Genomic DNA, 57,671 nt, shown 5'->3' with positions numbered 1-57,671 from the left:
CCATTTCCAAGCTGCCCAGACATGTTTGAGCCCCAGACGGCTACCGAGCTCGTAGTTGCACCGGGGAGGTAATAGCCAGAGACATCCGCAATCAGTTGGGTGGTGGCGGAGGATCGGTTGAAGAGGGTGATCTTTCCATCGGAACCGATAGGGACTGTGACGGAGTTCGGGACCGTCTGTCCCGCCAAAAAATTCACATTGGAGGAACCCGGCCGATCCGTCCCAGAAGCGTAGGCGGCAATAAACCCGTACGACTTTGGTCCAGTGACTGTGAGGTTGAAAGTAACCGCCGCAGCATTTGACGGAATCCCCTTCACCCCACCAACTTGGAATGACACCACCCCATCAGCCCCCACTGGCCCCTTGGTACGAGTGTCTAAGAATCGGACCGGCGCTACGGGAACGAACGCACCCGCCACGCTCGAGTTCCCGGCAATGTAGTAGCCAGCGACGTCGGCGATGAACTGGGCGGTGCCGGAAGAGCTGTTGAACAATGTGACTTTACCGTCTGCGCCGACAGGAACGGTCACCGAGTTAGGGACCGTCTGGCCGCTCGAGAAGTTCACATTTGATGAGTCCGGCCGCGGGGTACCCGAAGCGTAGGCAGTGATGTGTCCGAACGACGTCGGGTTGGTCACTGTGAGGTTGAATATAACGCCGGAGACCGCCGCCGGAATCCCATCCACGCCACCGACCCGGAAGGAAATAGTCCCGTAAGGGCCCACAGAAGCGCCGGTTCGGGTGTCCAAGAGCCTATCGGGGACCACGGGCACGAAGGCTCCCGGTACCGTCGGCTTACCGGGAAGGTAGTAACCGAAGACATCGGCGATCAGTTGGGTGCTGCCTGATGAGCGGTTGAAGAGGGTGACTTTGCCGTCGGCACCGACTGGGACCGTGACGGAATTCGCCACAGTCTGGCCGCTCACGAAGTTCACGTTGGAGGAGTTCGGCCGGGCAGTTCCTGAGGCGTAGGCGGCTATGAAACCGAACGACTGCGGGCCGGTGACAGTTAGGTTAAAGACCACCGCCGCAGCGTCGGCCGGGATCCCGCTGACCCCACCGACCTGGAAGGTCACCGTCCCGTCCGGACTAGCTGGTGCACTGTTTCGGGTATCCAAGAACCGAGCCGGGGCCACAGAAACAAACGAACCCTCCGTGCTGGGCTTCGACGTGGCATCCATCAGCGCGACAGGCGTTGGGGCCGGAGCCGATGTTGTATCCGCCTTCGCTCCAGGTACCGAAAGGCCAGACAAAAACAGCAGGACACCCACGGTGGCCGCCACACTGGCCATTCCACGCCTGATCCGTGCACTCCAAAAAAACCAACGATTCCCCCCAATAAACAGGCCCCGAATCTTCGGCAAGCCCCCGACTAGTTCCTGCGCAAAGTACCACACAAGCGACCCGTCGGGTATTCCGGCACTTGAAAGTAGCAATCGCGCCACTGCAGGTTTGGGCTTCTGCCCGGCGGCCATCGCCCACATGCTGCCGAGCGAGCCTAACTGTGGGTTGACGAGCCGCCGCCATCAAACGTTCAGCGGGAGTCAGCCACCTTCTAGTCGCTCGCGTGGCGGTGTGCCCGCCCCAAAGCAGGTTCGGGGTAAGGGCGGATCAGTGTCAGCAGGACCGGCCAGTACTCGATAAGCATGAAACAGCAAGCGCTCCGCCAGGCCGAAGCCTGGCGGAGCGCTTGTACGAGAATCTGGTATGACCGCCCATAGCAGCGAGCCAGCGACCAGATCCTCTCGTATGGACCCTGCGCTAGTGTGCCGAAATTTGGCGCAGAACGTACTGCAGGATGCCGCCGTTGCGGTAGTAGTCCGCTTCGCCGGGGGTGTCGATGCGCAATACAGCGTCGAAGGACGTGGTGCTGCCGTCCTCTGCCGTTGCCGTGACCTTGAGCGTCCTCGGCGTCCGGCCCTCGTTCAGCTCGGTGACGCCCTCGACGGAGAACGTTTCCGTGCCGGACAGCCCCAGGGACGCAGCGGATTCGCCGGCCGGGTACTGCAGCGGGAGGACGCCCATTCCGATGAGGTTGGAGCGGTGGATGCGCTCGTAGCTTTCGGCGATGACAGCCTTCACGCCCAGGAGCGCGGTTCCCTTGGCAGCCCAGTCGCGGGACGAGCCGGAGCCGTACTCCTTGCCTGCCAGGACCACCAGCGGGGTTCCGGCAGCCTGGTAGTTCTGGGCAGCGTCGTAAACGTAGGCCTGGGGGCCGTCCGCCTGCGTGAAGTCGCGGGTGAAGCCGCCCTCGACGCCCGCACCGTCGTTGAAGTCAGCGAGCAGCTGGTTCTTGATGCGGATGTTCGCGAAGGTTCCGCGGATCATGACCTCGTGGTTTCCACGGCGTGAACCGTAGGAGTTGAAGTCCTTGCGCTCCACACCGTTGGCCAGGAGGTACTGGCCTGCCGGAGTGTCCGACTTGAAGGAGCCGGCCGGGGAGATGTGGTCCGTGGTGACGGAATCGCCGAGCTTCAGCAGCACGCGGGCACCAGCAATGTCCGATACCGGATCCGGCTGCGCCTTCATGCCTTCGAAGTATGGGGGCTTGCGGACATACGTGGACTTGGCGTCCCAGGCGAAGGTGTCGCCTGCGGGAGTCTCGAGTGCCTTCCAGCGCTCGTCGCCTTCGAAGACGCCTTCGTAGCCACGGGCGAACATTTCCTTGTCGATCGACGAATCGATGACCTTCTGGACCTCGACAGGGTTCGGCCAGATGTCCTTCAAGAAGACATCGTTGCCGTCCTCGTCCTGGCCCAGCGGATCGGCGTCGAAGTCGAAGTCCATGGTTCCGGCCAGGGCGTAGGCAATGACCAGCGGCGGGGAGGCCAGATAGTTCATCTTGACGTCCGGGTTGATGCGGCCTTCGAAGTTGCGGTTGCCGGACAGGACAGCCGTGACGGAAAGGTCGTTGGCCTGGATGGCCTCGGAGATTTCGGCGTCGAGCGGTCCGGAGTTGCCGATGCAGGTTGCGCAACCGTAGCCCACGATGTAGAAGCCGAGCTTCTCCAAGTAGGGGGTCAGGCCGGACTTCTCGTAGTAGTCGGTGACCACCTTGGAGCCGGGAGCGACCGACGTCTTGACCCACGGCTTGGAGGTGAGGCCCTTGTCGACGGCGTTGCGGGCGAGCAGCGCGGCAGCCAGCATCACGGAGGGGTTGGACGTGTTGGTGCAGGACGTGATCGAAGCGATCGAGACCGCACCGTGGTCCAGTTCGAATTCGCGCCCGTCAGCGGTGGTCACTTTGACCGCGTTGGAAACCCGGCCGGCAGCGCCGTGCGCTGCGGAGTAGATCGGCGGTACGCGGTCCGTGTCCGTCACGTGGGTGTCCGCCTGCGTGAATGAGGGCGGGTCCGAAGCCGGGAAGCTCTCCTCAAGGGATTCGTCCAAGGTACCGGCGTCGGCGTTGTGCGAAACATAGTTGAGGAGGTCGTGGCGGAACTCGTCCTTGGCTTCCGTGAGGATGATGCGGTCCTGGGGACGCTTCGGGCCAGAGATCGAGGGGACAACCGTGGACAGGTCGAGTTCGAGGTACTCGGAGAACTTGATCTCGCGCGAGGGATCGTGCCAGAGGCCCTGTTCCTTCGCGTAGGCCTCGACCAGGGCGACGTTCTGCTCGGAGCGGCCGGTGAGGCGCAAGTACTCGAGCGTGACATCGTCGATCGGGAACATCGCTGCCGTGGAACCGAACTCCGGGCTCATGTTGCCGATTGTGGCGCGGTTGGCCAGCGGCACAGCCGCAACGCCTTCGCCGTAGAACTCCACGAACTTGCCGACCACACCGTGGTTGCGAAGCTGCTCGGTGATGGTCAGGACGACGTCGGTGGCGGTAGCGCCGGCGGGGATGGAGCCCGTGAGCTTGAAGCCGACAACGCGCGGGATCAGCATGGAGACGGGCTGGCCCAGCATGGCAGCCTCGGCTTCGATGCCGCCTACGCCCCAGCCCAGCACGCCCAGGCCGTTGACCATGGTGGTGTGCGAGTCCGTGCCGACGCAGGTGTCGGGGTAGGCGCGCAGGACTGTGCCTGTCTCGGTGTCCACTTCACGCGTCATCACCGTGCGTGCCAGATATTCGATATTGACCTGGTGGACGATGCCGGTTCCCGGGGGAACAACCTTGAAGTCGTCGAAAGCGGTCTGACCCCAGCGCAGGAACTGGTAACGCTCGCCGTTGCGCTGGTATTCGATCTCCATGTTGCGCTCGAGGGCGCCGGAGTTGCCGAAGGCGTCGATCTGCACCGAGTGGTCGATGACCATCTCGGCAGGAGCCAGCGGGTTGACGCGCTTGGGGTCGCCGCCGAGGTCCTTGATGGCTTCACGCATGGTGGCAAGGTCAACAACACAGGGAACCCCGGTGAAGTCCTGCATGATGACTCGGGCCGGGGTGAACTGGATCTCGGTGTCCGGCTGGGCGTTCGGATCCCAGCCCGCCAGCGCGCGGACGTGGTCGGCCGTAATATTGGCGCCATCTTCCGTCCGCAGGAGGTTTTCAAGCAATACCTTAAGGCTGAACGGAAGGCGGTCTGCGCCCTCAACGGAGTTCAACCGGAAAATTTCATAATCGGTGCCGGCTACATTCAGTACGCCTTTGGAACCGAAGCTGTCCACAGTGCTCATGGCAGGACTCCTCTCGCAACAGCTTTCATCTTTGTCGCGTGGTTGACCGCAAGCTAGTTAGGCAAGCCTAATCTGAGCAACCGCCGGCCGATGGATAGGTGAAGCGCGACGTGGGACTTCTCCACCATCGTAGTGGCGGCTACGCCGAGGGCACCAGCAACGCGACGGTCTCCAGGTGATGTGTGTGCGGATAGAGGTCAAAAGCCCGGAGGGACTCGAGGCGCCATCCGCCGTTCCGGAAGTACCCCAGGTCACGCGCGAAGGAGGCCGGATCACACGACACATAGGCAATGGCCCGCGGTCCGGACTCGATGAGCTGGCTGACCACGGCTTTGCCGGCACCGACCCGCGGCGGGTCGATCACCAGGGCGTCGAAGTTCCGGGGGCGTTGCCGGAGGACACGTTCCACCCTGCCCTGGACGATTTCCACCTGGGTCTCTCCATGCAGATTCTTGCGGGCATCGCGGCTGGTCCCTGGCGATCCTTCGACGGACAGCACCGAACCGGTGATCCCCACCGCGTCAGCCAAGGGCGCCGTGAACAACCCGGCTCCCGCGTAAAGATCGGCGACGGCCGATCCCGGGAGGAGGTAGCCGCCCTCGTGCAGGAATCCCGTCACCGCCCCCACCAGGGTGCCGGGCGCATCCTTGTGGATCTGCCAGAACCCTTCTCCCGTCACTCGGTATTCGTGGCCGGCAGCCGATTCCTGGACCCAGGTCCTTCCGCGCAGCTGGAGGACGTCACCGCGGACCGGGTCGAAGCTTGCTACGGACACGTCGTGCGGAAGCTGGCCCAGGATCCGGTTCAGGCGCCGGGCGTCCGTTCCTTCTTCCGGGGCGAGAAGGACAAGCGGACGCGATCCGTTGGCGGGCGCGGCAACTTCCACCCGTGAGATCCCCCGCAGATCGATGTCCCATAGCCGCAACTCGTTGATGGCCGGCAGCGCCAGGGGCATCTCGTGGACCGGAATCACGACGTCGGAGCGGTGGGCATGCATCCCGAGCCGGCCACCGGGGGTGACAGCGAAGCTGGCTCTGGTCCGCCAGCCGAGTCCTGTCCCGCCGTCGGACCCTGCAACTCCTCCGGATCCCGGGTCACCGGCGGCTGCCGGCTCCACTGCGACCTTGAGTTCGACGCCGGCGAGCCGCTTGAGTTGCTCAGCGAGGACTTCGGATTTGAGCAGTCGCTGCCGCTCCAGGCTCACGTGGCCGAGTTCGGCCCCGCCCACGGGCGGCCCGCCCTTGCGCCAAGCGGTGAGCGAGTCGGCGAGCGGCCAGAAATGGCGTGTCCGGTCGTTTGAGGCTTCCAGGACGTCGACGACGTCGGCACGCCAGAAACGGGAAGACTCACCCGCGTCGGTCAGCCGCACCCGGACCTTCTCCCCCGGGATGCCGTGCCGGACAAAAATGACCCGGCCTTCGTGCCGTGCGACGAAGTGGCCGCCATGGGCGATGGGGCCCACGTCCACCACCAGCTCCGTGGCCGCCCCGTCCCCGGTAGTGAGCGGGCTGGATTCAGTGTTGCTGGGGTGGGTCATCAGGTATCCTGCAATGCCTTTGCTTCTTCGGAGGACTTCAATTGCCATGGAACGCTGGCCACCATGACGCCGGGTTCAAAGTGGAGCCGGGCCTTGATGCGCAAGGCAGTCTGGTTGTGGACCAGCTGTTCCCACCACTTGCCGACAACGTACTCCGGGATGTAGACGACGATCAGGTCGCGGGGGGAATCGCGGCGCATGTTCTTGATGTAGTCCAGGATGGGCGTAACGGTTTCCCGGTACGGGCTCGCCAGGACGGTCAACGGGACCGGGATGTCCAGCTTGGCCCAGGCCTCGACGGTACGCGCCGTTTCCTCGTGGTCGATGTCGACGATGATGGCGTCCAGCCGGGATGGCCTCGACGCCCGCGCGTAGGCGAGGGCGCGCAGCACCGGTTTGCGGACATGGGACACCAGCAGCACGGCATGGACCCTGGTAGGCAGGGCACGCGGGGAGGAGTCCTCGTCAACGGCGAGTTCCTTGGCTACGTTGTCGTAGTGGGCGCGGATGCTCCACATGATGAGGAACAGCACGAACATCGCCAGGAGGGCGATCCAGGCGCCCTGTTCGAACTTGGTGATCAGGACGATGGTCAGGACCAACGCCGTCATTGCGAAGCCGAGCAGGTTGATGGTGCGGGACTTCAGGATCCTGCGGCGGACGGCTTTGTCCTGCGCAAGTTTGAGTTGCCTGCCCCAGTGGCGCACCATGCCCAGCTGGCTCATCGTGAAGGAAATGAAAACGCCAACGATGTACAGCTGGATCAGCTTGGTGACATCGGCGTTGAAGGAAATGATGAGGACCAGGGCACCGGCTGCCAGCGCCAGGACGCCGTTGCTGAAGGCCAGGCGGTCACCGCGGGTCCGGAGCTGGCGCGGAAGGTAGCCGTCCTGGGCGAGGATGGAACCCAGGACCGGGAATCCGTTGAACGCGGTGTTGGAGGCGAAGACGAGGATGACGCCGGTGGCGGCGACAACAATATAGAACGGCAGGGACCCGGCGCCGAAGATGGTCTGCGCAATCTGGCTGATGGCCGGGTTCTGGATGTAGTCGCCCGGCACCGGCTGGCCTTGGAGGAGGAATTCCTTGGCTGGATCCATCACGATGTGGACCTTGGTGGCGTTCGCGAGGTAGATGATGCCCGCGAGCATGGCCGAGGCGATGACGCCCAGAAGCAACAGTGTGGTGGCCGCGTTCTTGCTCTTGGGTTTCTTGAAGTTCGGCACGCCGTTGCTGATGGCCTCCACGCCGGTCAGGGCAGCCGCACCGGAGGAGAAAGCCCGCAGCAACAGGAACGCTCCTGCCAAGCCAACGAGTCCCTGGTCGAATCCCTCTTGCGGGACGATGGTGAAGGCTGCCGACGGAGCCTGCGCGAGTTGGCCGGTGGCAGCCTGGAAGATGCCGACGGCGGTCATGCCCAGGATGGAGAACATGAAGATGTAGGTGGGAACCGCGAAGACACTGCCGGCTTCCTTGATTCCGCGCAGGTTCACCAGCGCCAGGACAATCACGCCGACTGTGGCGATGAGCGCCTGCTGCCCATGCAGCGAGGGGATCGCGGTGGTCAGGTACGCCGCTGCGGAAGACATCGATACGGCGACGGTGAGGACGTAGTCCACCAACAAGGCCGCCGCGACGGTCAGGCCCGCGAACTTCCCCAGGTTGACGTTGGCGATTTCGTAGTCGCCGCCACCGGAAGGGTAAGCATGGACGTTCTGCCGGTAGGAGGCGACCACCGTGAGCAAGACCACCATGACTGCGAGGCCGACCAGCGGCGAAATGGCCACGGCACTCACGCCCGCGAGGGCCAGCGTCAGCAGGATTTCGTCAGGGGCGTACGCCACGGAGGACAGGGCGTCCGAGGCGAAGATCGGCAGCGCAATGCGCTTGGGAAGCAGGGTATGGGCAAGGCGGTCGTTCCGGAACGGCCGCCCCACCAACACGCGCTTCGCGGCGTTGAGAATTGTCAGCACTCCGCAAAGCTACTCTGAATCGAACGCGATGTCATGACGGCGGACTGGCTTCCGCGACTTGCCCCGGTAGAGTCTTACCGAGCGGCATGCATAAGAGTGAAGGAGAAACCGTGGCTCACTTTGTGATCATGGGTTGCGGAAGAGTTGGCGCAACGTTGGCGCACACCTTGGAAGACGCCGGCCATTCGGTGGCCATCATCGACCAGGACGACCGTGCCTTCCGCCGCTTGCGCAGCGGATTCACCGGTAGGAAAGTCACCGGCGTCGGATTCGACCGGGACACGCTCAAGCAGGCAGGTTGCGAGGAAGCGTACGCCTTCGCCGCCGTATCCAGCGGTGACAATTCCAATATCCTCGCCACCCGGGTAGCCCGTGAAACTTTCCACGTTTCACATGTCGTGGCCCGCATCTACGATCCCGGCCGCGCCGAAATCTACCAGCGCCTGGGTATTCCCACGGTAGCCGCCGTGCGCTGGAGCGCGGACCAGGTCCTGCGCCGGATCCTGCCCGAACAACACCTGGCAGGCGATTACCGCGAGCCTTCGGGTCGCTTGGTTTTGTCCGAAGTCGACCTCGACGCAAGCTGGATCGGGCACCCGCTGTCTGCCGTTGAAGCAGCAGCCGGAATCCGCATCGCCTTCCTTACCCGCTTTGGTGAGGGCGTCCTCCCCCAGGCCGGAACGGCGTACCAGGAGGGTGACACCGTCCATGCCATGTTGAACCTGGACCGCAGCGTCGAGGTGGCGCGCATCCTTTCCAGCGCACCCGCCAAGGAGTCTGAGTGAAAGTCGTTATTGTCGGCGCAGGCAGCGTCGGTTCATCGATCGCACGGGAATTGCTCGCCCATAAACACGAGATCATGCTGATCGACCTTAAACCGGAGGTCATCGGCCGTAGCGGGCTCCGTGGGGCCCGCTGGCTGGTGGGCGATGCGTGCGAATTGAGCACGTTGCAGGAAGCGAAGTTGGAAGGGGCCGACGTCGTCGTGTCCGCGACAGGCGACGACAAGGTCAACCTTGTGGTGTCCTTGCTGGCCAAGACCGAATTCGGTGTGGGCCGAACGGTGGGCCGGGTCAATAATCCCAAGAACGACTGGATGTTCAACGATTCCTGGGGCGTCGACGTCGCAGTCAACACTCCGCAGCTCATGACGGCGCTCGTGGAAGAAGCCGTGGAAATCGGTGACCTCGTCCGCTTGCTCACCTTGCAGACGGGCGTTTCCTCGCTCGTGGAATTCACGGTCCCCCACGACTCGCACATCATCGGCAGCACCGTGGGCAGCATTGAATGGCCGGAAGACGCCACCCTCGTAGCGATCCTCCGGGACCATGCGCCCATTACACCGAGCCGCGACGACGTGATCGACGGCGGCGACGAATTGTTCTTCGTCACGACCATTGCGGCCGAAGACGGCCTCAGGGCCCTGCTTTCCCCGTCCGCCGCGGATCACGGTTCGGTCGATGTCGAGGAAGAGTTTGCGGATCAGTCCGACGACGACGGTTTCGACGGCTGAGTATGACGGTCCGGCTTCTGGCCCGGCGCCGGCCGGGTCAGGAGCCACGCAATCCAGAGCCCCAGGATGTACAGCGGGGCGCCCATGATCAGCCTCATGGTGGCCAGAGCGGCGAGGCCTGCATCGCCCATGAAATACAGGGGCACCTGCACCACAAGCCGTAGCGCCAGCACGGCTATGACCACCCAGGTGCCGATGGCATATGCCCGCAGACGATCCGGATTCTTCCGCCACTCGAAGCCCTCGTTGCGGACGAATCCGAACAGCAGACCGGCGATCGGCCACTTGACCAGGATCGACAGCACCATTCCTACGATGTAGGCGATATTCGTGTAGAAACCCAGGACGTAGAAGTCCTCTGCCTTTCCGGTGGCGTTCGCGAGCCACGCGGAGATGGCGACTCCGGCGATTCCTGCAAGCGCCTGGGTCAACGGGCGCCGCTGTACCAGCCGGACGACAGTGAACACGGCTGCCGCCGCGAGGGAGGCAATCAGGGAGGCCGGGAGGTCGCGGGTGATCATGAAGGCGATCAGGAATACGAGGCCGGGCACGATGCTCTCGGCTATCCCTTGGACACCTCCAGCGGATTTGAGGATGTCCACGTGCCCGTGGCTGTTGCGTTGGAGTCCGGCTTTTTCGGCGTAGCCGGCGGCGATATCCGCAATGCTCGGCCCTTGGGAGCCCTGCCGGGAGTCTTCTGCCGGACCGGGCTCTTCCTGCGCTGGCGTTTCCTGCGGGTCGGATCCGTTGGCGACGGTCATTCGTGCTCCTGCCGGGAGAGGATTTCATAGCGCGGATTGAACATGGTAGGCATTCCATCCCGCTGCATAACCATGCCTTTGAGCCGCAGCACGGTCCCGGGTTCGATGCCGGGCACTTTGCGGCGCCCGAGCCAGATGACACGCAAACGGGTCAACGGGCCCGTATCGCCCCTGTGGGCTATCCGGTCGACGACGATCGCCGAGAAGTGAGCCTGCTCGTTCGCGGGATGGTAGGTCACCGACTCGATGAAACCCGTGCAGTCGACCCGGCCCCTTACGGGAAGCTCGGTGAGTGGACGGGACGCCGCGGTACCATGTGCCAAAGCGGCGAGAACCGTTTTCTCAGCCAATTTTGTCAGCCAATCTGGGTGATCTCCGGACCACGTTCGGGTTGCTGAAGCTCCGGTGTTTCAGCGGGGGCATCGTGTCCATGGGCCATGGCGTCCTTGGGCAACTTCAGCGGAAGCAGCTCTCGGGGCGGCATGGGGTTGTCTCCGCGAATGACCACAACCTTGCGGAAGAGGTTCTCCAGGCCTTGAGCCGCGTCCCTGTCCAAGGCCGCTTGCCCGCCGATAACGCCACGGAGGAACCAACGGGGTCCATCCACGCCCATGAACCGGGCAGCTCGGAACCCACGCCCGCCGTCCGCGGATTCGGTAGGAAGTTTGGCAACGAGTTCCGTGCCGAAAGTACCGGCGATCTCCTCGACTTCGCCGCCCTGGCTGGACACCGACTGGCCGATTTGTTCGCGGATTTCGTCCCACAGCCCTTCCGAACGGGGAGCGGCGAACGCCTGGAGCTGGAGGCTTGAGCCATCGAGGTCCATGGTGACTGCCACTACGCGCTGGGTTGCCTCTTCTACTTCGAGGCGCAATTGAAGGCCCTCGGAAGGTTCGATCAGCAGGGCGCCAAGATCGACGTAGCCATCCTGGCTATCAATTTCGCTTGCATCCAATGGCCCCTTGGACAGACGGAAGTCGCCCTTGACGGCTCCGCTTGCTACCGTGCCGGCGTCCTGCTGCGACGTCGCGGCATTGGCCTGCTCAGTAGCCTTGTCTTTCGGCTGCTCAGCCTTGGACTTCTTTCCGCGCCCAAAAAGCATCGGGTTGTCTCCTTAGTAGTGGTCTACCTCCAGTAAACCGCAGACTGCCCGTCAACTCGCGGACAGCATGGCAATCAGCTCCGAACGGCGCCGATTTGCCGAGGGTTGTTGCTAGCTCACGGCCGGCGCGAAGCCTCCGGTGGATCCAAAGCCGCCAGTGCCGCGCGAGGTGTCGGACAACTCCTCCACGGAAACGAACTGCGCGTACTCGACGCGCTGGATCACCATTTGAGCAATTCTATCGCCGCGCTTGAGTTCAATCGCCTGGTTTTTGTCCGTATTCAAAAGCGTCACGGAGATTTCACCTCGGTAGCCCGCATCGACCGTCCCGGGAGCGTTCACCACCGTGAGTCCATGCTTGGTTGCCAGCCCTGATCGGGGGTGGATCAGGGCGACGAAGCCGTTTGGCAGTGCGATTGAGACGCCTGTAGGTACGAGTTTCCGCTGTCCAGGGGCGAGCGTCACGTCCTCGCGGGCACGCAAGTCCGCGCCGGCGTCACCGGGGTGGGCGTACGACGGCACTTCCAAGCCGGCGTCGAGCATTTTCAGTTGGACCTGAAGGGTCGGCGCACCGTATTCGGCGGGGCTGTCTGCTGGGTTGGCTACTGCTGTCTCGTGGCTCACAGTCACATATTCTATCGTCCGCGGGATACTGCCACGATTACGGCCGGAGGGCGGTGCATGGCTGAAGAAGCGTTAATTCCAAGGGTCGTAGTCCCGATAAGCTGGTGTCATGCCTGAATCGACTGCTTCCGTACCTGTGCCGCACCATTCCTCGAGTGGAACGGGCGTCCTGTACACGGAAAAGCTCTGGCCATCACCCTGGATCTGGATCGTCGCGGTCGGCTTCTCCGCCGCTGGCATTCTCATGTTTGCGCCAATCAGCATCACTGCGGGCATCATCGCCGCGCTGGTTCTCTTCGCGATCACGGCCACCTTGCTGGTGACGTCCACCCCCGCGATTGTGGTGGACCGGGACACTGTCCAAGTGGGACGCGCCAGTATCCAGCGCGAGTTCATCGGCGCTGTCACCGCGTTCCACAAGGACGAAGCCGTCGCAGAGCGCGGCACCCGCCTCCATGGACTGGCGTACCTTTGCCTCCGCGGCTGGATTGATCCGGTAGTGCGTATCGAAATCACCGACCCGGCAGACCGCACCCCGTACTGGCTGACGTCCACCCGCCGCCCCGAAGAACTCGTGGCAGCGCTGTCCAAGCAAGCCTCCCGAAGCTAGCTTTCGCATTCCTTGCAGTACAGATGCCCGTCCTTCTCCCGCGCAATCTGCGAGCGGTGCTTGACCAGGAAGCAGTTGAAGCACGTAAATTCGTCCGGCTGCGGCGGGAGGACGCGAACCAACAGCTCTTCGCCGGACAAGTCCGCACCCGGGAGCTCGTAGGCATCAGCCAGATCGGTCTCATCGATATCAACAGCCGATGACGACTGTTTCTCGGTGCGATGGGACTTGAGTTCCTCGATCGAGTCCTCGGTGTCTTCTTCCGTCTTCCGAGGGGCGTCGTAGTCCGTTGCCATGGTCCCTTCTTCGTTCTCCCTTGTGCTTTAGGCAGGGCTTGGTGCTTTAGGGGCTTGCGGTCCTGTTTTCACGAACCTGCTCCAATCTAAGGATGTAACGCAGGAGGCCGCATTTTTGTGCCCGATATCGGCCAGATTGTCCTCCCGGCGGACTCGAATGTCCATACCCCTGGGGATGACCACCGCAGGAGAACGCCGGAGGAGCCCGGAAAAACCCGGAATATCGCGGCGCGCCCTTTGTCCTAGTAGGAAAAGGCCATGGCGGGTGGCAGAGTTTCGAATGTCAGATAGGCCATGGTGGAGGATTTTATGCGGGATCTACGGCTGGTTGGCGTCCACGACGACGGCGGACATCTCCTGTTGAGCGGTACCGGCGGCGAGATGTTCCAGCTTCCGATTGATGAGGCGTTGCGGGTTGCAGCGAGCCGGACACCTGCCCAGGTGGCCGCACGCGCATCCATTACCCCCGTCGCCATGTCCCCCCGTGACATTCAGTCACGTATCCGCAGCGGCGCTACCGCCGCGGAAGTGGCGGAGCTATCAGGCTTGCCGCTCGCCAATGTACAGCGCTATGAGGGTCCTGTGCTCGCCGAGCGCGAGTACATCGCCCAGCAGGCCCGCAAAGTCGAAGTCGCTGCCCCGGCCCCCGGCCAGGACTCCTACCGCGCAGCGTTCGGCGACGAACCTGCAAGCCTTGGCGATATGGTGGCCCACCGGCTCACGGCCCATGGGATCGACTCTTCAGCGGTGGAGTGGGATTCCTGGCGCCGGACGGACGGCACGTGGACCGTCGTCGCACGCTTCGAAACAAAGCCTGGCAGCCTCGAGACCATCGGCGAAGAGCCGCCGGCGATGTGGACGTTCAACCCGGCCCGCAAATCCATCCAGAACGCCAACCGCTGGGCGCAGCAGCTCAGCGAACTGGAACCCCTCGATGGCCCGGTACCGGCGCGGCGGCTCGCGGCCGTCTCCGACCGGCCCTTTGACTTTGAGGCCGACGCCGGGACTGCGGCCCGCGCGGCGGCTGCCGCTGCCACGAAGGAAGCCGATGGGCTCCTGGACATGCTGCGCTCACGCCGCGGACAACGGCTGGGACTTGACGAAGACAGCGACGACGCTTTGGCGCTGCTGCTAAGCAGTGGCGTGCCCGCCGCGCATCCGCGTCCCGGCGACGTGGAGGACAAACCTGCGGACAAGGAGACAGCTGACAAAGAGTCAGCCGACGCGGACACGGACGAAAACGAAAAGGCGGACGCCGAGCCCGCTACCACTCGCCGTGACGCCCGCGCATCCATGCTGTCCCGCCTGAGCCTGGCCCCGAAGCAGGACGACAAGGAAGACGATTCCCTCCATCTTCACGACGGCGTCAGCACGGATACCCGGGAAATCACCGTGATCCCGGGACCCCTGCGCCCGGTGACGTTGTTGCGGGGCAGGAACGACCACGGCGCACAGGCCGGAACCGACGAACCCCGACCCCGGGACGCGGCAGCACCGCGGGCGGGCCTGGACGAACTCCTCGGCGGAGCTCCGAGGCGGGAACGCGAAGAGCCGAAGACCAGCCCTTCCGGCCAGAACGATGACGAGTCTTCAGAAGGGGCAGCGGCAGAGCGCCAACCGTCACGGCCCAAGCGCTCAAGCATCCCGAGCTGGGATGACATCCTCTTCGGGACTCGCGGGGACTAGCAGCTTTCGGCTCCCGGCCCCTTCAGCTGGTGCCGTGCCAAAGGCAAGCGTCGACGTCGAAGGGCAGCAACTGGTCCCGGCTCGCCATGAGGTTGGCCCCGTGCGCCGTGACCCGGCGCATGTAGTGCCGCCGGCAGAGCGTCTCGTATCCGACAACCGGGTGCGACGCTTTGGTGTCCTCCAGGGTGGCCTCCGCCCGCCCGGCCTCCATGGCAACGTCTCCCACCACGACTTGCTCGCCTTCGACCACCATGATGCCGTCCACTGTCCGCGCGTTGTGTGTTGCCCGGCGACCGCACCAGCAAAGCGCTTCGACCTGCAGGACCTGGACCCTGTCCGCGAGCTCCACGAAACGCTGGGACCCCGGGAACAGGCGGGTCCGGAAGTCGGACGTGATTCCGAATGCGAACACGTCCACGTCCATCTCATCGACGACGCGCGCCAGCTGTTCCACTTGCTCCGGCGAGTAAAACTGGGCTTCATCACAGATCAGGTAGTCGACCTTGAGGCCTGTCGTCCGGCGTCGGACAACTTCGTCCCAGAAATCTGTAGTCTCAAGGACCTCCACCGCGCCTGTCTGGAGTCCAAGCCGGCTTGAGATGACTGAGCCGCCCGCGCGGTCGTTGCAACTGAAGCGGACGCCGCCCCGGCCGCGGGCGCGGTGGTTGTAGTCCATCTGCAATGCAAGGGTGGACTTGCCGCAGTCCATGGTCCCGGAGAAGAAAATAAGCTCAGCCACGCCGCCCCTTGGGTCCTCCGGCCGGGAAGCAAAGCAAAGGAACTTCGCGCTCCGCCTTGGTCAGCGAACCGTGCTGCCCCACCACCTCCAAGGCAGCCGGACGGACCCGGCGGACGTCATAAAGCGCCAAAGTGTCCCGGGCAGCGATCATGACATCGCCAATCCGCGGCGAAACTTCAGCTCGCAGGGCCCCGAAGAGACCTGCCTCAAGGGCCTGCTCTCGGGTGAAGGACCAGATCCGCCCGCCGAAGCGCGCGCGCCAGGCAAGCAGCAGGGCATCCCTGTGACGCTCTCCGGCGTCGGGTTCCAGGTACAGATGAACCATGCGTGGCTCGCCTGCTGTGTGCCGGACCCCGGCGATAAGGGCCGGATCGGCCGAGTAGTCGATGCGCTGCGACTCCGGGACGTCAAGCATTCCATGGTCGCCGGTGAGCAGGATGGTCGTCCCCGCAGGAAGCGAGGCAGAGAGCCGCTTGACCGTCGAATCGATTTCTTCGAGCTGGTGCTCCCAGCGATCGGACTGGCAGCCGTAGCGGTGCCCGGCTTTGTCCAGCTCGTTGACGTAAAAATACATCAGCGTGCGGGTTCCGGCAGCCATTTCCTGCCCCGCCGCCGCCGTCCGGGCATGGAGCGAGCTGCCCCCCACGAACCGGCTTCCCCGGAGCGCCGCACGGGTCATCGGTGACGCGCCGAACTGGGGCAGGCTCACCGTGACGACGTCGGCGTCCGCGGCGACGCGTTCGAAAATTGTCGGGAACGGCTGCCAGCGCACGGGGTCGACGCCGGCGTCCCAATTGCCGAGCAGGTTCACCACTTTGTCCTGGTCGGGATCCAGGACGTCATAGCCGACCATGCCGTGTTCGCCCGGAGTCAGGCCGGTTCCGAGGCTGGCCAAGGACGATGCGGTGGTGGAAGGGAACGCTGAATCAAGCCACACCGGGACGGCTCCCTGTCCCGAATTCGCAACCGACCTCAGAAACGGGGTGTGGGCGGCCTTCTGCTTGAGGAGATTGCGCCCCAGGCCATCAGCGACAACCACGCACACGCGTTGCGACGCAGGCAATTGAAGCTTGTTTTCGAAGCCGGGCAGGCCCATGCTCGCTGCGGCGCTGGTGAAGACCTCGGCGATGGATTTGCTGCCATAGAGCGGCGCGCCGGGAAGCTCAGGGACGGTACTGGAAACGGGGGCGGTGTCCTGGGCGACGTGTTCCGAAGCCGCCATCAGCGCTGGTGCCCGCGGCTCAGGCGGTTTCCGAAGACCCCCGAGCGCAGTCGCGGGGCGGAGATGGTCCCAGGGTGGACCGCAGGCCCGGAAGCGCCTGTGTTCACAGCCCGCAACGCGCGGGCAAAGACCTTCGCGTCCTGGACAGCCCTGGGTCCGTCGGCCTCCGAGCTGATCCGCAGCACGATGTCCTCCTGGGAGATGGTGCCCGTGTACCCATGGTCGGCTTCGCACTGGGGATCGCCGCAACTCGCAGGTCCCACATCGAGGCGCTGGCCGCCGGACCAGGCAATGGACAGGGTGAGCTCCCTGACGGGGTCGCTTGGAGTGTAGTTCTGCGGCTGCGCATACATGTAGCTCAGGACTACCGAGCGGATTTGTGCCACGGGCACTGATTCGGTGGAAATCTGGGCGACGATCTGCTCGCCGGCCTCGTCAAGCTGCTGGTCGTCGACGTGGGTGATCACCAACATGTCCTCGGTGAGGACCAGGACCGTGATGTGCCGCCGTACCTCGGCACGGTCGAAATGCGTTTCCAAATGCACCAAGTGCGCAAGGCAGTCACGCCCATCCAAGGCATCGGCCACAACATCGGCAACAAGGACAGGGTAGAAACCTGCCCGTTGAAGCGCCTGATCCAGGCTCTGCCCCTGCGAGCTGTGGTTGTGTGCTGCATGGTGCCCGGTGGTAGCCGGACCGGACGGAGGCGTCGGGGACTTCGAGCTCATTCCCCCATTTTCACAGATCGGCTGGGGACTTCATAACCGTCCAGCCTTCCGGCGGTCAACTGTCCGCTCAGCTGCGCATCGCACGGCGGGCACTGTCCGTACGCTGTGCCGCGTTCCCGATCCATACCTCGGCGGCAAGGATCTTTGCGCCCCGGGTCCCAGCCAGGACGGGATTGAATTCCACCAGGGCGATCCCGGGATGTTCATCCTTGAGGCGGACCAGCCGGGCTCCAAGGTCCTCGAGGGCCGCTACGTCAACTGCAGGCAGCCCTTGGTAACCGAAGAGCTTAAGCGAAGCCCGGGGTGCCCTGATGAAGTCGTGGAGATCGGTGGAGGACAAAGGCGGTACCCGGTGCGCCCAATCGTCCAGGAGGTTCACGGCGTCGCCCGCCAAGCCGAAGGACACCACCGGGCCCAGCAGCGGATCCTCGATGGCCCGGAACCTGCAGGCCTGCCCCACGGAAACCATGGCCTGCACCTCAATCGCTGATGAACCGTACGGCTCAAGGGCGCGGCGCATCTGGACGATATTGCGCCGCAGCGAGTCCGCGTCCTCGATGTCCAGCCGCACCCCACCCAGATCCAGGCGATGCCGGAGGGCCGGGTCCGTGGTCTTGAGCACCACGGGCCAACCGAGCCGTTCGGCTGCGGCCACAGCTTCGTCGTCGCTCTCGAACACAGCCGAGGGCACCACGGGGATGCCGTAGCGGGACAGGAGGGCGGCCGCTTCGCCGTCGTCGAGCCGGACCAATTGCTCCCCCGCGACGGAAGACAAGAGCCGTTCGATGTGTTCTCGGGTACCCTCGCGGTCGCAACCCGCAGGCTCCACAAAGATGCCCTGGTCCCTATCCAGCCACTTCGCGTAACGGACCACGGCCGCCAGCGCCGCCACTGCGCTGCCGGCGCTGGAATAGCAAGGAAGCGAGGGCCCGGACTCTCCGCTTGGGGCAAGCACTCCATCCAGTTGCACGGAACTGTCGAGTATCCCCGTGAAAGCCGCCACGACGGGTTTGTCCGCCTCCGCCGCGCACTCTGCCAGCACTCCGGCGATCGCGTCCATCGTGAGGCTGCGGGACGGCACCATCGCCGCCACCACCGCATGCACGGAATCGTCCGCAAGATTCTTCCGGAGGCTGCGCCGCAGCCCTTCCCGCGCTGCGGAGGTCCCCGCGTCCAGGTCCACGTCGGTCACGATCCTGTCGACAACGAGTCCGTGGGGCGCCGCATTGTCCGCGACAACCTTCCCGAAGGCCGCGGAATTGCTGTAGACGGCGAGCGCCGGCCCTTTGGGCAGCGGCTGGCTGGAAACGATCTGCGCCACATCCATGAGCTGTTCGATGGTTTCGACGGCGATAACCCCGGCTTGGCGCATCATCGCGTCCAGTGCCGCCGAGGGTGCCAATGTTGTCCTGACCACGTGACCCGGCGGAAGGCGCAAGCCGGTGACATCCGATTTGGCAACGATGACCGGCTTGCTCCGCGACAATCGGCGGGCCAGGCGGGAAAACTTGCGGGGATTGCCGATGGACTCCAGGTAAAGCCCGACGGCGGCAGTATCGGGATCGTCTTCCCAGAACTGCATGACGTCGTTGCCGGAGATATCGGCGCGGTTCCCGGCAGACAGGAACGAGGAAAGGCCCAAGCCCCGGCGGCTCGCCGCGGCATAAACGGAGACCCCGATGGCCGCGGATTGCGAAAACAGCCCCAGTCCCCCACGCCGGGGCAAGCCCGGCGCCATGGACGCGTTGAGCGAAACCTCCGGATTGGTATTCACAATCCCCAACGACTCGGGGCCGATCACGCGCATCCCATAGGACCTGGCCTGGCGCACCAAGTCCCGCTGCCTCCGAAGCCCCCGCTCGCCGTCGTCCGCGTAACCCGCCGTGGCGACCACCAGGCCTTTGACCCCGGCCGCCCCGCACTCGTCCACGACTTTCGGCACTTCCTCGTACGGAACCGCGATGACTGCGAGTTGAACGGGCCCGGGAACGTCGGCGATGCGGGCGAAGGACTTCATGCCGGCCAGTTCGAATGCTTCAGGGTTGACCGCATGGACCGCGCCAGTGAAGCCGCCTTCTATGATGTGTTCAAGCAATTGGTGCCCGACAGTCCCCCACCGGCGGCTGGCGCCCACCACCGCGATCGACGACGGCGCCAGCAAGTCCCGTACGCTTCGCGCCTCGGCGCGGTGCTCCCGGGATTCCATGACGGCCAGGGATTTTTCGGTGGGGTCGATGTTGAATTCAACGCTGACGACGCCGTCATCGAATTTGCGCGCGAGCTCGTATCCGGCATCGGCAAAGACCCGGAGCATCTTGCGGTTCTCCGGCAGGACCTCGGCCGTGAAGCGGCGGATCCCGTTCTCCCGGGCAGCGGCAGCCAAGTGTTCGAGAAGGATGGAGCCGATGCCCCGGCCCTGCTGGTTATCGGAGATATTGAAGGCCACTTCGGCCTCCGTGGGGTCATCGAGCCGATCGTACCGGCCGACCCCCACGATCTCGCCGCCGATGGTGATGACGAACGCCACCCGGTCCCTGTGGTCCACCTCGGTGAAGCGGCGAAGTTCCTTGCTGGAGAGCCTGGGCTTGAACGAGAAGAACCGCATGTAAATGGAGGCCTCCGACTGCGCGGCATGGAAAGCCTGGAGGGCGTCCGAATCCTCGGGTGAGATAGGTCTCAAGTGGGCCGTTCCGCCGTCGCGGAGCACGACATCGGCCTCCCAATATTCCGGATATACGCCGGCGCCGGGCTGATCCACCATAGGCTTAGCCTAGCTAAGTCTTCCGCAGTACACGTTTAAGGATCCACCGACTCCATGGCACGCAGCCAAAGTCCCTCCCGCGCAAACGCCGCTTCGGCCGCCCTCGACGGGGACTTCACCGAGAACATCATCGATATCGACGTCACTTCCGAAATGGAAGGCTCCTTCCTGGAGTACGCGTATTCGGTGATCTATTCCCGCGCGCTCCCCGATGCGCGCGACGGCCTGAAACCTGTCCAGCGGCGCATCTTGTACATGATGAGCGACATGGGCCTGCGCCCGGACCGCGGGCATGTGAAGAGTGCCCGCGTGGTGGGCGAAGTCATGGGAAAGCTGCACCCCCACGGTGACGCGGCCATCTACGACGCCATGGTGCGCATGGCGCAGGACTTCTCGCTTCGCTTGCCCCTGATCGACGGGCACGGCAACTTCGGTTCGCTCGACGACGGCCCGGCAGCACCGCGTTACACCGAAGCGCGGCTCGCCGCGGCTGCGATGACGATGACCGAACACCTCGACGAAGACGTGGTGGACTTCGTCCCCAACTACGACAACCAGCTGACCCAGCCGGATGTCCTGCCCGCGGCCTTCCCCAATTTGCTGGTCAACGGCACCACCGGGATCGCCGTCGGCATGGCCACCAATATGGCTCCCCACAACCTCGTGGAGGTCATCGCGGCCGCCCGGCACCTCATCGCCAATCCGGACGCCACGCTGGAAGACGTGATGAGGTTCGTGCCCGGCCCGGACCTTCCCACCGGCGGCCGGATCGTCGGGTTGGACGGAATCCGTGACGCATACGCCACGGGACGCGGTTCGTTCAAGACCCGCGCCAAGGCGGAGATCGAACAGCTGACCGCACGCCGCACCGGCCTCGTAGTGACCGAACTCCCCTACATGGTGGGTCCGGAGAAGGTCATCGAGAAGATCAAGGATGCCGTCAACGCCAAAAAGCTGACGGGCATCAGCGATGTCATGGACCTCACTGACCGCAAGCACGGGCTCCGGCTCGTCATCGAGATCAAGAACGGCTTCAACCCCGACGCCGTGCTGCAGCAGCTCTACCGGTTCACCCCGATGGAAGATTCCTTCGGCATCAACAATGTCACCTTGGTGGATGGGCAGCCGCAGACCCTGGGCCTGCTCCAGCTGTTGCAGGTCTACGTCGGCCACCGGCTTTCCGTCGTGCGCCGTCGCACAGCCTTCCGCCTGGGAAAGAAGAAGGACCGCCTCCACCTGGTGGAGGGCCTGCTGATCGCGATCGTCGATATCGACGAGGTCATCCAGATCATCCGGTCCTCGGACGAGGCATCGGCCGCCCGCGAACGGCTGATGTCCATCTACGATTTGTCCGAGATCCAGGCCAACTACATCCTGGAACTTCGCTTGCGCCAGCTGACCAAGTACTCGCGCATCGAACTCGAGAAAGAGCAGGAGGAACTGCGCCGGGAGATCGCCGAGCTCGAGGCGATCCTGGCCTCCGACGTGCTCCTGCGCGAGGTGGTGTCCGGAGAGCTGGCCGAAGTGGCGGAGAAGTACGGCACCCCCCGACGCACGGTTCTCCTGGAGTCCGAAGCTGTCTCCCCCACCGTCGCCGCGTCGCTTGCAGCAGCCGTTCCCGCGGGCAAGGGCAAGGCCGCCGCGCTCCCGCTCGAAATCCCCGATGACCCTTGCTGGGCCCTGCTCAGTGCTTCCGGCCAGATCGCTCGGACCTCCAACCAGGAGCCGCTCGCCGAATCCGGCCCGCGGAGCAAGCATGACGTCTACCGCTCGGTCGTCAAGACCACCGCGCGCGGCGAGATCGGCGCGGTCACCTCGCAGGGCCGCATGCTCCGGGTACAAGTCATGGACATGCCTGCGCTGCCGCCCATGTCCGGCCTGCCCAATCTTGCCGGCGGCGTCGCGGCAAAGGACTTCATCACCCTCCTCAAGGGCGAAACGCTCGTGGCATTCGTGCCATTGGATGCCGTGTTGGCCATCGGAACGGTCCAGGGCGTGGTCAAGCGCGTCCAGCCCGACTATCCGTTGAACCGCGAAGACTGGGAAATCATTGCCCTCAAGGACAAGGACGCCGTGGTGGGCGTAGCGCCCGCCCAGGACGACGACGTCGACCTCGTCTTCGTGACCCGGCTCGCGCAGCTCCTGCGTTTCAGTGCCTCTGCGGTACGGCCGCAGGGCCGTACCGCAGGCGGCATGGCTGGCATCAAGCTCGGGGACGGCGACGAGGTCATTCACTTCGGCACGGTGCGCGTCAACGACCCTGCCGCCGTCGTCGTGACGATCGCCGGCAGCAACGGCGCGCTGCCGGGGACTGCTCCGGGCACGGCGAAGATCACCCCGTTCGAGGAGTATCCGGCCAAGGGCCGGGCGACGGGAGGCGTGCGGGCCCACCGCTTCCTCAAGGGAGAAGACACACTGCTGCTCGGATGGGCTGGCCACGGCCCGGCCAAGGCGTCGTCCAGCGCCGGGGTCGCCCGTGCCCTCCCCCAGGAGCACGGCCGCCGCGACGGCTCCGGTGTCCCCCTCTCCCAGCCCGTGGATGCAATCGGTGCGAGCATGGCGTGGGATGAAGGCGAAGCCGGGGAGGGCTGACCGGAAGCCGCCGCTGACTGCCAAGACCCCGGATGTCCTGACTACATCGTGGCGATACTGATGATGTTTCCTTCCGAATCGAGGAACCAGGCTCCGCGATCGCCGTTAGGCAACGTGGCGACGCCGTTCTCGGTTTTCAGGCCGGGGAGGTCGTACTCTTCGAATACGATTCCGCGCTCCCTGAGATCGGCCATGTCCTTGTCCAAGTCGGTGCTCTGGAATCCCAACTGGGTGTTCTTCGCCGTCCCCGCATAGGGCGTCTCGTAAAGCAGGAAGCCGGTGCCGTTGGCGCACTTGTACATCAGGTTGTCAGCGGCCTCCGGGTTGTCCGGTTCGAGACCGAGCTTGTCGCGGTAGAAGTCGCGGGCGCGGGCGAGATCGCTGGCAGGGAGCACGCCGGCGACATTTAGATCCTTAAGCATGGCAATTTCACTTTCCAGGCTTCCCCAGCTCATAACCTTACTCCTGAAGGAGGCGCCGGGATCAGGTTCGCCGGGCGGCACCCCAGACTGCCGTCGGGCACCCTAGACTACTGCCATGCCGATCATTCCCGATGACAAGGACTGGACCTGGGTCCTGTCCACTCCCTGTCCCGAGTGCGGCTTCGACGCCGCCGCTGTGACCCCGTCCACCGTCCCGGGGACAGTCCTGAACATGCTGCCGCGTTGGCGGGCCGTCCTGCGCCGGGAAGACGCATCGACACGTCCGGACGAGGACACATGGTCCCCCTTGGAGTACGCCTGCCACGTCCGTGATGTGTTCAGCCTCTTCGACCAGCGGCTGAACCTGATGCTGCGGGAAGACGACGCCCACTTCGACGACTGGAACCAGGACGAAGCCGCGATCGATGGCGACTACGCCAATGCGGATCCGGCGGAAGTGGCTGCGCAGCTGGCCGCAGAAGGCGCCCAGATTGCCAACTCCTTCGCCGCCGTCCACGAAGATGAGTGGCCCCGCACGGGGGTCCGCAGCAACGGCTCCACGTTCACCGTGCTGACGTTTGCCCAATACTTCCTGCACGACGTCGTCCATCACCTGCACGACGTGGACGGCTAGGCGCTGCTATGTCGTGGAAAGACACCCCGGCAACACGCCTCCTCAATATTGACCTGCCCATCGTTCTTGGTCCTTTCGGCGGCCTGTCATCGGTCGAACTGTCGGCTGCGGTCAGCGAAGCCGGCGGCCTGGGTTCCTACGGCCTCTACGGATACGATGCGGAGCGGATTTCGGCCACGGCCCGCGAACTCAGGGCGGCCACCGGGAAACCCTTCGCGCTCAATCTTTGGCTCCCCATCGAAGGCGAAGTGCTACCGACCCCGGACGCCCGGCAGTACGCCGCCTATGTGGACATCCTCCGGCCATACTTCGAGCTGGTGGGCGTGGAACCACCAGCACAACCGGACACCTACTTGCCCGATCTGCAGGAACAGATCCAAGCAGCCATCGAAGCCCGGCCGGCCGTCCTGAGCTTCATATTCGGTGTTCCGTCCGAGGGGGTCATCGAGGAGGCCCACCGCAACGGCATCGTGGTGGTGGGTACAGCGACCACCGTTGACGAAGCCGCGGCCTTGGATGCCGGCGGAGTTGACGCCATCGTCGCTACGGGCATGGAGGCCGGCGGACACCGGGTTTCCTTCCTGCGCCCACCGGAGGACTCACTCGTCGGGACCATGGCGCTGGTACCCCAAGTGGTGGATGCCGTATCGGTTCCGGTCATCGCCGCAGGCGGTATCTCCGATGGCCGCGGGGTCGCTGCAGCCTTGGCGCTTGGCGCTGACGCGGTCCAGATCGGTTCAGCGTTCCTCGCCACGCGCCAGTCAGCCATCAGTCCGGCGCATCTGGCGGCGATGCGCGGACCCGACGCCGCCCACACTGTCCTGACCCGCGCCCTCAGCGGCCGCCTTGCCCGCGGCATCCCCAACAGGATCATCGCGGAACTCGCGGATCCCGCCACGCACGCTCCGTTCCCGATCCAGAACTGGCTGACGGGCAAGTTCCGGCCCGCTGCGGCGGCACAGGGAATCCCTGAGGTGATGTCCTTGTGGGCAGGCCAGTCGACGCCTCTCATCAGGGAGGATGATGCCCGGAAGCTCGTGGACACGATCACCGAGTCCGTGGACGCCATCCTCGGGCGGCTCCTCGGCTAGTTCCGCATCCGCTAGTTCCGCATCCGCTAGTTTCCGCATCCGCTAGTTTCCGCGCACCAGCGCCGGGAGCGCCGACGGTGAGCCGAGATCCAGCCGGGCGTCTCCCCCGGCGATGTCGGCCGGGTTGTGGGTCACGAGGACCACCGTGACGTCCCTCAGCCCGACGCGCAGTTCCGCCATCATGAGGTGGGCCGCCGCGGCGTCGAGGTGGGCGGTTGGCTCGTCCAGGAGCAGGACAGCTGCCCCGGTAAGGAGCGTGCGGGCCATGGCGAGCCGTTGGCGTTCGCCGCCGCTCAGGAACGAACCCGACGGGCCTGTACGGCTGTCCAGGCCGCCGGGAAGCCCGGACACAAGTCCTGAAAGTCCGACGGCGCCCAAAGTCTTGTACATGTCCGCTTCGGAAGGCTTGCGGCTGGCCGGGCGCGCGAGCAGCAGGTTGCCGCGGATGGTGGAGTCGAAGAGGTGGGCCTCCTGGGGACACCACGCGGCATCCCCGCTGACGTAGGCACGCCCGGATGATGCGGGCAGGAAGCCAAGGAGGACGGAGAGCAACGTGGATTTCCCCGAGCCGGAGGGGCCGGTCACCGCGAGCCATCGTCCGGGGCTTGCTTCAGCGCTGACTCCGCTGAACACGGGCTCCCCTCCCGGCCATGACGCTTCGAGGCGGTCCAGCAGGAGTCCGGCGGCACCATCGGGGCGCTCGGGCAGCCTCAGCACACCGCCGTCGTCGGCTTCCGGGGCGTCAAAAGCTCCGGACTGCGCGATTCGCCGCAGCACCGCAGCCAAAGCCGGCCCCTGCCGCACGGCAGACACGGCGGCCGCGTAGGGCTCGGAGAGTGCGAGCTGGACGAGGACGACGACGGCCACAACAGCCGGTGCCGCAGTTCCGGCTTGCACCGACGGTGCGGCGAGAATCCCTGCGGCCAAGGCTCCGAGGGTGCAGGCAAGCACGGCCAAACCCTGGCCTATGCCGTCAGCCCACGCGGAGCGCCGGGCGGCCTCAGTTGCTGCTGAATCCTTTCGGGTCAAGGACGCCAGGACAGTGCCGGCCACGCCGTTGGCGCTGAGCTCCGCACGGGCGTCGAGGGCCGCGGCAACGTCGCGCAGCACGAGAGAGCGGATTTGCTGCTCCGAGCGGGCCGCGTTGCGGTCCGCCAGCACGGCAAGAAGAGGTGCCGCTAAAAGGCCAACCACGGCGCTCGCGACAACGGCCGGTACGGTAGCAGGAACCAGCACGGCCGAGGCGGCCACCGCCGATGCCGCAACGGCAAGGGCTGAGAGGGGCGGCAGGACGACGCGCGGCAACACGTCGCGCAGCGTATCGACGTCGTCCACGACGGCTCCGAGTACATTGCCGCCCTGAAGGAGCCGCCGCAGGGACAGCGCCCTCGCGCTGAGGGTCGCCCAGAGAGCGCCCCTGAGCTTTGTCATCGCGGCGAACACGGTGTCGTGGACAACGAGCCGCTCGGCGTAGCGCAGCACCGCCCGCCCTATGCCGAAGAAGCGCACACCCACGATCGCACCGAGCAAGTACAGGATGGGTGGCTGCTCGCTGGCTCGGATGATGAGCCAGCCGGACAGCCCTGACAACGCCACGGCAAACAGGGCCGCGAGCGCCGCGATCAGCACAGCCAGGGCGAACTTGTAGCGGACGGGAGCAAGGATCCGGCCTAGGGCCTTGAGCGTGGAGAGTGGGATGGGGGGTTCAATTCCCCCGTCCGGTGTGGCTCCCGGATTCATGTCCCGCTGGACCGGGACTGCCATCGATGCGGCGGATTCCAGGCGCGCTGGGCCGGCTTGCTCCTGTGCCGTACCCCCGTCGACCTTCACCACGTTGTCCGCCAGTTTCCGGGTTGCGGCGTCGTGGGCAACCATGATGACAGTCGCGGCACCCCGCAGTCCCGCGATCGCCGAACGGATGGCGTCCGCGGACGCGGCGTCGAGATGCGCGGTAGGTTCGTCGAGCAACAGGACCGTAGCTCCCGCGTTGAGGCGCGCCAGGCCGCGGGCCACAGCCACCCGGCGCATTTCGCCAGGGCTCAACTCGGAAGGATGCTTGGACGCAAGGTGCTCCGCGGCAGCCTGCTCCAGGCAACGCATGGCCCTCGACATGTCGGCGTCGGGCGTGGCCCCGGGTTCGATCGGCGCGATGTCCTTGCCGCCGTTCAGGTAGAGGAGCACCTCGTCCAGCGCCGTATCGGCAACCATGACAGGATGCTGCGGTACCCAGGCCACGGTACCGGCGCCTGTGCCGGTGACCGACCCTTCAATGGTTGCCAGCGGACCGTCGCCGATCGTCCCGGCGAGGACACCCAGGATGGTGCTCTTGCCCGAACCGCTGCGGCCATCAAGGGCGGTGATACGCCCGCGCGGAGCCTTGAAGTCGATGGGCCCGACGGCGGCAGCAGCCCTCCCCGCATACCTCACCGTCAGTCCGGTGACCCCGACGGTACCGAATTCATCAGCACCGGAAAGAACATCAGCGCCGGAAACATCGTTGGAGGAAACCTCGTCCAGCGGACGGCCCGCCGGCGACTCAAGCACGGCGTTGGCTGTTGCCAAGGCCTCGCGCCCGTCGTCGCTGGCGTGGTGGGCCGTGCCCAGCTCGCGCAGGGGAAGATAGCAATCGGGGGCGAGGATCAGGGCCAACAGGCCTGCTTCCAGTCCCATGTCTCCGGCTACCAGCCGCACGCCGATGAAGACGGCCACCACCGCGACGGAGATAGTGGCTATGAGTTCCAGTGCGAGCGCGGACAAGAAGGCAGTCCGCAGGGTTCCCATGGTGCGCGAGCGGTATTCCTCGGAGAGGTCCTCGAGGGCTGCGCGCTGTTCGCCCGCGCGGCCCAGTCCCACCAGCACCGGAAGTCCCTTGGCCAATTCCAGGATGTGCCCCGAGAGCCTCCGCAGCGTGGATTGGGCTTCGTGGACCTGGTCCTCGGTATGGCGGCCGATCAGCACCATGAAAAGCGGGACCAGCGGCAGGGTCAACACCACAACCACGGCACTGACCCAATCCGCGAAGAGTATCCGCGCGCCGAGGAGCAAAGGCACCGCGGCGCAATTGACCAAGGCGGGCAGGAACTGGGTGTAGTAGTTGTCCAGTGCGTCAAGGCCGCGTGTCGCGAGCACGGCGAGCCCGCCGTCGTTCATGTCGCCGACCCGTCCCGCAGCCCCCGGGCCGAGGGCGCGCCGCAGCAGCGCGGACCTTAGCTCTTCCTTGACTCCAAGGGCCGCCCGGCGTGCCGCGACTCCCTGGCCCCAGACCGTCAGTGACCGCAGGACCGCACCGGCGGCACCCCAGAGGAGTCCTTCGCGCCACCCCATGCCGCCCGCGGCGAGTCCGGACAACATCTCCGCGATGGCCTGAGCAATCAGGACCAGGGACAGAGCCTTGAGGGCGGACAGCAGGCCAAGGAGGTACAGGGCGGACCGGGTGGCTGGTCCGGCGGGCAGCTGGGGCTTCATCCGTTATTCGCCGGCATCGCGGGGGGTGGTTTTGGGCGCTGTACGTTGTGGGCCGGTACCTTGCGTGCCGGTACCTTCTGGGCCGCTACCTTCTGCGCCGCCCGGTGCCGCATGGCCCACCAGGACATTGGCCGCGATGGCAGGGAGGAAACCATGTGCGGCGGGAATGTGTGCTGCGCTCACGCGGCGGCGGAACACCCAGTACGTCCAGGCCTGGTAGGCGATGACAAGGGGCAGTCCGACCGCGGCCGCGATGCTCATCAACCCCAGGGTGTAGGCGGACGACGACGCGTTGGAAATAGTGAGGTTGAACGCCGGGTTCAAGGTGGAAGGGATGACCACGGGGAACGCCGCACCGAAGATGGACGCGGCAGCGCACACCAGGAATGCACCCAGGGCTCCGAATGCCTTGCCCTCAGCTCCCTTGCGGGCGAGAATCCAGGCTCCTGCGGCTGCCAGGACTGCGAGGATCACCAGGATCCACGTCAACGGCTTGCCGCTGAGCAACTGGACGGCGACCACCCACGCGAGCAACGGCAGCAACGCGAGCGGCGCGAGCCGCACAAACCAGCGGCGCGCACGGTGGCGCACTTCGCCGTCGGTTTTCAAGGCCAGGAACGCCAGGGCATGCACCAGGGCGAACGAGACGACGGCGAATCCGCCCAGCACGGCGTATCCACTGAACCAGGCGAAGGGGCCGCCCTGGCGGTCGCCATTCGAGTCGATCGGAAGCCCTGTGGTGGTCAATGCGAGCGCGGCGCCGACGCCGAATGCGGCAGTGAACGAACCGACGGCAATCGCCCAGTCCCACATGGTGCGCCAGCGCACCGTGTCCACTTTGCCCCGGTACTCGAAAGCCACAGCCCGGAAGATCAGGGCCACCAGGACAATCAGCAGCGGCAGGTACAGCGCCGAAAACAGCGAAGCGTACCAAAGCGGGAAGGCCGCGAAGGTGGCACCGGCCGCGGTCAGCAGCCACACTTCATTGCCGTCCCACACCGGACCGATCGTGTTCAGCAGCACCCGGCGGTCGGTGTCGTTCCGGGCGAAGAGCTTCATGAGCATGCCGACCCCGAGGTCGAAGCCCTCCAGGAAGAGGTAGCCCGTCCACAGCACGGCAATGGCCACGAACCAGACGGTAGGCAACAGTTCCATTCGAAAAATCCCTCTGCTTCCTAGTAGGCGAATGCCAGGACGTCGTCGCTGTCGCCGGGCTGGCCCGGGGCTCCAGGGGTGCCGCCGTCGTCGTCCTTCTTTTCCTTCTTTTCGCTGCCGCGGGCCCCGGCGAGTTCAGGCATTGCCGAAGCCACGCCTCCACGGGCGTATTTGACCAGCAGCCGGACTTCGACCACCAGGAGGACCGCGTAGATGGAGGCCAACGCCACCAGCGAGGTGATGAGCTCAGCGGCGGAAACACCTGGTGAGACGGCCGCTGCCGTGAACATGAACACCTGGTCGACGCCGCTGGCGTCCGGGTTGGGTGCGACGACGAACGGCTGCCGGCCCATTTCGGTGAAGATCCAGCCGGCTGCGTTGGCTCCAAAGGGAGCCAGGATGCCGAAGACAGCAAGGCGCATGATCCAGCGGGATTGCGGGACCATGCCCTTGCGCGTGACCCACAGGGCAAGCAATGCGGCAAAGGCGGCGATCCCGCCGAAGCCGATCATCATGCGGAACCCCCAGTAGGTCACTTCCATGACGGGAACGTACTGGATTTCCTGGCCTGCGCGGTCTCCGTAAAGGGCACTGTCCGTCAGGTGGGTGCCGTACTTGGCCTTGTATTCGTCCAGGAGGCTGTTGACGCCCTTCACTTCCGTGTTGAAATCGCCTTTGGCCAGGAAGGAGAGGATGCCGGGGACCTCGATCACGGCCACGATGTCGTTGCAGTTCTTGGACCCGAGGTTGCCGATGCTCAGCACGGAGAATCCGGTGCCGTCGTGGCAGGCGGCCTCGGCCGCGGCCATCTTCATTGGCTGTTGTTCGAACATCAGTTTGCCCTGCATATCGCCGGTGATGGCGGTACCGGCGAAGGAGATCATGGCGACGACGGCGCCGATCCGCAAGGAGCGGATCCATACCTTGTAGTCGGTCTTGTCCCGGCCGGGGATGTCCGCTTCGCCCGGAACGGCCCGTCCGTCAGCGCCCATCGTGTCAATGCCATCGTGGCGGCGGCGCCAGAGGTGGTACCAGGCGATACCGAGGAGGTACGCACCGGCGACGGCCAGCGCGCCGAAGAGCGTGTGCGGAACGGCCACCAAGGCGGTGTTGTTGGTGAAGACGGCCCAGGCGTCGGTCATGTGCGGGCGCCCGTTGACCATCGTGACGCCGACGGGGTGCTGCATCCAGGAGTTGGCCACGATGATGAAGTAGGCCGAGAAGAACGAGCCGATCACGGCGATCCAGAGGCACGCGAGGTGGACACCGCGCTTGAGTTGCTTCCAACCGAAGATCCAGAGTCCCAGGAAGGTCGATTCCACAAAGAACGCCAGAAGCGCTTCCAAGGCCAGGGGCGCACCGAACACGTCGCCTACGAATCGGCTGTACTCGCTCCAGGCCATGCCGAACTGGAATTCCTGGACGATGCCCGTGGCTACGCCCATGATGAAGTTGATGAGGAAGAGCTTGCCCCAGAACTTGGTCATCCGCAGGTATTCCACCTTGCCGGTGCGGTACCACAGGGTCTGGATGACCGCCACGACAAGCCCCAGCCCGATGGTCAGGGGCACCATCATGAAGTGGTAAACCGTGGTGATTCCAAATTGCCAGCGTGCGATTTCCAAGGCGTCCATGGCTGTCCTTTTTATCCGGCATCATCCAGCCGCCAACCTTGCGGCGGCCATCTTCTACGTTACGTAGAAAATATTTTCTTCTACACAGTGTAGAACAATCCCCTGCAATGTGCTCACCACTCTTCCAGTGGCGTCACAGTGCCGCAAGGACACGCCGCTCCGCATGTTCTACTTCACGTAGAATCGCCGCTTGAAAAGCGGTAGATTGAACGTGGAATGTTGGATCGTCGCACTGACCCGGGGCTCACGCAGGGGCAGGGCAGTGCGGAAAGTAGGGATGCGTTGATGGCAAGTCTTGGCGAACTGGAACGGGCGGTCATGGATCTCCTTTGGGCGGGCCAGGAGGCTGCGACAGCCAACAAACTCCGTGACCTGCTGGCGCAGGATTCTGCCGCCACCGATGGCATTGCCGGACACCAGGGCAAGGACCTCGCTGTCACTACGGTGCTGACGGTCTTGTCCCGCCTTGAGAAGAAGGGCCTCGTAGAGCGCGAACGCGGCACCCGCCCGCACCGCTACCAGGCTGTTTCGAGCCGCGCGGACCACACTGCGGACCTCATGCATGAGGCCTTGGGCTCTGCTCCGGACCGCGAAGCCGTGCTTGCCCGGTTCATCGGTTCCGTGAGCGAAAGTGAAGCTGCCACGCTGCGCAAGCTGCTCGGCCAAGACTAAGCCCCCATGTTCTGGACCTCATATTCTCTGGCGGTCCTGGCTTTGGTGCTGGCTTGGCCGGTTCCTGTCCTCTTGTCGCGCGCCGAGTGGCCCTCGCGCGCCCCCTTCATGGCGATGGTCCTCTGGCAAGCCATCGCACTCGCGGGTGGCCTGTCCATGATCGGGGCCATGCTCGTCTACGGGCTTGAGCCCATCGGCGACAACCTCCTTGCGGGCTTGCGTGCCTTGGCAGGCATGGTCCTTCACAACGAGCCCACTACGGCACTGGGCTTCTGGCACTTGTTCGCTTTGTCCGCCGCGGCGCTGCTGAGCGCCCATCTCGTGTTCACCCTTCTGCTCACCTACGTGAAGATCGAGCGGCAGCGGCGGAGGCACCGCGAACTCCTCGCTCTTCTGGCCTCACCGTCCGGGGACGGATCCGGCACCGTGGTCATCAACCACGACTCCCCCGTTGCATATTGCCTGCCCGGCGGCGCGAGGTCAGTGACCGTCCTCTCCGACGGCCTGATGGCAGCCTTGGAGCCCACCGAGCTCAGGGCCGTCCTTATTCACGAAAATGCCCACCTCTCGCAACGCCACGACCTTCTCTTGTGGGCCTTCGCGGCGTGGCGCCAGGCACTGCCGTGGTTTCCCACCACTCGGCTCGCCCAGGTTGCGGTCAACTCGCTGATCGAAATGCTTGCCGATGATGTCGCCCTGCGTACCGAGAGCAAGGGAACGCTCATCAAGGCCATCGCGATCGTGGCCAGCGGCTCCGCGCGTCCCGTGGACCACCTCGCGCCTCACGGAACAAGCGGGCAGGACACTTCCCCGGACGCCAGCTCTTTGAGCGGCACCGGGGGCGCCGATTCACCGCGTACGACGGCGTCACGCGTCAGCCGGCTGCTCTCACCCAGGCCGCCGCTTCCGGCAGCCCAGCGCGCTTTAGTACTTGCGGCTTCGGCCATGTTGCTCGCGGTTCCGACAGGCCTGCTGATCGTGCCGGGTCTGCTGGGCTGAACCAGGCCTCCGGACATGTCCGGCCCCGGGAGCAGGCAATGGACATAATCCCGCTATGTCCACTGCCTAGTCCCGGGAGGGGGCATGTCCGGCCGGAATCACGCGTCGATGCGCTCCCGGTCCAGGTCCGCAGCGCCGGCAATGATGAAGTCCTTGCGCGGGGCGACGTCCGATCCCATCAGCAGGTCAAAAGTGTCCTCCGCCATCTTGGCGTTCTCAATCCCCACCTTGCGGAGGGTGCGGTGGCGCGGATCCATGGTGGTCTCCGCGAGCTGCTCGGCGTCCATTTCACCCAGGCCCTTGTAGCGCTGGATCGGCTCTTTGTAGCGCTTGCCCTCCTTGGCGAGCCTGGCGAGCAGGACGTGCAGTTCGGCTTCCGAGTACGTGTAGATCATCTCGTTGGCCTTCTGGCCGGCGTTGATGACTTCCACCCGGTGCAACGGCGGAACTGCCGCATATACCCGGCCCTCGTCGATCATCGGACGCATGTACCGGAAGAACAAGGTGAGCAGCAGCGTACGGATGTGCGCGCCGTCGACGTCCGCGTCGGTCATCAGGATCACCTTGCCGTAACGGGCGGCGTCAATGTCAAAGCTCCGGCCCGAACCGGCACCCACTACCTGGATGAGGGCAGCGCACTCCGCGTTGGAGAGCATGTCCCCCACCGAGGCCTTCTGCACGTTCAGGATCTTCCCTCGGATCGGCAGCAACGCTTGGAAGTCCGAGGACCGCGCCAGCTTTGCGGTGCCAAGGGCCGAGTCGCCTTCGACGATGAACAGCTCGGAGCGTCCGACGTCGTCCGTCCGGCAGTCTGCCAGCTTGGTGGGCATCGACGACGTTTCGAGCGCATTCTTCCGCCGCTGCGTTTCCTTATGGACGCGGGCTGAGATGCGGGACTTCATCTCGCTGACGACCTTCTCAAGCAGCAGTGCCGCCTGGGCCTTGTCGTTGCGGTTCGCCGAGTTCAGGCGCGCCGTGATTTCCTGCTCGACCACCCTGGCAACGATCGCCTTGACGGCCGAAGTGCCCAGGATCTCCTTGGTCTGGCCTTCGAATTGCGGCTCTGCCAAGCGGACCGTCAGCACCGCCGTGAGGCCCGCCAGGACGTCATCCTTCTCAATCTTGTCGTTGCCCGCTTTGAGCTTGCGCGCGTTCGTTTCGACGGCCTTGCGGAAGGTCTTCAGGAGGGCCTGCTCGAAGCCCGCCTGGTGGGTACCGCCCTTAGGCGTGGCGATGATGTTGACGAAGCTCCGCATGGTGGTTTCGTACCCGATCCCCCAGCGCAGCGCGATGTCCACTTCACAGTCGCGTTCCACTTCGGCGATTTTGCTGTGCCCGTTTTCGTCAAGGACCGGAACGGTCTCCTTGAACTTGCCGGCACCGTGGAGCCGCCAAATATCGGTAACCCCGGAATCCACGGCCAGGAAGTCGACGAACTCGGAAATGCCGCCGTCGTGATGAAAGACCTCTTGATGAGGCCCGTTTTCGCCGGGCGTACCTGGGAGCCGGCGCTCGTCGCGCACCGTGAGCTTGAGGCCCGGAACAAGGAATGACGTTTGCCGGGCGCGCGCCGCAAGATCCTCGTAGGAGAACTTCGCGTCCGGGGTGAAGATCTGCCGGTCTGCCCAGTAACGGATGCGGGTACCGGTGACGCCCCGCTTGGCCTTGCCCACGACGTCGAGCACCGAGTTCTCGACGAACGGTTCGAAGACTGACGACGGGCTGGGCTTCGAGCCGGTGTCCTTGAACCGTCCGGGCTCCCCCCGCCGGAAAGACATTTGGTACGTCTTCCCGCCGCGGTCCACCTGCACGTCAAGACGGGAGGAGAGCGCGTTCACTACGGACGCGCCCACGCCGTGCAGACCGCCGGAAGCCGTGTAGGAGCCGCCGCCGAACTTTCCGCCTGCGTGCAGTTTGGTGAAGACAACTTCGACGCCGGTGAGCCCGGTCTTGGGTTCCAGGTCCACCGGGATGCCGCGGCCGTCGTCGTGGATTTCCACCGAATTGTCCGCGTGCAGGATGATCTGGATGTCGTGGCCGAAGCCCGCCAGCGCTTCGTCCACCGAGTTGTCGATGATCTCCCACAAGCAGTGCATGAGGCCGCGTGAGTCGGTGGAACCGATGTACATGCCCGGACGTTTGCGGACCGCCTCCAGGCCTTCCAAAACTGAAAGGTGCCGGGCGTTGTATTCAGAACTCGGTGCCACGGGCGGGGCGCTCCTTCGGGGGTGTTACAGAGGCAAAAAACACTCCTCCTAGGCTAGCTGCCCCGGAGGCCGGACGAGAGCTGCCACTCCCAATCGTGCTGCACGCCACTTCCCGGTGTTACGCACATGTGATACGCGGACAGCGAACGTGACCCATCCTTGCCATGGTTTTGCTTCGAATGCTGGTTATATGGATACACAGAACTACTAAGGAGGCCGAACATGACAACAGCAGTTGCAGACCGCACACTCAATGCACTCGACCGGTGCGATCGTTGCGGGGCCCAGGCATATGTCCGCGTTGTACTCGAGTCCTCCGGCGGTGAGCTGCTTTTCTGCGGCCACCACGCACGTGCAGTAGAGGCCACGCTTCGGCCGATGACCTCGGACTGGCATGACGAGACGGCCCGCCTTCAGGAGAAGGAACCCGTCCTGGCCGACTAGCCATCCATGCGGCCCCAGCGGCCGCTCGGCTCACATAATTTCACAGAGACAGCAAGGCCCCCTCCGGACGGAGGGGGCCTTGCTGCGTCATCCATGGGGGCGCCGCGGCGCCGTCACTCCTGCCTGGCTTTGGATACGTCGGCGGCGACCTGATGATGTCCTTGGGCATCAAGCCCGGCCAGGACCCCTTCGATATCTTTGCCAGGCCTGTTCTGGCTCAGTTTGGCCTTGGCTTCGATGCGGGTGATAACCAGCTCGATGCCGACGATGGCGCGCAACTGGCCGGAGACGTAGCGCTCCGGCGCGTCGTCCACGGACCACGGCCGCTCGAAACGGGCTTCGTGGAGGTCCGTCAGCCGCCTGACATGGTTCCCGAGCCACGTCGCATCGTCATGGACGGCAAGCCTGCCGTACACGTGGGCAGTGGAGTAGTTCCACGTCGGGACGACCCGTCCATGCTCTGCCTTCGATGCGTACCAGGAGGGCGAAATGTAGGCGTCCGCGCCCTGGATGATCACGAGTGATTCTCCGATCGGCGGCTCGGACGATTGCAGATTGGTTCTGGCGAGATGTCCGTGGAGCGCGCCGTGTTCGCCAACCGAGGGATCGTAGACGAGCGGCAGGAACGTCGCCAGCAGGCCTTGCGACGTCATCGTGACCAGATTCGCCGCGCCTGGCTGTGCGAGGAGCTCGCTGAGGAGCTCGGGTCCGGCTGCGAAATGCGCTGGGATGTACATGGTTCCATTCTTCCTATCGTGCGGCTGGTTGTGGTGGCTGGTGATCCCGGCGTTCCGGTGATTCCCGGCGATTCTGTTGCGCGGGCTCCGGCTGGAGCCGGACCCTGACTGCCGCCCCGGCGCAAACGATAACGGCCAGTCCACCGATGGCTGTGGTCCAGTCCAGGGATTCGCCGAGCAGCAGCCCCGCCCAGCAAATGCTCAGGACCGGCTGGACGAGTTGTATTTGGCTGACCTTCGCCATGGGCCCGATGGCGAGCCCCCGGTACCAGGCGAAGAAGCCGAAGAACATGCTGACGACTCCGAGGTAAGCGAAAGCAGCCCATTGGACTGCTGAGGCCGCCGGCGGGTGCTGGGTCATGGAGAGCGTTGTCAGGGCGGCCATAAGGGGCAGTGCCAGGACGAGCGCCCAGGATACGGTCTGCCATGCGCCGAGTTCGCGGGCGAGCAGGCCGCCCTCCGCGTAACCGATGGCCGCAGCGCCGACGGCACCGAGCAGGAGTACGTCCGCCCAGCCAGTTTGCCCGAACCCGCCGGATTGCAGTGGGTTGCCGGACTGGGCGAGGGCGAATGCCATGGCCGCAGCAGCCCCAACGGCTGTGACCAGCCAGAAAGCGACAGACGGATGCTCGCGTCCACGGAGCACTGCGGCGGTTGCCGTTGCTGCCGGCAACAAGGCGATGACGACGGCACCGTGGCTGGCAGGCGCCGTCGTGAGTGCGTACGAGGTGAGCAGGGGGAAACCGACAACAATCCCGGCGGCAACCAAGGCCAGGCGTGCCCATTGCCTTCCTCGAGGAAGGCGCTGCCTTGTGAGCGCGAGGGCGGATGCGGCGAGTATTGCCGCGACGACGGCACGGCCCGCGCCGATGAACAAGGGCGACAGGCCACCAACCGCCACCCGGGTGAAGGGAACAGTGAACGAGAACGCCGCTACTCCTAGAAGGCCCCACCAAAGGCCAGGTGCAGAGCGGGATGGTATCACTGGGCGAAAAATCGTAGTAGCGCTACTATTATCTCTCATGAACAACGATAGCAGCTCGAGGATTGCAACACAGCTGCGCGAATGGATCGCTGCGGCAGCACCGGGATCCCGCCTGCCGTCCACCCGGTCACTTGTCGCCGAGTACCAGGCCAGCCCTGTGACGGTGCAGAAAGCCTTGCAAGCGCTCGCCTCGCAGGGCTTGATCGAGAGCCGGCCCGGCGTCGGCACGTTCGTGCGGGCGGTCCGGACAGCACGCCCCTCGGATTACGGCTGGCAAACCGCGGCGCTGCGTGCACCGCAGGCGCCTCCCCGCCCGGCCTCCACCACAATGCGTGACACGTCTAACGCGACCATTTCTTTCCATGCGGGGTATCCGGACAGGGAACTCCTGCCGGAGCGGCTTGTGCGAGCCGCCCTCGCCCGCGCGGCCCGCGGCGACGCTGCCTTGTCCCGGCCACCGGTGCCCGGGCTTCCCGAGTTGCAGTCCTGGTTTGCCCACGAACTTGGCTCCGCAACTCCGGCAGGACTTACTCCGCCAACACCGAGCGACGTAATTGTGCTGCCGGGCAGCCAGGGCGGCCTCAGCTCCATCTTCACTGCATTGGTAGGGCACGGGCAGCCGCTGCTCATGGAGTCTCCGAGCTACTGGGGAGCAATCCTGGCCGCGACGCAAGCCGGAGTCCGCATTGTCCCGGTTCCCTGCGGATCCGATGGGCCGGATCCCGAAGAATTGGGCAGGGCATTTGAGGAGACGGGTGCGCGGCTGTTCTACGCCCAACCGAACTATGCCAACCCCACTGGAGCCCAATGGTCCCCCCGTCGGAGGGAAGAAGTCCTGGATGTCGTCCGACGGTTCGGCGCGTTCCTCGTCGAGGACGACTGGGCCCATGACTTCGGCATCACGTCGACGCCGGTACCCGTCGCCGCACATGACGACTCCGGCCATGTGGTCTATCTGCGCTCCCTCACGAAAAGCGTTTCACCAGCCATCCGCGTTGCCGCCGTTATCGCCCGCGGGCCCGCCCGCGAACGCATCCTTGCCGACCGTGCGGCCGAGTCGATGTATGTCAGCGGATTGCTGCAGGCTGCCGCACTCGATGTCGTCACACAGCCGGCTTGGCTGACGCATCTTCGCAGCCTCCGCCATCAGCTCCAGTCACGCCGCGACCTGCTTGCCGCAAGCCTGCGTGAGCACGCACCCCGCGCCGACCTCAGCCTCATTCCCAAGGGCGGCCTGAACCTCTGGGCTCGCCTGCCCGACGGTACGGACCTTGAGGGGCTGAACCGTGACTGCGAGAGTGCCGGAGTCATGATCGCAGTGGGTTCCGAATGGTTTCCGGCCGAGCCGGCGGGACCATTCATCCGGCTCAACTACGCAGGACCCAACCCAGCCGCCTTCCCGGAAGGTGCACGCATCCTGGGACAAGCCCTCGAACGGAACAGCCCCTGACGGAACAGCCCCTGAACGCAGGAAGTGGACCCTCGGAGGATTCCGGGGGTCCACTTCCTGCGGGGCAGTGCCGGTTAGGGCACGGCGTCCGTTGCTTCAGTCAAGTTGCTTTAGTCAAGGTAGTCGCGCAGAACCTGCGAACGCGAGGGGTGACGCAGCTTGGACATCGTCTTGGATTCGATCTGGCGGATGCGTTCGCGGGTAACTCCGTAGACCTTGCCGATTTCGTCTAAAGTCTTCGGCTGGCCGTCGGTAAGGCCGAAGCGCATCGCGACGACGCCTGCTTCGCGCTCGGACAGTGTGTCGAGCACCGAGTGCAACTGCTCCTGGAGGAGGGTGAAGCTCACAGCGTCCGCAGGCACAACAGCTTCGGAGTCCTCGATGAGGTCACCGAATTCAGAGTCGCCGTCCTCGCCGAGCGGGGTGTGCAGCGAGATGGGCTCGCGGCCGTACTTCTGGACTTCAACGACCTTTTCGGGGGTCATGTCCAGCTCCAGGGCCAGTTCCTCAGGCGTAGGTTCGCGTCCAAGATCCTGCAGCATCTGGCGCTGGACGCGTGCCAGCTTGTTGATGACTTCCACCATGTGCACCGGAATGCGGATGGTCCGGGCCTGGTCCGCCATGGCGCGGGTGATGGCCTGGCGGATCCACCAGGTCGCGTAGGTGGAGAACTTGAAGCCCTTGGTGTAGTCGAACTTCTCCACTGCGCGGATCAAGCCCAGGTTGCCTTCCTGGATGAGGTCCAGGAACAGCATGCCACGGCCCGTGTAGCGCTTGGCCAGGGAGACCACGAGGCGCAGGTTGGCTTCGAGGAGGTGGTTCTTGGCCCTCTTGCCGTCGTGGATGATGAACTCGAGTTCACGCTTGAGCTTCGGGTCCATGGAGCCGTCATCGGCGTTGATCTTCTCTTCGGCGAAGAGGCCGGCTTCAATGCGGAGCGCAAGATCGACTTCCTGCTCCGCATTCAGCAGGGCGACCTTGCCGATCTGCTTCAGGTAGTCCTTGACGGGGTCGGCCGTGGCGCCGGCGGACATGACCTGCTGGACGGGAGCGTCGTCATCGTCGGCATCGGAATAGACAAAGCCGGAACCGGTCGCGGCAGGCTTCTTGCCGTCTTCGCCTTCGACTTCATCCGTGAGCTCTGCCTCGTCGGGAACGACGGCGTCAAAATCCTCGGCCTCTTCCTCGGAGTCCTCGTCGGGGCCGGCCGACTTGTTGGCTGCTTCGGCAGCGGCCTTGGCGCCGGGCTTGGGCCCGCGCTTCTTGGGTGCCGGCTTCTCTGCACCTGCAGTCGAAGCATTGCCAGCACGCGTTGCCGCACGCTTCGCAGCTGTAGCCGCCTTCTTTTCGTCGGCGGACAGTTCAGCCAGGGCGGCGGGTTCCTTCTCGGCGGAAGACGGGGTCACAGAAAACCTTTCTAGCGGCGGTCTGTGGAATCGCCATGGGGGCAACACCACTATGACCCTGTCAAGTCCGCGATAAAATCAAGTGCCATCGCCGACTGCAGAGTCTTTAGGTAAAACTCCCGACGGCGCTTTAATGTTCCCTGAATCCAGGGCACGTTTACGGCACTTGAAACGCGGACCCAACCGGGTCTCGGCAACCATTGTCTCACGGTTTTCCCTTCCGGGGGGCGATATCCGCTACCGTGCGGACAATTACACGCCGCGCGGAGTTACTCCAACGGCATGCTCCTGGATCACCTCAGGGTTGGTGTCATGCCTCGGCGCCGCCGAACTTACGCCACGCGGACGACTTGTTTCTGGCCCAGCCGCACACCGTTCCAAGCCTCACTACCTCGGCGAGCAGTTCCGCGAGTCGATAGCCCCGTTGTTCAGCGTCCGCCTGCGTAAAGAACTCGTGGGCGAACGAGCCGCTCCCCTGGCACCACTGAATCCACCCCCGGATAGTGAGTGTTGCAGCGCGCGCCTCCCCGCCACCGCGCCGGGAGAGCATCGCGAGAACCTGATCCAGGCTCGTCAACCTGTTCCAGTCCGGGTTCTCCGGGTAGAGGCCCAGCAGCACGTCTCCGTAACGCAGGACATTCACATCGGTGGCAGCAGCCCGCGTAGCTTTCCGCCCTCCGCCGGCTCCCTTTCCTCCTGCCGGCTTGCGTCCTCCTGACGGCGGGCCTGCTGCCGGCGACAGGCCTGCCGTCGGCGAGTTGCGAGCAACCGGCGACGGGGAACGGAGCCCGGGCGGAATGACCAAGGCATTCTCGCCATGGTCCTCCTGGCCAAAGAAGCCGAAGGCCTCCGCACCGCCCAGGGCGACAGCCTTCCCGGCAGCCGCCAGGACCACCACAGCGTCGCGCCAGGCAGGGATCCGCATGCTCGCCCGGAGGAACGCCGCTGCCTCGCCGTCGAATTCCTCCGCATGGCTGGAATCGAGGACTTGCGTCCACACATCGAGCATTTCTTCGAAGGCCTTCCTGCTCCGCCACCGCCCGAGCAGGTCCTCAAGCTTGGCGCCTTCCGCCTTCATGAATTCCGGATCCCGGACGGGCTGGTCCCCCGGCCCCAATAACCGGGGCGATTCCCTGACATTGCTTCCCCTGAACACCATTTCCGCGTTGAGCCGGCTATCCAGGATCTGGTCCACGGGACGACCGGGAAGCGGGCAGCACTCCAGGTCGGCGCAGAATGCACTTCGCCAGAAGTCGGAACCAATGAACCAGGCATCCCGCAGCGCCAGGCCCCTGTGGGCCAGAACGGGTTCGAGGGCTTCCAGCAGCGGCGGCAGCTTGCCTGCCACAAGCCCGCTTCCGTCCCAACCGTCCTCGCTGAAGAATGCCAAGAGCACGCCGTCGGCCTCATGGTCCGCTTCCAGATACTCAGCGATCCGCCGTGAGTACAAGGCAAGCACGCGCCCGGATCTCTCGGGTGGAAGGTCCACGCGGAGGGTCGCGCCAAGAGTCTGCCCTCGAAGCGTGATGGCGACGAGGCTCTCCTTCGGCCAGAGGCCCAAGGCGTGGGGAATGAAGCCCAGGATGTCCTCGGGGCGGGAAATGGTCACACGGTCCGCTGCTGTCATGAATCCAGCATCGGCAACAGGAGCGGGCTCCGGCAGGCCCCAATCGCCCTATGTGGACAAAGGTGCCCACAGCTGCCTGTGGAGGAGCGCCGCGGACCAGGCTACGGCGTGGAGCTGCGCTGTTTCGCGAGCCTTTCACGGCGCAATTCCACACGGCGTCTGCGCTGGTCTGCCAGCGACACCAGCAGCGGCGGGACGTGCACGCCCTGGGCAGCCATCTGGCGGCGCACTTTGCGACGGGTCACCAGAATGAGAACCCCGCCAAGCAAGAGGAACAGGAACTGCACGCTCAGTGCGATGCGGAACGGCGCCAGGCCGTACAACTCGGCGGAAAACCCGTTGGCGTGGAGGACATCGAGAATCAGGCCGACCAAGTAGATGGTCAGGAGTGCCGCAACGAATCCGCCTACGTTGACAATGCCGGTTGCCGTGCCGATCCTGTGCGAAGGATTGAACGTCCGGGCAAAGTCAAAGCCGATCATGGACCCGGGGCCACCGATCGCCAGGGCCACCACCAACAGGGCCAGCAACCACAACGGCGCCCTGGTGGGAAGCGCGAGGACAGCAGCCCACGCCAAGGCTGTGCCGATGGTGATCAACAGGACCATTGCCGAGCGCCGCATGGGGTGCCTCGCGACGAAAGTCCCGAACAGCGGTCCAACGAGGATGCTCGTGAGGACGAAGAGTGCCATCAGGCCGGAAACGGTTGCCGGGTTCAACCCTTGGGCCGAGACAAGGAACGGGTAGCCCCAGGACATCGCGAAGACGTTCCCGCTGAACTGCACGGTGAAGTGGCTCCAAAGCCCCAGCCTGGTCCCCGGTTGTTGCCAAGCCCGCGCCAACGTGATCCCCGTGGCGCGCAAGCCTTGGCCGCTCTCCCGTGGCGGATGGCCGGGGGGCGCGTCCCTGAGCAAAGCAAGAACCAGCACCACGGCCAGCGCAGACAGCGAACTGAGCGCAAGGAAAGCAGTGTTCCAGCCCGCGGTGTGGAGGACCAATGCGAACGGCACCACGCTGATGAGTTGGCCGAGCTGGCCCGACATTCCCGTCAGCTGGGTGACCAACGGAACCCGTGCCGGCGCGAACCAGATCGGCACAAGGCGGATCACGGAGACGAAGGTCATCGCGTCACCGGCGCCGACGAGCACGCGGCCAAGGACACCGGCTGGAACGGCGTCGGCAAACGCCAATTGGAGCTGTCCCAGGCCCATGAGCACGGCCCCGCTTGCGACCATGGCGCGTGAACCGAAACGGTCCACCAGAAGGCCGACCGGGATTTGGAGGCCCGCGTAGACCAGTAGCTGGAGCACTGTGAAGAAGGAAATCGCGGCAGCGCTGGCATGGAACCGTTCGGTAGCCTCCAGTCCGGACACACCAAACGATGTGCGTTGGGCGACCGCCACGAGGTAGGCAAGCACCCCAATCGTCCAAATGAGCCAGGCGCGGGGTGCGTTCACCCTTCCATTATGCCCGGACGAAGAATAAAGCTGCTTTATGGACGCGCATCCTTGCGTGCGAGATACGCCTCAACGGCGGCGCCCAGGTCTTCGGCGTTGGGCAGTTCGTCGTTTTCGTCGGCGAGCAGGGATCGGCGCACCGTCCCCTCGGCCTTGTCGTCATAGCGGGACTCGAGCTTTGAAACCACCTGCTGGACGTCTTCGGATGCTTCGACCTGTTCGGCGATTTGCCGGCCCACTTCCCGGCCGGCCTCACGAAGGCGGTCGGTCGGCAGCATCAGGGACGTGGCTGCCCCCAGGTATTCAAGTCCCGCCACCGCTGCCGGCGGGTACTCGGCATCCGCGAGGTAGTGCGGTACGTGGATGACGTAGCCGCCCACCTTCCGCCCGGCTTCGATCAGCCGCAACTCCAGGATGTGCCCGATGGCCGCAGGAACCTCGACGGTCGGCTTCCACGTGGAAATGCCCTCGATGAGTTCCGGGCGGTTTCCATGCACCGTTACGCCGACCGGCCGTGTGTGCGGAACCGGCATGGGAATGGAATGGATCCACGTGACAAGGTTGACGTCCAGCTTTTCCACGATCCCGACGACGGCGCGCGAGAAACGCTCCCACTGAAGGTCCGGCTCAAACCCCGCAAGCAGCAGGAACGGCTCACCCAGGCCGTCATTTAGTTTGTAGAGCGCCAACTGAGGGGCTTTGTAGTCCTCCAGATGGTCTTCGACAAAGCTGATGTGGGGACGGCGCGTGCGGTAGTCGATGAGCTGGTCGGCGTCGAACACAGCCACCGTTTCGACGTCGAGCGTGTCCAGCAGCTCCCGGTTGATCTGCTGGACCACGTGGCCGGCATCAGCGAATCCCGTGAACCCCATCAGCATGTTGAGGCCCCTGATGTCCGGGTTGTGGAAGATCCCGATATTGCTCGCATAGAGCGACTCAGGGTCAAGGAGTGAGCCGGAAATCCGTTCAAACACGGCATGTTCCTTTCGCAGTTTCAAATTCAAGGAGGAGCAGGCGGCTGCACGCTGCGGCAGATGCCGCGGCGGCCGGCCACGCTCCATGTATTGGTACAACGCCTCGGACGGGCCACGCATTCCTTTCGCCCAATGTGCCGCAGCTCTCATTTAATTGCTTTCCGGCGCGGCAGACAGACTACGATCGAGACGTGCCGCCGTGCGCGGACCCAAGCAACCACCGAGGTTGTCACAAGCGGACAGCCGACGGGAATCAGGGCAGGGCGCCTAACATGCAGCCCGGCCGAGCCATGCAGAGAGAGATGAGGACAAATCCTCGTGGTGAAGACTACAGACATCGCCCTTGGCACTATCGCCAAGGACCTGAAGAAGGCGCCCAGCGACGCACTCGTGATAGCCGTCGGTCAGGGGGAAGACGGGCCGGTCCTGCTCGGGAACCCGCTGGGGGCGAAGGCTGCGGAAACGCTCGCGGCTTCCCTGGGGCTCCTCGGAATCACGGGAGCAGCCGATCAGGTACACCGTCTGCCGGGTCTTCCGGAGACCGGTTCGGGTGTCCTCGTCCTTGCAGGTGTCGGCAAAGTCGCCGACGACGCGCTGCTCGCCGAGGAAACCCTGCGCCGGACCGCAGGATCCGCCGTCCGCCAACTGGCCGGTTTGTCGTCCGTGACACTGGCCCTCCCGACGGCGTCGCTCGCCGACGTCGCGGCGGTCGCCGAAGGCGCCGTGCTGGGTTCCTATTCCTACACGGAGCACCGTTCAAGCAAGGACGGCCTGAAGGATCCGGTCGGCAAGGTCCTGATCCACACGGCGTTTGACTCCAAGGATGTCCAGCCCGCGCTCGACCGGGCCTTGCTCGTGGGCCGCGCGGTCAACGCCACCCGCACCCTGGTCAACCAGCCGCCGAGCCACCTCTACCCGGAGTCCTTTGCCGAAGCTGCCAAGGAACTCTCCAAGGGACTGCCCGTCAAGGTGACCGTATGGGACGAAAAGCGCCTCGAAAAGGATGGTTTCGGCGGGATCCTGGGCGTTGGAAAGGGTTCAACCCGCCAGCCGCGCCTCGTCAAGGTGGAATATGCCCCGGTCAAGGCCACCAAGAAGATCGCGCTTATCGGCAAGGGCATTACCTTCGACACGGGTGGTATCTCCATCAAGCCGGCCCTTGGCATGGGCGACATGAAGAGCGACATGGCGGGCGCCGCCGTCGTCCTTAATACTGTCCTGGCCGTCGCAGGGCTCGGGCTGCCCGTCAAGGTGACCGCGTGGCTCTGCATCGCGGAGAACATGCCCTCCGGCGCCGCACAGCGCCCGGCGGACGTCCTTACCGTGTACGGCGGCAAGACGGTAGAGGTTCTCAACACCGACGCCGAGGGACGCCTGGTCATGGCGGACGGACTGGTCGCGGCCAGCCTCGAGCAGCCGGACGCCATCATCGACGTCGCGACGCTGACGGGCGCCCAGCTGATCGCCCTCGGCAACCGCACTGCCGGTGTCATGGGTTCCGACGACGTCACCGGCGCCATCAAGTCCGCAGCAGACCGCGCGGGCGAACTCGTCTGGCCGATGCCGATGCCGGAAGAGCTGCGGGCCAGCCTCGACTCGCAGGTGGCTGACATCGCCAACATCGGCGAACGCCATGGCGGAATGATGACAGCAGCCGTGTTCCTGCGCGAGTTCGTGGGCAAGGACGCCGAGGGGAAACAGATCCCTTGGGCACACGTCGACATCGCCGGACCGTCCTTCAACAACGGCAGCCCCTACGGCTACACACCCAAGCAAGGTACCGGCTGCACCGTCCGGACGCTCGTCGCCTATGTCGAAGACGTGCTGGCCACGGCATAACTTTCTCCACGTGGGGCCGGTTCATGACCGGCCCCACGGCCCGACGTGAGTCTCGCCACAAGCTCCACACAAAAGCCCCGGCAGGGTGGAGCATGGATAGGTGGTTCGCTAAGGTGAACCACGGTAGTCACAAATGCAAGAGAACTTCGGTGCTGGCATAATCGCGGCAGTACAAGTTCCAAGACCAGATGACGCGTAGTCGCGTGTCATCGCTCACGCGAGGGAGCGTCCTAGTGGCCGATCAGGCAACTGCGCAAGAATTCGACATCCTGGTACTCGGTGGCGGCAGCGGCGGCTACGCCACGGCGCTGCGTGCCGTACAGCTTGGTTTCACCGTTGGTCTCGTCGAGAAGGGAAAGCTCGGCGGCACCTGCCTGCACAACGGCTGTATCCCGACCAAGGCCCTGCTGCACTCGGCCGAACTGGCCGACCACGCACGCGATTCCGCCAAGTACGGCGTCAACGTCACGCTGGACAGCATCGACATCGCAGCTGTGAACGCGTACAAAGACGGGATCGTCGCCGGTAAGTTCAAGGGCCTGCAGGGACTCATCAAGTCCAAGGGCATCACGGTCATCGAAGGCGAAGGCAAGCTGCAGGGCACTGACACCGTCGTCGTGAACGGCACAGCCTACAAGGGCAAGAACATCGTCCTGGCCACGGGCTCCTACTCCCGTTCACTGCCCGGACTGGAAATCGGCGGCCGCGTCATCACCTCCGACGAAGCGCTGACCATGGACTACATCCCCAAGAGCGTCATTGTCCTCGGCGGCGGCGTGATCGGCGTCGAATTCGCGTCCGTGTGGAAGTCCTTCGGCGTCGACGTCACCATCGTTGAAGGACTCCCCTCCCTCGTCCCCAACGAAGACACCGCCATCGTCAAGAACCTTGAGCGGGCCTTCAAGAAGCGCGGCATCAAGTTCAGCACGGGCGTCTTCTTCCAGGGCGTCGAGCAGGACGACAACGGCGTGAAGGTCACCCTCGTTGACGGCCAGACCTTCGAAGCCGACCTCCTCCTGGTTGCGGTGGGCCGTGGCCCCGTCACCGCGAACCTCGGTTACGAAGAGGCAGGCGTCACGATCGACCGCGGCTTCGTCATCACCAACGAGCGCCTGCACACCGGCGTCGGCAACATTTACGCCGTCGGCGACATCGTCCCGGGTGTCCAGCTGGCCCACCGCGGTTACCAGCAGGGCATCTTCGTCGCCGAAGAGATCGCAGGCCTGAACCCGGTAGTCGTCGAAGACGTGAACATCCCGAAGGTCACCTTCTGTGAACCCGAGATCGCCACCGTTGGCTACACCGAGAAGGGCGCCAAGGAGAAGTTCGGCGAGGACCAGGTCCAGACCCAGGAATACAACCTGGCCGGCAACGGCAAGAGCTCCATCCTGGGCACCGGCGGCATCGTGAAGGTGGTCCGCCAGAAGGACGGCCCCGTCTGCGGTATCCACATGATCGGTTCCCGCATGGGCGAGCAGATCGGCGAAGCACAGCTGATCGTCAACTGGGAAGCACACCCGGAGGACGTGGCGCAGTTCATCCACGCACACCCGACGCAGAACGAGACCTTGGGCGAAGTCCACCTCGCGATGGCAGGAAAGCCGCTCCACGGCTAAGTCCCCGCAAGACACCCGGTCCTGCGTCCGTACGAACTGCGGGCGCAGGACCCAGCAGGCAACACTCATCCGCACTAAAGACCAATAAGGAGAACGGGGACGACATGTCTGAATCCGTTAACTTGCCCGCCCTCGGTGAAAGCGTCACCGAAGGCACCGTCACCCGCTGGCTCAAGCAGGTTGGTGACCGAGTGGAAGTCGACGAGCCCCTGCTCGAAGTCTCCACCGACAAAGTAGACACTGAAATCCCGTCTCCTGTTGCCGGCATCATCGAAGAAATCCTCGTAGCTGAAGACGAGACCGCCGAAGTCGGCGCTCCCTTGGTCCGGATCGGCAGCGGCAGCAACGGCGCTGCAGCGCCGGCAGCCGCACCCGCGGAGGAAGCACCGTCAGCGCCTGCCGCCGCACCGGCGGAAGAAGCAGCAGCTGCGCCTGCCCCCGCAGCAGAAGAAGCCCCGGCCCCTGAGGCAGCACCGGCCCCGGCAGCAACTTCCGGCGAGGCATCGGGTCACGAAGTGACTCTCCCCGCCTTGGGCGAAAGCGTCACCGAAGGCACCGTCACCCGCTGGCTCAAGGCCGTAGGCGACACCGTCGAGGTCGACGAACCGCTCCTTGAGGTCTCCACCGACAAGGTCGACACCGAGATCCCCTCCCCCGTCGCGGGCACTTTGCTTGAGATCCGGGTCAACGAGGACGACACTGCTGAAGTCGGATCCGTTCTTGCCGTCATCGGCTCTGGCGCCCCTGCCGCAGCAGCCCCCGCCGCGGCAGCCCCGGCACCGGTTGTTGAAGCCGCACCGGCAGCGCCGGCTCCGGCACCTGCCGCCGCACCCGCTCCGGCACCCGCAGCTCCGGCAGCCCCCGCCGCCGCACCGGCTCCGGCAGCCCCCGCAGCTCCCGCACCTGCTGCCGCACCCGCAGCGTCGTCGAACGAGTCCGGCTACGTCACCCCCCTCGTCCGCAAGCTGGCCAACCAGAGCGGCGTCGACATCACGACCGTGACGGGCACCGGCGTCGGCGGTCGAATCCGGAAGCAGGACGTGCTTGCCGCTGCGGACGCACAGAAAGCGGCGTCGCAGGCAGCCGCTGCTCCCGCCCCGGCGGCCGCAGCCCCCGGCAAGCCCGCTGCAGCTCCCGCAGCGGTTTCCTCGCTCCGCGGGACTGTCGAAAAGGCTCCCCGCATCCGCCAGGTCATCGCCCGCCGCATGCGCGAATCCCTCGAAACCTCAACGCAGCTGACCCAGGTGCACGAGGTCGACATGACCAAGATCGCCAAGCTCCGCCTCAAGGCCAAGGGCTCTTTCGAGGCCCAGAACGGCGTCAAGCTGACCTTCCTGCCGTTCATCGCCAAGGCCGTGGCCGAAGCCCTGAAGCAGCACCCCAAGCTGAACGCGGCATACGACGAGGCCAAGCAGGAAATCACCTATCACAACGCGGAACACCTCGCGATTGCGGTTGACACCGACAAGGGCCTGCTGGTCCCGGTCATTTCCGACGCCGGCAACCTGAACCTTGCCGGCCTGGCCGGCAAGATCGCCGATGTCGCCGGCCGTACCCGTCAGGGGAAGATCGGTCCGGACGAGCTCTCGGGCGGTACCTTCAGCATCACCAACATCGGTTCAGTCGGCGCTTTGTTCGACACGCCGATCATCAACCAGCCCCAGGTGGGCATCCTGGGAACCGGCGCGATCGTCAAGCGTCCGGTCGTGGTTGCGGACGAGAACGGCGATGACTCGATCGCCATCCGCTCCATGATGTACCTGTCGCTGACCTACGACCACCGCCTGGTTGACGGTGCAGACGCAGGCCGCTTCCTGCAGACCCTCAAGGCCCGCCTTGAGGAGGGCGCCTTCGAAGCTGACCTGGGCCTCTAGGTCCAGCAATGATCACGACGGCGGGGGGCGCCTCGGTGGGTAACCGCCGAGGCGCCTCCCGCTTTTCCGTGCCCTGAATTAGGCCCCGGATATCGTGCCGTGGCTTTGCTACGGCACGTAGAAAATTCTGGCTAAGCTTGGAGCCATGACTATTCTCTTGAGCGTCCTGCTGTTCTTGCACATCGTTGGCGCAGCCATGATTGTGGGCTACTGGATTGCCACCATGAGGCAACCGACTGTCCACCCGCGCCAGCGGGACGGCGCCTTCGTCCAGCTGATCACCGGCATTGCCATGATGGGGATTCTGCCGGTACTCCACCAACAAGATCCCGCCCATTTCGCCGACCCCAACTACTTCAAGCTCGGCATCAAGTTCGCCATCGGCCTCGCCGTGGCCGTGCTCGCCGTTATCGGCTCCCGCAAGGTCAAGAAGGGCGAGGCCGTCTCCACCGGCCTGGCGCATGGCGTCGGCGGACTGGCGCTGGTCAACATCGCGATCGCAACGCTCTGGCCCTAATGCCGGAATCATCGACGACGCCAAGCCGCGCTGGTCACAATCCTCTAAGAGCGGACAAGCGGTGCGGCGCCGCCGTCGAATCCATAGGATTGAACCCGGCGGCATCCGGCATCGGGATGCCGATTCGCAACGACGCTGAGGAGTGGACATGGCTACAACACGCACCGCACACACCGTATGGAACGGCAACCTGATGGACGGCGCCGGCAACACCACGCTGGACAGCTCCGGACTCGGAACCTTCAACGTCACCTGGAAGGCCCGTGCGGAGTCCGCAGAGGGCAAGACCAGCCCCGAAGAGCTCATTGCAGCCGCACACTCGGCATGCTTCTCGATGGCGTTCAGCAACGGCGTGGCGGGCGCCGGCTTCACGCCGGAGGAGGTCAATACCAAGGCCGACGTCACCTTCCAGCCGGGCGAAGGCATCACCGGCATCCACCTGACCGTGAGCGCACGCATCCCGGGTGTCTCCGAAGAAGAATTCCAGCGCCTCGCCGAAGACGCCAAGACCAACTGCCCGGTTTCCCAGGCACTCCGCGCAACTCCGATCACACTGGACGCCACGCTCGCTTCCTAGCGGCACCACGTCCCAAGAAACGAAGTCCCCGCCTTTTCTTCCGGAAGGCGGGGACTTCGGTGTGTGGGCCTCCAGCTAGCCTCGTTGCGGCCGCGCGGGCAACACGGGCGGGCGCACCTTGCGGTAGCCTTCACGCAGGGGTGGCCGGTCCGTGGGTAGTTCCTGGACCATTTCCTTGAGCGCGCCGATCCCGTACTCCAGCTGCGGATCGGTGCCGGCGGCATACGCGTGGGGCGGGAACACCACTTCGATGTCAGGCTCAACGCCGAAGTTTTCCACGCTCCAGCCGATGCCGCCGGAGAACCACGTGGCATAGCGCGGCTGGGTGACGCCCGTGCCGTCTGCCAGGGAGAAGCGGTTGTCTATGCCCACGACGCCGCCCCAGGTCCGGGTGCCGATCACCGGGCCGATGCCGCGGAGTTTCGATACTTGGGTGATGATGTCGCCGTCGGAACCGGCAAATTCGTCGGCGAGGATGATGACCGGGCCCCGCGGAGCATGATGCGGGTAAGTACGCGGCTTTTCGCCTCGGGGCATGCTCCAGCCCGTGACCTTGCGGCCGATCAGTTCAGCCACGAGCTGCGAGGTGTGGCCGCCACGGTTGCGTCGCACATCGACGATCAACCCGTCCAGCGAGGTCTCGGTATCGAGGTCCCGGTGAAGCTGCGCCCAGCCGTTGGCCATCATGTCCGGGACATGCAGATAGCCGAACTTTCCATCCGAGGCCTCGCGTACCGTGCGCCGGTTGGCGTGCACCCATTCCTGGTACCGCAGCCGTTCCTCATCCTTCACCGGAACAACGGCAATCCGCCGCTGTTGGCCGGCCGCCGCACCGTGCCCACCGCCGTTCAAGAGCGTGAGTTCCACGGTGCGGCCCGCGGCACCCACCAGCTGTTTCGCCGGAGTACGGTCTGCGGAAAGCCCGACGCCGTCGATCGCCAGAACAACGTCGCCCACCTTCGCGTCTGCTCCCGGCCGCGTCAGCGGCGAGTTGGCCAGGGGATCGGAGGAATCTCCGGCGAGGATGCGCGTGATCTCCCAACCGGCCTCCGTAAGCCTGAGGTCGGCACCGAGCCTGCCCTGTCCGTTGCTTCCGGGCTCACCCACCGCCGCCGGGCGCACGTAGGCGTGGGAAGTGCCCAGCTCACCGTGCAATTCCCACAGGAGGTCCACCAGGTCGTCGTGCGAGCCCAGTCGCTCGACGACGGGACGGTACTGTCGGTGCACCGAATCCCAGTCCTGGCCAGCCATGTCTTCGGTCCAGAAGAAGTCCCGCTGCAGCCGCCATGCTTCGTCGAATGCCTGTCCCCACACGGCCAACGGATCCATGACCACCCGGATCCGGTTGAGCTCAACCTTGACGTGCTCGGCTGATTCTTCGTCCACCTTGGCGTCAGACGGTACGGCGACAACCCGCTTGTCGTTGACGAACACCAGTTTCTTGCGGTCTCCGGACAGTCGGTAGCGCTCCACGGCGGACGCAAGGGTAACTTGCTTCTGCTTCGAAAGCTCGTAGCGGACCAATGCCGGAGCGGGTGCCTTGTCCTGCACCGTGCCACGGCCATCTCCCGTCACACCTGAGAGCGGGGTGTCGAGCCACAGCAGTGCGCCGCTGGAGGCCGAAAGCGCCGAGTAATTGCCCTGCGGCACCGGTACGCCTATGACACGCAACTGCAGCCCCTCACGGTCCACGCGGACGTGTACAGCCGCTGGGGCATCGTCCTTCGTTCCCGCCGCAGGCTCGGAGTCGTCCTCGTCCAACAAATCCGCGACCGGGCCGAAGGGAGAGGGAGTGGCTGCAGCGAGCGCCACGAGGTACGGCTTGATGGGGCTCGGGAAAGACAAATCAAAGGCATGGCCGTCGTAGACGGGATCAAAGCTGCGGTTCGAGAGGAACGCCAGGAATTTGCCATCGGGTGTGAAAGCCGGCGATTCATCGCGGAAGCGGCCGTCCGTGACATCCACGATGTCCTCCGGATCGGCGGCGCTGACCATGCGCAATTTGCTCCGCGAGCCGAACGACGTCACAGGCTCGGACCAGGCGAGCCATCGTGAGTCCGGCGACCATGTGAGGCTGTCAATGCTGCCGTCCCCCACGCTGACAATCAGCGACAATGTGCCACTGGCAGTGTCGGCCAGGTAGACATCCCCGAACGCCGTACCCACGGCGAGCCACCGGCCGTCGGGGCTGGCTTCGAGGGCGCTTGGACGGGCCGCCCTGGGGAAATCGATCCTGAGGGAGTCTGGCCGCGGCTCTTCGGCTCCACTGCCCGTGGAGGCGAGCGGCACAGCGTCGGCCTCCGCGGACGCCGGAGCGGGCTCCGCGTGCGGCTCCGGCAAGCGAACCCCGGACGTCGCGGGCTGTCCCGCAATGGCTGACGCCGAGACGGGACGGGGCAGTTGTGCGGCCGCGTCCTCTTCAGCTTCGCGTTGCGCCGGTGCGGGGTCCTGGACCGGCGCTTCGGGGGCTGGCCGTGAAAAACGCGGTGCAATCCTCTTGATGTACATCGAATCGACACCGTCGTGGTCCGCTACATAGGCGATGCGACCGTCACTGAGCGGCCGGGGAAGCCTTGCCCGCACGCCCGGCGTCGCTTCGACCACCCGGGACGGTCCGTCTTTGTGGCGCAGCCAGTGGATGGTTCCGTGCGATTCCACCGCGCTGGCCGAACCGGCGGCATTGGGGAGGACTTCGCCCAAGTGGGCGGAGACTTTGAGGGGTGCAGGCCGGCGGGACTGGGATGCCGAGCCCAGGCTGATGTCCAGCTGTACCGCCTCGGCGTCGGCCTCAAGCGTCGGCAGGATCCACAACCGGCCCGCCGATTCGAAGATGACCCGCTTGCCGTCGCTCGAAGCATGCCGGACGTAGAAGTCCTCGTGATCGGTGTGCCGGCGAAGATCCGAGCCGTCCGGCTTCACGGAATAGAGGTTCCCGTAACCCTCGTGGTCCGAAACGAAGGCGATCCGTCCGCCTACCCAAAGCGGGTCCGCGAGGTTCCCGTCGAGCGAGGGAACCAAGCGGGCGAACTCGCCGTTCCCGTCGGCATCGATCCACAGCTTCCCCGCGGTACCGCCGCGGTACCTCTTCCACCAGGCGGGTTCCCGGGAGAGCACGCTGGCAAGGACCACGGGGCGCTCGTCCCCCACTTCCGGGCCGAATGCCACCGATTCGACGGGGCCGAAGGGAAGCTCGACGGCGGGGCCGCCGTCAAGCGGCAAGGCGTACGCATGAGTATGCCGCCCTTCAGCCTGTTCGAATGCGGTGGTGACCACGACATCACCCGAGGAAGTGAATCCCTTGACCCGGGTGGTGCTGTGCCCGAAGTAGCTCAACTGCCGGTACCCGCCGCCGTCGACATTCGCCGTCACCACCTCAGGAGCGGCCCCGACGATCGTCGTCCAGACGAGCCGCTTGCCGTCCGGGGTGAAGCGGGGATTGCGGGAAGGGAGCTGCTGGGCGGAAATCCGCCACGCGCGGCCTCCGGCCACAGGCGCAATCCAAATGTCGTCTTCGGCCACGAAAGTGATCAAATCACCATGCAAATGCGGGAAACGGAAGTAGCTGGAGGAGGTCATTGTTCGATCATAGTCAAAGGAGAAGCGAGCCCTTTGAGGCCTGCCGTAGTGCCGAAGTGACGCTCGCCATGATGTGATGAGGCATGCGGATCGTGATTTCGGGTGCTTCAGGATTCATCGGAACGGCTCTCTCGGCGCGTCTCCTCGACAGCGGGCACGACGTTGTCCGGCTGGTTCGTCGACCGCCTTCGGGGGCGGGCGAGGCATATTGGGACCCGGCCGCCGGGCAATTGGATGAGGCGGTACTCGACGGCGCTGACGCGGTGGTCAACCTCTCCGGGGCAGGCATCGGTGATCGCCGCTGGACCAAGGCACGGGTGCGGGAGATCATCGACTCCCGCTTGCGGACAACCCAAACGCTCACCGCCGCCATGGGACGGCTGGGCACTCCGCCCGGAACCTTCCTGAGCCAGTCGGCCTCCGGCTACTACGGCGCTTCCCGCGCCGGCCTCCTCCGGGAGGACGCAGGGCCGGGCGAAGGCAAGCTGGCGACCCTTTGCGTCGATTGGGAAGCCGCCGCCCACACCGCACCTGCCGCAGTACGGGTGGTCACGCCGCGTACCGGCGTGGTCCTCAGCCCTGATGGCGGAGCGCTGGGGCCGCTCCTTCCGCTGTTGAAGCTGGGCTTGGGGGGACCCTTGGGAAACGGCCGGCAATACTGGCCGTGGATTTCCCTCGTGGATGAGGTTTCAGCCCTCGAGCACGTGCTCAATTCCTCGCTCGAAGGTGCCGTCAATGTGTGCGCCCCGGAAAGCGCCGACGTCAACGCGATCGTTGCACAACTCGCGGCGGCCCTGCACCGGCCGGCATTCCTTCGCGTACCCGCGCTGGCCTTGCGCCTGGCACTCGGCAGCCATCTGGCAGAGGAACTCATCCTGGCCAACCAGCGCATGGAGCCGGCCAAGCTCATGGACTCAGGGTTTTCCTGGCAGCACCCCGCGTTGGCGGACGCGGCCCGATGGGTGGCAAGCGGCGGCAAATGACCACCAACAGCCTGTTTTGCCACTAAGCCTGCCTGGCCAGGATCTCCGTGATCCTCCACACGCCGTCGCCGCGCAGGAGAACCACCCTGAGGTCCTTCGGTTCGCCCGGCGGGCGCTTTCCGACGACGTTCCCTGAGGCGTCCCGCTCCTCATAGGCGGAGGTTTCCACCGTGACAGCAACGGTTGCCGTGTCCGTCCCGGGAGTCCTTTCAACGCTCACGCTGGCCAATCTGGTGGAGAACCCTGCGAGGACCAATCCGGCGTCGATCAATTCGTCCCTGAGCTTTCCATCCGAGACAGCGGCCGCCGAACCCGGCACGTTGACGTGTTCCAGCAGCTCAAACCTGCCCGAATTCAGCGCCGTGTCCCGGATCGCCGAGAGTCCCTTGATGGCTTCCCCGGGCTCGTGGGATCGGATCTGGCCCCATGCTGCCGCAGGAACCGCAGCGGGAACTCCATCGAGGACGGTTCCCTGCTCATCCCGCTGTTGCCCATCCTGCTCAGCCCTGGGGTCGGGGACCGGCGCCGGCGGCCCGGCCCCCGGTCCTCGATCACCGGCCCACCACATTGTAGTTACCGCTCCGGCGCCCACAACTATCCCGAGGGCGAGCACCATGGACCCCACCCGCCGTCGTACGGAAACCGGCGCAATGGCGCGCCGGTGCCTGCGAGCAAGCCCCGGCTGCCGGAAGCGAGCGAAAAGTGCCGAGATGCGGGCGCGCTTTGCGCGGGTGCCGCCAGCCCGACGCCGGGTCATAAGTTCCGGTACTACCGTGGCGTGCACTGAAACGGAAAGGTCCACGGGTTCGGGCGCGGCGCTGCGGTAGACGGCAACACCCCATTCGGCCGCGGAAGGCCGCTGTTGCCCCTCAGGATGAAGACCGGCCTCGATGGCAACGGCCAGGGCGGCCGGGACCTCGGGGACCAGCAAAGTCAGGGGCGGCCGGCGGGCCGCAGGGTCCGGAGCGGAACCGGTGAGGCAATACCAGCCGACGGCGGCGAGGGCGTACGTATCGCGCTGCGGCTGGAGCTCCGAGGTCCCCTGGACGATCGGATCCGGATCAACAAACCCGGGGGTGCCGGCGTCCGCGACCCCTGGAGCATCACCAACCACGCGGGAAATACCCAAGTCGGAGAGCAGGGGCTTCCCTTGGGCGGTGAACAGCACGTTCCCTGGCGAAATATCGGAATGTGTGATGCCTTGCCGATGCAGATAGGCCAGGGCCTGCGCGAGCGGAGTCAGGACCGTCACCGTCTCACCCACCCCGAGGCGCCCCCTGCTGGACACCAGCTGCCCAAGCGAGCCTCCCGGGGCGTAATCCATGACCACGCCCAAGCCCCCGTCGAAGGACCCTGCCAACTCGATGACGCCGTGGACCTTGATGAGGTGCTCGTGCTCGAGCCGGGCCAGAAGCTGCACCTCCCGGAGCATGTATGACCCGGCCTCGCCTGGAGCCGCTTTCTCCGGTGTCCGGCCAAGGCATTTCACGGCGAAACTGTTCCCTGACCGTTGCTCCGTTGCGAGCCACACCGCGGCGCTTCCGCCGCACCCCAGCTCACGGACCGGAACAAACCCCGGGATCACAGGTTCCCGAGGTTCGATCCCAGGGGAAATAGCGTCCCCTTCATGGTCCTGACCACTCCAGCCCGCCGAAAAAGTCTCCATGCCTCAACAAATACCGGAAATCGCGGATTGCCGCAGAAGTTATCCACAGGCCAGGGACCGGGCTTGGCGAGCAATCCGGGTAAGACTGAGAGCTTGGCCACAAAATCATTGCGTGCGGTCAGCGGGGTCTAAGCTTGTCCCCATGACTCTTGAGTTCTCACAGCTGGGTCTTGCCCCGGATTTCGTTGACTACATGCAGGGCTGGGATATCCAGCGCGAACTCCACAACAAGGTTGTTGCCGGCGAGAAACCCAGCACCGTCTTGCTCCTGGAGCATGCCCCGGTCTATACCGCAGGCAAGCTCACCGAAGACCACGAGCGCCCGTTTGATGGCACGCCCGTTGTACCGGTGGACCGGGGCGGCAAATTGACCTGGCACGGACCGGGCCAGCTCATTGCCTACCCCATCCTCAAACTGAAGAACCGCGCCGGGATCCGTGACTACGTCGAGCGCCTCGAAGCCGTCATGATCGCAATCATGGAGGACTACGGGATCAAGGCCACCCGGGTCAAAGGCCGGGCAGGAGTCTGGATCCTCGCTGACGACAAGGGTCCGGACCGCAAGATCGCCGCGATCGGCATCCGCGTCCTGGACGGTGTCACCATGCACGGCGTGGCGATCAACTGCAGCAACGACCTCGCTCCCTACGCACAGATCATCGCGTGCGGCATTACGGATGCCAGCGTCACCACCATGTCCATCGAGACCGGTAAGACCATCAACCCGGCCGACATTGCCGAGCGCTTCATGGAAGAGTTCCGCAAGCACGAAGAAGCACTCGTTTCCAGCCCCGAAGGAGCACTCCAGTGACCCTGGCACCTGAAGGCCGTAAGCTGCTGCGCGTTGAACAGCGCAATAAAGCCGTCCCGGTCGAACGCAAGCCCGAGTGGATCAAGGCCAAG

At 64.9% G+C, this 57,671-nt stretch carries 44 protein-coding genes (1 of these 44 running past the window's edge); 18 read left to right on the top strand and 26 right to left on the bottom strand.

The window, feature by feature from the left end:
• The 4 genes from J2S96_RS00220 to J2S96_RS00205 form a co-directional block, all read right to left on the bottom strand.
• Window positions 1–1,025, bottom strand: partial view of an RCC1-like domain-containing protein gene (locus J2S96_RS00220; RefSeq protein ID WP_306858746.1) — the 5' end (the start) only. Its footprint begins 1,159 nt before the window's first position; 1,025 of the gene's 2,184 nt are visible here — the first part of the coding sequence; its start codon is at window positions 1,023–1,025; the stop codon falls past the left edge of the window.
• Window positions 1,026–1,761: 736 nt separating this feature from the next.
• Entirely contained in the window at window positions 1,762–4,617 is a 2,856-nt protein-coding gene (locus J2S96_RS00215; protein WP_306858744.1) for an aconitate hydratase, read from the bottom strand.
• Window positions 4,618–4,756: 139 nt separating this feature from the next.
• Window positions 4,757–6,154, bottom strand: a complete 1,398-nt coding sequence (locus J2S96_RS00210) for a class I SAM-dependent RNA methyltransferase (RefSeq protein ID WP_306858742.1) — start codon at window positions 6,152–6,154, stop codon at window positions 4,757–4,759.
• Window positions 6,154–8,127: an APC family permease gene (locus J2S96_RS00205; RefSeq protein ID WP_306858740.1), complete on the bottom strand. Its 1,974-nt coding sequence runs from the start codon at window positions 8,125–8,127 to the stop codon at window positions 6,154–6,156. The genes J2S96_RS00210 and J2S96_RS00205 overlap by 1 nt, the downstream gene beginning before the upstream one ends.
• A 110-nt stretch (window positions 8,128–8,237) precedes the next feature.
• Between J2S96_RS00205 and J2S96_RS00200 the strand changes: the two genes are divergently transcribed.
• Window positions 8,238–8,912, top strand: coding sequence for a potassium channel family protein (locus J2S96_RS00200; protein ID WP_306858738.1), 675 nt, complete (start codon window positions 8,238–8,240; stop codon window positions 8,910–8,912).
• Window positions 8,909–9,640, top strand: a complete 732-nt coding sequence (locus tag J2S96_RS00195; protein WP_306858735.1) for a potassium channel family protein — start codon at window positions 8,909–8,911, stop codon at window positions 9,638–9,640. The genes J2S96_RS00200 and J2S96_RS00195 overlap by 4 nt, the downstream gene beginning before the upstream one ends.
• On the opposite strand, the gene J2S96_RS00190 is transcribed toward J2S96_RS00195, so the two are convergent.
• The 4 genes from J2S96_RS00190 to dut form a co-directional block, all read right to left on the bottom strand.
• Entirely contained in the window at window positions 9,610–10,401 is a 792-nt protein-coding gene (locus J2S96_RS00190; protein ID WP_306858733.1) for a DUF3159 domain-containing protein, read from the bottom strand. The genes J2S96_RS00195 and J2S96_RS00190 overlap by 31 nt on opposite strands.
• On the bottom strand, window positions 10,398–10,751 hold the full coding sequence (locus J2S96_RS00185; RefSeq protein ID WP_306858730.1) for a hypothetical protein: 354 nt from the start codon (window positions 10,749–10,751) through the stop codon (window positions 10,398–10,400). Before J2S96_RS00185 ends, J2S96_RS00190 begins: the two co-directional genes overlap by 4 nt.
• Window positions 10,752–10,756: 5 nt before the next feature.
• Window positions 10,757–11,503, bottom strand: a complete 747-nt coding sequence (locus J2S96_RS00180; RefSeq protein WP_306858728.1) for a DUF3710 domain-containing protein — start codon at window positions 11,501–11,503, stop codon at window positions 10,757–10,759.
• 111 nt (window positions 11,504–11,614) lie between these two features.
• On the bottom strand, window positions 11,615–12,127 hold the full coding sequence (dut, locus tag J2S96_RS00175; protein ID WP_306858726.1) for a dUTP diphosphatase: 513 nt from the start codon (window positions 12,125–12,127) through the stop codon (window positions 11,615–11,617).
• Between the two features lie 109 nt (window positions 12,128–12,236).
• On the opposite strand from dut, the gene J2S96_RS00170 reads away from it, so the two are divergent.
• A complete protein-coding gene (locus J2S96_RS00170) occupies window positions 12,237–12,737 on the top strand; it encodes a DUF3093 domain-containing protein (protein ID WP_306858724.1) in 501 nt (166 codons plus the stop codon).
• Here the strand turns inward: J2S96_RS00170 and J2S96_RS00165 are convergent.
• Window positions 12,734–13,033: a DUF4193 domain-containing protein gene (locus tag J2S96_RS00165; RefSeq protein ID WP_059389107.1), complete on the bottom strand. Its 300-nt coding sequence runs from the start codon at window positions 13,031–13,033 to the stop codon at window positions 12,734–12,736. The genes J2S96_RS00170 and J2S96_RS00165 overlap by 4 nt on opposite strands.
• A gap of 309 nt (window positions 13,034–13,342) precedes the next feature.
• Between J2S96_RS00165 and sepH the strand changes: the two genes are divergently transcribed.
• Window positions 13,343–14,719: a septation protein SepH gene (gene sepH / locus J2S96_RS00160; protein ID WP_306858722.1), complete on the top strand. Its 1,377-nt coding sequence runs from the start codon at window positions 13,343–13,345 to the stop codon at window positions 14,717–14,719.
• Window positions 14,720–14,741: 22 nt separating this feature from the next.
• On the opposite strand, the gene J2S96_RS00155 is transcribed toward sepH, so the two are convergent.
• The 4 genes from J2S96_RS00155 to J2S96_RS00140 form a co-directional block, all read right to left on the bottom strand.
• Window positions 14,742–15,458 carry a thymidine kinase gene (locus tag J2S96_RS00155; protein ID WP_306858720.1) on the bottom strand — a complete coding sequence of 239 codons (717 nt, stop codon included), beginning with the start codon at window positions 15,456–15,458 and terminating at the stop codon, window positions 14,742–14,744.
• Window positions 15,451–16,680: an alkaline phosphatase family protein gene (locus J2S96_RS00150; RefSeq protein WP_306858718.1), complete on the bottom strand. Its 1,230-nt coding sequence runs from the start codon at window positions 16,678–16,680 to the stop codon at window positions 15,451–15,453. Before J2S96_RS00150 ends, J2S96_RS00155 begins: the two co-directional genes overlap by 8 nt.
• Window positions 16,680–17,408 (bottom strand): DUF5998 family protein, encoded by a 729-nt coding sequence (locus tag J2S96_RS00145; protein ID WP_306858716.1) that lies wholly within the window; start codon window positions 17,406–17,408, stop codon window positions 16,680–16,682. Before J2S96_RS00145 ends, J2S96_RS00150 begins: the two co-directional genes overlap by 1 nt.
• Window positions 17,409–17,475: 67 nt before the next feature.
• Window positions 17,476–20,169 (bottom strand): bifunctional acetate--CoA ligase family protein/GNAT family N-acetyltransferase, encoded by a 2,694-nt coding sequence (locus tag J2S96_RS00140; protein ID WP_306858711.1) that lies wholly within the window; start codon window positions 20,167–20,169, stop codon window positions 17,476–17,478.
• Between the two features lie 54 nt (window positions 20,170–20,223).
• Here J2S96_RS00140 and J2S96_RS00135 point away from each other — a divergent pair, with 54 nt between their 5' ends.
• Window positions 20,224–22,761, top strand: coding sequence for a DNA gyrase/topoisomerase IV subunit A (locus tag J2S96_RS00135; protein WP_306858706.1), 2,538 nt, complete (start codon window positions 20,224–20,226; stop codon window positions 22,759–22,761).
• Between the two features lie 41 nt (window positions 22,762–22,802).
• On the opposite strand, the gene J2S96_RS00130 is transcribed toward J2S96_RS00135, so the two are convergent.
• On the bottom strand, window positions 22,803–23,183 hold the full coding sequence (locus J2S96_RS00130) for a VOC family protein (RefSeq protein WP_306858704.1): 381 nt from the start codon (window positions 23,181–23,183) through the stop codon (window positions 22,803–22,805).
• 115 nt (window positions 23,184–23,298) lie between these two features.
• Between J2S96_RS00130 and J2S96_RS00125 the strand changes: the two genes are divergently transcribed.
• Together J2S96_RS00125 and J2S96_RS00120 are read left to right on the top strand one after the other, a co-directional pair.
• A complete protein-coding gene (locus J2S96_RS00125; protein ID WP_306858702.1) occupies window positions 23,299–23,817 on the top strand; it encodes a DinB family protein in 519 nt (172 codons plus the stop codon).
• Between the two features lie 8 nt (window positions 23,818–23,825).
• Window positions 23,826–24,908, top strand: a complete 1,083-nt coding sequence (locus J2S96_RS00120) for an NAD(P)H-dependent flavin oxidoreductase (protein WP_306858700.1) — start codon at window positions 23,826–23,828, stop codon at window positions 24,906–24,908.
• A 42-nt stretch (window positions 24,909–24,950) separates the two neighbouring features.
• Here J2S96_RS00120 and cydD read toward each other — a convergent pair whose 3' ends face one another.
• Genes cydD through J2S96_RS00105 form a run of 3 tightly spaced genes read right to left on the bottom strand, consistent with a single transcriptional unit; the run spans window position 24,951 to window position 31,162 of the window.
• Window positions 24,951–28,373: a thiol reductant ABC exporter subunit CydD gene (gene cydD, locus J2S96_RS00115; protein WP_306858698.1), complete on the bottom strand. Its 3,423-nt coding sequence runs from the start codon at window positions 28,371–28,373 to the stop codon at window positions 24,951–24,953.
• A 3-nt stretch (window positions 28,374–28,376) separates the two neighbouring features.
• The gene (gene cydB / locus J2S96_RS00110; protein ID WP_306858696.1) at window positions 28,377–29,528 is read right to left on the bottom strand and encodes a cytochrome d ubiquinol oxidase subunit II; all 1,152 of its coding nucleotides are present in this window, start codon (window positions 29,526–29,528) and stop codon (window positions 28,377–28,379) included.
• 20 nt (window positions 29,529–29,548) lie between these two features.
• Window positions 29,549–31,162, bottom strand: coding sequence for a cytochrome ubiquinol oxidase subunit I (locus tag J2S96_RS00105; RefSeq protein ID WP_306858694.1), 1,614 nt, complete (start codon window positions 31,160–31,162; stop codon window positions 29,549–29,551).
• A 285-nt stretch (window positions 31,163–31,447) separates the two neighbouring features.
• Here J2S96_RS00105 and J2S96_RS00100 point away from each other — a divergent pair, with 285 nt between their 5' ends.
• Window positions 31,448–31,834, top strand: a complete 387-nt coding sequence (locus J2S96_RS00100; protein WP_306858692.1) for a BlaI/MecI/CopY family transcriptional regulator — start codon at window positions 31,448–31,450, stop codon at window positions 31,832–31,834.
• A gap of 6 nt (window positions 31,835–31,840) precedes the next feature.
• Window positions 31,841–32,833: a M56 family metallopeptidase gene (locus J2S96_RS00095; protein WP_306858690.1), complete on the top strand. Its 993-nt coding sequence runs from the start codon at window positions 31,841–31,843 to the stop codon at window positions 32,831–32,833.
• A 98-nt stretch (window positions 32,834–32,931) separates the two neighbouring features.
• Here J2S96_RS00095 and J2S96_RS00090 read toward each other — a convergent pair whose 3' ends face one another.
• Window positions 32,932–35,040 (bottom strand): DNA gyrase/topoisomerase IV subunit B, encoded by a 2,109-nt coding sequence (locus tag J2S96_RS00090; RefSeq protein ID WP_306858688.1) that lies wholly within the window; start codon window positions 35,038–35,040, stop codon window positions 32,932–32,934.
• Window positions 35,041–35,262: 222 nt separating this feature from the next.
• Between J2S96_RS00090 and J2S96_RS00085 the strand changes: the two genes are divergently transcribed.
• Window positions 35,263–35,484 (top strand): DUF7455 domain-containing protein, encoded by a 222-nt coding sequence (locus tag J2S96_RS00085; protein WP_059389114.1) that lies wholly within the window; start codon window positions 35,263–35,265, stop codon window positions 35,482–35,484.
• Between the two features lie 113 nt (window positions 35,485–35,597).
• On the opposite strand, the gene J2S96_RS00080 is transcribed toward J2S96_RS00085, so the two are convergent.
• Entirely contained in the window at window positions 35,598–36,221 is a 624-nt protein-coding gene (locus tag J2S96_RS00080) for an FMN-binding negative transcriptional regulator (RefSeq protein ID WP_306858685.1), read from the bottom strand.
• 13 nt (window positions 36,222–36,234) lie between these two features.
• Window positions 36,235–37,245 (bottom strand): DMT family transporter, encoded by a 1,011-nt coding sequence (locus tag J2S96_RS00075; RefSeq protein ID WP_306858683.1) that lies wholly within the window; start codon window positions 37,243–37,245, stop codon window positions 36,235–36,237.
• On the opposite strand from J2S96_RS00075, the gene J2S96_RS00070 reads away from it, so the two are divergent.
• Window positions 37,244–38,656, top strand: a complete 1,413-nt coding sequence (locus J2S96_RS00070; protein WP_306858681.1) for an aminotransferase-like domain-containing protein — start codon at window positions 37,244–37,246, stop codon at window positions 38,654–38,656. The two genes, J2S96_RS00075 and J2S96_RS00070, sit on opposite strands and share 2 nt — an antisense overlap.
• A 110-nt stretch (window positions 38,657–38,766) precedes the next feature.
• On the opposite strand, the gene J2S96_RS00065 is transcribed toward J2S96_RS00070, so the two are convergent.
• The 4 genes from J2S96_RS00065 to J2S96_RS00050 all read right to left on the bottom strand — a co-directional run bounded on the left by J2S96_RS00065 (window position 38,767) and on the right by J2S96_RS00050 (window position 44,120).
• The gene (locus tag J2S96_RS00065; protein ID WP_306858679.1) at window positions 38,767–40,062 is read right to left on the bottom strand and encodes an RNA polymerase sigma factor; all 1,296 of its coding nucleotides are present in this window, start codon (window positions 40,060–40,062) and stop codon (window positions 38,767–38,769) included.
• A 310-nt stretch (window positions 40,063–40,372) separates the two neighbouring features.
• A complete protein-coding gene (locus J2S96_RS00060) occupies window positions 40,373–41,689 on the bottom strand; it encodes a DUF4192 domain-containing protein (protein WP_306858677.1) in 1,317 nt (438 codons plus the stop codon).
• Window positions 41,690–41,790: 101 nt separating this feature from the next.
• The gene (locus J2S96_RS00055; RefSeq protein WP_306858675.1) at window positions 41,791–43,146 is read right to left on the bottom strand and encodes an MFS transporter; all 1,356 of its coding nucleotides are present in this window, start codon (window positions 43,144–43,146) and stop codon (window positions 41,791–41,793) included.
• 35 nt (window positions 43,147–43,181) lie between these two features.
• Window positions 43,182–44,120, bottom strand: a complete 939-nt coding sequence (locus J2S96_RS00050) for a proteasome assembly chaperone family protein (protein WP_306858673.1) — start codon at window positions 44,118–44,120, stop codon at window positions 43,182–43,184.
• Between the two features lie 318 nt (window positions 44,121–44,438).
• Between J2S96_RS00050 and J2S96_RS00045 the strand changes: the two genes are divergently transcribed.
• From J2S96_RS00045 to J2S96_RS00025, 5 genes are all read left to right on the top strand, one after another.
• Window positions 44,439–45,959 carry a leucyl aminopeptidase gene (locus tag J2S96_RS00045; RefSeq protein WP_306858671.1) on the top strand — a complete coding sequence of 507 codons (1,521 nt, stop codon included), beginning with the start codon at window positions 44,439–44,441 and terminating at the stop codon, window positions 45,957–45,959.
• A 233-nt stretch (window positions 45,960–46,192) separates the two neighbouring features.
• Window positions 46,193–47,575: a dihydrolipoyl dehydrogenase gene (lpdA, locus tag J2S96_RS00040; protein WP_306858669.1), complete on the top strand. Its 1,383-nt coding sequence runs from the start codon at window positions 46,193–46,195 to the stop codon at window positions 47,573–47,575.
• Between the two features lie 104 nt (window positions 47,576–47,679).
• Complete coding sequence (sucB, locus tag J2S96_RS00035; protein ID WP_306858668.1) at window positions 47,680–49,449, top strand: 2-oxoglutarate dehydrogenase, E2 component, dihydrolipoamide succinyltransferase; 1,770 nt, start codon at window positions 47,680–47,682, stop codon at window positions 49,447–49,449.
• Between the two features lie 145 nt (window positions 49,450–49,594).
• Window positions 49,595–49,966, top strand: coding sequence for a hypothetical protein (locus J2S96_RS00030; protein ID WP_306858666.1), 372 nt, complete (start codon window positions 49,595–49,597; stop codon window positions 49,964–49,966).
• A gap of 148 nt (window positions 49,967–50,114) precedes the next feature.
• Window positions 50,115–50,543: an OsmC family protein gene (locus J2S96_RS00025; RefSeq protein WP_306858665.1), complete on the top strand. Its 429-nt coding sequence runs from the start codon at window positions 50,115–50,117 to the stop codon at window positions 50,541–50,543.
• 75 nt (window positions 50,544–50,618) lie between these two features.
• Here J2S96_RS00025 and J2S96_RS00020 read toward each other — a convergent pair whose 3' ends face one another.
• Window positions 50,619–54,119: a S41 family peptidase gene (locus tag J2S96_RS00020; RefSeq protein WP_306858663.1), complete on the bottom strand. Its 3,501-nt coding sequence runs from the start codon at window positions 54,117–54,119 to the stop codon at window positions 50,619–50,621.
• An 83-nt stretch (window positions 54,120–54,202) separates the two neighbouring features.
• Between J2S96_RS00020 and J2S96_RS00015 the strand changes: the two genes are divergently transcribed.
• Window positions 54,203–55,102 (top strand): TIGR01777 family oxidoreductase, encoded by a 900-nt coding sequence (locus tag J2S96_RS00015; protein ID WP_306858661.1) that lies wholly within the window; start codon window positions 54,203–54,205, stop codon window positions 55,100–55,102.
• Between the two features lie 22 nt (window positions 55,103–55,124).
• On the opposite strand, the gene J2S96_RS00010 is transcribed toward J2S96_RS00015, so the two are convergent.
• Complete coding sequence (locus J2S96_RS00010) at window positions 55,125–56,768, bottom strand: serine/threonine protein kinase (protein ID WP_370872952.1); 1,644 nt, start codon at window positions 56,766–56,768, stop codon at window positions 55,125–55,127.
• Between the two features lie 142 nt (window positions 56,769–56,910).
• On the opposite strand from J2S96_RS00010, the gene lipB reads away from it, so the two are divergent.
• Window positions 56,911–57,579, top strand: a complete 669-nt coding sequence (lipB, locus tag J2S96_RS00005; RefSeq protein WP_306858658.1) for a lipoyl(octanoyl) transferase LipB — start codon at window positions 56,911–56,913, stop codon at window positions 57,577–57,579.
• Window positions 57,580–57,671: the final 92 nt, after the last annotated feature.

Origin of the sequence: Arthrobacter bambusae (genome assembly GCF_030812595.1) — a bacterium.
GTDB lineage: Bacteria > Actinomycetota > Actinomycetes > Actinomycetales > Micrococcaceae > Arthrobacter > Arthrobacter bambusae_B.
Note: the sequence above shows the minus strand (reverse complement) of the source record. Positions and strands in the feature narration are given on the sequence as shown.

Excerpts from the sequence above, each read along its gene's own strand:
- J2S96_RS00145 (WP_306858716.1), bottom strand. The coding sequence starts at position 17,408 with ATGAGCTCGAAGTCCCCGACGCCTCCGTCCGGTCCGGCTACCACCGGG.
- lipB (WP_306858658.1), top strand. The coding sequence starts at position 56,911 with ATGACTCTTGAGTTCTCACAGCTGGGTCTTGCCCCGGATTTCGTTGAC.
- J2S96_RS00215 (WP_306858744.1), bottom strand. The coding sequence starts at position 4,617 with ATGAGCACTGTGGACAGCTTCGGTTCCAAAGGCGTACTGAATGTAGCC.
- J2S96_RS00190 (WP_306858733.1), bottom strand. The coding sequence starts at position 10,401 with ATGACCGTCGCCAACGGATCCGACCCGCAGGAAACGCCAGCGCAGGAA.
- J2S96_RS00020 (WP_306858663.1), bottom strand. The coding sequence starts at position 54,119 with ATGACCTCCTCCAGCTACTTCCGTTTCCCGCATTTGCATGGTGATTTG.
- J2S96_RS00030 (WP_306858666.1), top strand. The coding sequence starts at position 49,595 with ATGACTATTCTCTTGAGCGTCCTGCTGTTCTTGCACATCGTTGGCGCA.
- J2S96_RS00060 (WP_306858677.1), bottom strand. The coding sequence starts at position 41,689 with ATGACAGCAGCGGACCGTGTGACCATTTCCCGCCCCGAGGACATCCTG.
- J2S96_RS00125 (WP_306858702.1), top strand. The coding sequence starts at position 23,299 with ATGCCGATCATTCCCGATGACAAGGACTGGACCTGGGTCCTGTCCACT.
- J2S96_RS00070 (WP_306858681.1), top strand. The coding sequence starts at position 37,244 with ATGAACAACGATAGCAGCTCGAGGATTGCAACACAGCTGCGCGAATGG.
- J2S96_RS00085 (WP_059389114.1), top strand. The coding sequence starts at position 35,263 with ATGACAACAGCAGTTGCAGACCGCACACTCAATGCACTCGACCGGTGC.
- J2S96_RS00080 (WP_306858685.1), bottom strand. The coding sequence starts at position 36,221 with ATGTACATCCCAGCGCATTTCGCAGCCGGACCCGAGCTCCTCAGCGAG.
- J2S96_RS00165 (WP_059389107.1), bottom strand. The coding sequence starts at position 13,033 with ATGGCAACGGACTACGACGCCCCTCGGAAGACGGAAGAAGACACCGAG.
- J2S96_RS00100 (WP_306858692.1), top strand. The coding sequence starts at position 31,448 with ATGGCAAGTCTTGGCGAACTGGAACGGGCGGTCATGGATCTCCTTTGG.
- J2S96_RS00180 (WP_306858728.1), bottom strand. The coding sequence starts at position 11,503 with ATGCTTTTTGGGCGCGGAAAGAAGTCCAAGGCTGAGCAGCCGAAAGAC.
- J2S96_RS00170 (WP_306858724.1), top strand. The coding sequence starts at position 12,237 with ATGCCTGAATCGACTGCTTCCGTACCTGTGCCGCACCATTCCTCGAGT.
- J2S96_RS00140 (WP_306858711.1), bottom strand. The coding sequence starts at position 20,169 with ATGGTGGATCAGCCCGGCGCCGGCGTATATCCGGAATATTGGGAGGCC.
- cydB (WP_306858696.1), bottom strand. The coding sequence starts at position 29,528 with ATGGAACTGTTGCCTACCGTCTGGTTCGTGGCCATTGCCGTGCTGTGG.
- J2S96_RS00120 (WP_306858700.1), top strand. The coding sequence starts at position 23,826 with ATGTCGTGGAAAGACACCCCGGCAACACGCCTCCTCAATATTGACCTG.
- J2S96_RS00130 (WP_306858704.1), bottom strand. The coding sequence starts at position 23,183 with ATGCTTAAGGATCTAAATGTCGCCGGCGTGCTCCCTGCCAGCGATCTC.
- J2S96_RS00135 (WP_306858706.1), top strand. The coding sequence starts at position 20,224 with ATGGCACGCAGCCAAAGTCCCTCCCGCGCAAACGCCGCTTCGGCCGCC.
- sepH (WP_306858722.1), top strand. The coding sequence starts at position 13,343 with ATGCGGGATCTACGGCTGGTTGGCGTCCACGACGACGGCGGACATCTC.
- J2S96_RS00025 (WP_306858665.1), top strand. The coding sequence starts at position 50,115 with ATGGCTACAACACGCACCGCACACACCGTATGGAACGGCAACCTGATG.
- J2S96_RS00210 (WP_306858742.1), bottom strand. The coding sequence starts at position 6,154 with ATGACCCACCCCAGCAACACTGAATCCAGCCCGCTCACTACCGGGGAC.
- J2S96_RS00150 (WP_306858718.1), bottom strand. The coding sequence starts at position 16,680 with ATGGCGGCTTCGGAACACGTCGCCCAGGACACCGCCCCCGTTTCCAGT.
- sucB (WP_306858668.1), top strand. The coding sequence starts at position 47,680 with ATGTCTGAATCCGTTAACTTGCCCGCCCTCGGTGAAAGCGTCACCGAA.
- J2S96_RS00095 (WP_306858690.1), top strand. The coding sequence starts at position 31,841 with ATGTTCTGGACCTCATATTCTCTGGCGGTCCTGGCTTTGGTGCTGGCT.
- cydD (WP_306858698.1), bottom strand. The coding sequence starts at position 28,373 with ATGAAGCCCCAGCTGCCCGCCGGACCAGCCACCCGGTCCGCCCTGTAC.
- J2S96_RS00010 (WP_370872952.1), bottom strand. The coding sequence starts at position 56,768 with ATGGAGACTTTTTCGGCGGGCTGGAGTGGTCAGGACCATGAAGGGGAC.
- J2S96_RS00105 (WP_306858694.1), bottom strand. The coding sequence starts at position 31,162 with ATGGACGCCTTGGAAATCGCACGCTGGCAATTTGGAATCACCACGGTT.
- J2S96_RS00075 (WP_306858683.1), bottom strand. The coding sequence starts at position 37,245 with ATGAGAGATAATAGTAGCGCTACTACGATTTTTCGCCCAGTGATACCA.
- J2S96_RS00015 (WP_306858661.1), top strand. The coding sequence starts at position 54,203 with ATGCGGATCGTGATTTCGGGTGCTTCAGGATTCATCGGAACGGCTCTC.